Origin of the sequence: Phycicoccus avicenniae, assembly GCF_050496545.1 — a bacterium.
In the GTDB taxonomy this organism is placed as follows: domain Bacteria; phylum Actinomycetota; class Actinomycetes; order Actinomycetales; family Dermatophilaceae; genus Phycicoccus; species Phycicoccus avicenniae_A.
The window spans coordinates 1-57671 of the sequence record NZ_JBNVZV010000016.1 but is presented as its reverse complement, the minus strand read 5'-3'; the positions used below and the strand labels follow the sequence as shown (position 1 = coordinate 57671).

Genomic DNA, 57671 nt, shown 5'->3' with positions numbered 1-57671 from the left:
GGTCCTGGCGCAGAGCGAGGTTGGCGACCTCCTCGATCTCGCTGCGGGTCTCCGGCGAGAGCGCCTGGCCCCACGCGAAGTCGAGGCGGAGGTAGCCGGGCTTGTTGTACGAGCCGGACTGCAGCGCCGACGGGCCGAGCACCTGGCGCAGGGCCGCGTGGACGACGTGGGTGCCGGAGTGCGCCTGGCAGGCGGCGACGCGCCAGTCGCGGTCGACCTGCGCGAGGACCGACGAGCCCGGGCGCAACGCCCCCGAGACGACCTCGACGGTGTGCGCGATGAGTCCCTTGACCGGGCGCTGCACGTCGAGGACGCGCAGCTCGAGGCCGTCGGCGGTGATGACGCCCTCGTCGGCGACCTGGCCGCCGGACTCGGCGTAGAACGGGGTGCGGTCGAGCACGACCTGGGCACGCGTACCCGGCTCGACCTCCTCGACGCGCTCGCCGTCGACGACGAGGCCGAGCACGCTCGCCTCGCTGCTCAGCTCCTGGTAGGCGCGGAAGTCGGTGGCGCCCAGCGCGCGCAGGTCGCGCCACACCTCGGTGTTGACGTGCCCGGACTTCTTCGCCTTCGCGTCGGCCTTCGCGCGCTGGCGCTGCTCCTGCATCAGGCGGGTGAAGCCGTCGCGGTCCACCTCGACGCCCTGCTCGGCTGCCATCTCGAGGGTGAGGTCGATCGGGAAGCCGTAGGTGTCGTGCAGCTGGAAGGCCTGGTCGCCGGCGAGCACCGTGCCGCCGGACTCCTTCGTGCGTGCGACCGCGGTGTCGAGGATCGTCGTGCCGGAGGCGAGGGTGCGCCGGAACGCCTCCTCCTCCGCGTACGCGATCTGCGCGATCCGGTCGAAACCGGCCTCGAGCTCGGGGTAGGACTGCTTCATCCGCTCGAGCGAGACGGGGAGCAGCTCGGGGAGGCAGGGGTCCTCGTAGCCGAGGAGGCGCATCGAGCGCACCGAGCGGCGCAGCATCCGGCGGAGGACGTAGCCGCGGCCCTCGTTGCCCGGGGTCACGCCGTCGCCGATGAGCATGAGCGAGGAGCGGACGTGGTCGGCGACGACCCGCAGGCGCACGTCGTCGGGGTGGCTCGAGCCGGCCGAGTGCCCCGAGCGGGTGCCGTACTCCTTGCCGGTCATCTCCGCCGCGCGGGCGAGCACCGGGTAGACCTCGTCGATCTCGTACATGTTGTCGACGCCCTGGAGGATGGAGGCGATGCGCTCCAGCCCCATCCCGGTGTCGATGTTCTTGCGCGGCAGCGGGCCGCTGACGTCGAAGTCGACCTTGGTGCGGACCTCGGTGAGGTTCTCCTGCATGAAGACGAGGTTCCAGAACTCCATGAACCGGTCCTCGTCGACCGCCGGGCCGCCGTCGGGGCCGTACTCGGCGCCGCGGTCGTAGAAGATCTCCGAGCACGGGCCGCCGGGGCCCGGGACGCCCATGTGCCAGTAGTTGTCGGCGAGGCCGCGCTTGACGATGCGCTCCAGCGGCACACCGACCTGCTCGTGCCAGATGCCGAGCGCCTCGTCGTCGCCGTCGAGGACGGTCGGCCAGATGCGCTCGGGGTCCAGGCCGAAGCCGCCGCGGTCCTGCGGGGTGGTGACCAGCTCCCAGGCCAGGGCGATGGCCCCCTCCTTGAAGTAGTCGCCGAAGGAGAAGTTGCCGTTCATCTGGAAGAACGTGCCGTGCCGGGAGGTCTTGCCGACCTCCTCGATGTCCTGGGTGCGCACGCACTTCTGGACGCTCGTCGCGCGGTCGTAGGGCGCGCTCTCCTGGCCGAGGAAGTACGGCTTGAACGGGACCATGCCGGCGTTGACGAACAGCAGGTTCGGGTCGTCGTGGACGAGCGGGGCCGAGGGCACCACGGTGTGGCCGTTGCGGCCGAAGAAGTCGAGCCAGCGGCGGCGGATCTCAGCGGTTTCCATGTCGTGTCAGTCCTGGGGTGTGGTCCGTGCGCGGGCAGGCGGCCATCGTAGGCCGGACGCGCACGGGGGACGGGTGGGCGTGCGGAGGCGGGGGCGGGGACGCCCCTACCGAGCTCGCCCGCCGTCGGGCCGGTCGGCGCGCTTGGTGCGGGCCGCGCCCGCGGGGTCCATGAGGAGGGCGCGGGCCTCGTCGGGCGTCAGCGAGCGGCCGGGGTCGTCCTCGCCGAGGGCGGGCCGGGCGGTGCCGTGGCGGTCCCAGCCGGCGTCGACGTCGAGGTCGGGCAGGCGCGCGCCCGCGGCGTGCCGCGGGGCACGGGTCGTGGCGTCCTCGGAGACGGCGAGCTCGACGGCCGCGCGCAGCTCGGCCTCGCGCCGCGTGGCCGCCTCCCGGACCGTCGTCACGAAGCGCTGGGTGGCGGGCATCCGCCACACCGCGTAGCCGACCCCGACCGCGACGGCGCCGAGGAGGGCGGTGCGCATCCTCACGAGGACGCCTTCCGCAGCCCACGCACGGCCATCCGCACGCCGTAGCTGTACGCGGCGACCTTGATGAGCGGGGAGCCGACGGTCGCCGCGAACACCGAGGTGAGGGCCGAGGCGTTGGTGGTCATCGTCGAGACCGAGCTGGTGATCGCGTCGACCCGGGTCAGCTGGTCGTTGGTCAGCCCCACGGTGTCGGTGAGGCTCTTGAGGGTCGGCTGGACGTTCTCGGTGGTGGTGCGCACGCTCTCGCGGGTCTCGTCGAGGATCCGGCCGGCCTTGCCGACCAGCCCGGCGACGCGCACGACCAGGTACGCGAACGCGAGCGCGGCGATGAGCCCCGCGATGCCTCCGAGGGTGACGTCCATGGCGCCGACCCTACCGGCCGGCCCCCGTGCCGGTCGCCGGGGTTCTCCCGCCCCGCCGGTGTTCCGGCGCTCCGCCGGGGTCCGGCCGCGCCGCCGGGATGACGCTGCTCCGCCGCGGCGCCGTGGCACCCCGGCAAGGCGGGCTCCCGCCGGCCCGGCAGGCTCCCGCCGGCACGTCGAGCTCCGGCGCGGCTCGGCTGCTCAGGCGTGGCGGACGCAGCGCGCCGCCCACGGTCGGGCCTCGAGGCGCTCCGCGGGGATGGGCTCGCCGCACACCTCGCAGGTGCCGTACGTGCCGTCGGCGACCCGGGTGCGGGCGCGGCGCACCTGGGTGAGGGAGTCGAGGAGCTGCTCCTGCACCGCGACGGCGGAGAGCCGGTCGACGGCCAGCGACGTGCCGTCACCGATCCGCTTGCCGAACGAGAGGTTCTCGCCCTCGGGCGGGGCGGCGGTCAGCGTGGCGAGGTCGGCGACCAGCTGCTGCTCGTGGGCGGCCAGGGTCGCGTCGGGGTCCATCCGTCCACGGTAGGTCAGCGCTCCGACACCTCCACCCCTGCGGTCGCGGGGTCCGAGCGCCCCGCAGGGGTTCTCCCGCCCCGCCGGCGTTCCCGCGCTCCGCCGGGGTCCGGCCGCGCCGCCGGGGTGACGCTGCTCCGCCGCGGCGCCGTGGCACCCCTGCGCGACAACCTCTCACCGGCGACGCGGGGTGCCACCGGCGAGGTGGTGCTCAGGTGCGGCCGAGGCGCTCGCGCAGCCAGCGCCACCGCTCCTGGAGCCGGGCCTCGAACCCGCGGTCGGTGGGGTGGTAGTAGTCGGTGCCCTCGGCGAGGTCGTCGGGCAGGTACTGCTGGGCCGCGACGCCGTCGGGCTGGTCGTGGGCGTAGACGTAGCTCGGTGCCTTCGCGCGGCCGGAGGCCTTCGCCGAGGCCTGCGCGATGCGCTCGGCCCCGCCGTACCCGCTGCCCCGCAGGTGCAGCGGCACCGGCCCGCCGCGCCCGGCCCGGACGTCGGCGATGGCCGCGTTGATGCCGCCGTACGCGGCGTTCGACTTCGGGGCCAGCGCGTTGTGGACCACCGCCTGGGCGAGGATGATCCGCGCCTCCGGCATCCCGATCTGGGCGACGGCGTGCATCGCGGCGACGGCGGTCTGCAGGGCGGTGGGGTCGGCCATCCCGACGTCCTCGGACGCGGCGATGACGATGCGGCGCGCGACGAACCGGGGGTCCTCCCCCGCCTCGAGCATCCGGGCGAGGTAGTGCAGGGCGGCGTCGACGTCGGAGCCGCGCATCGACTTGATGAGCGCCGAGGCGACGTCGTAGTGCTGGTCGCCCGTGCGGTCGTAGCGGACCGCGGCGTGCGCGACCGCCTGCTCGGTGTGCGCGAGCGTGACCTCGAGGACCTCCGGGCGCGCCGCACCCGGGGCGATGGAGTCGTCGGCCACCCCGGCCGCGGCCTCGAGGAAGGTCAGCGCGCGGCGGGCGTCTCCGCCGGCCAGCCGGACGAGGTGCTCGCTCGCGTCGTCGGCGAGCCGGTACGCGCCGTCGAGCCCGCGCTCGTCGGCGGCCGCGCTGGAGAGGACGTCGGCGACCTCGTCGTCGGTGAGCGGCACGAGCGTGACGAGCATCGAGCGCGAGAGGAGCGGGGCGATGACCGAGAAGCTGGGGTTCTCGGTGGTGGCCGCGACGAGCACGACCTGGCGGTTCTCGACCCCCGGGAGGAGGGCGTCCTGCTGGGCCTTGGTGAAGCGGTGGATCTCGTCGAGGAAGAGCACGGTCTGGCGGCCGTAGAGGTCGCGGGCGCGCGCGGCGCCCTCCATCACCGAGCGGACGTCCTTGACGCCGGCGGTGACGGCGGAGAGCTCGACGAACTCGCGGTCGGCCGCGGTGGCGACGAGGTGGGCGAGCGTGGTCTTGCCGGTGCCGGGCGGGCCCCAGAGGATCGCCGAGAGCGGGCCGGCCGCACCGCCGCTGCCCTCGATGAGCCGGCGCAGCGGGCTGCCCGGGCGCAGCACCTCGGCCTGGCCGCGCACCTCGTCGAGGCCGCGCGGGCGCATCCGCACGGCGAGCGGGGCGACGGGCGCGCCGCCACCGACGTCGCCGGCACGGTCCTGCGCGGCGGCGCCGAAGAGGTCGGTCCCGTCGTGGCTCACACCCGCGAGGCTAGCGCCGCGCCCCGACGTCAGTAGTAGCCGACCTCGCCGTCGAGCAGCTCGCGGAGCAGGTCGAGGTGCCCGGCGTGCCGCGCGGTCTCCTCGAGCATGTGGTGGAGCATCCAGCGCAGCGAGGCCTCGCCGACCGAGTGCAGCGCGGTGCTGCCGGTGTCGTCGAGGGAGCGCTCGGCGATGGCGGCGTCGGAGCGGGCGCAGGCCGCCTCGTACGCGTCGAGGAGGCTCGCGAGCGACATCCCCTGCACCGCGAAGCCGTCGTCCTCCTCGCCCTCCCCGAACCCCGGGGCCAGGCCCCGCTCGCCGAGCAGCACCTCGCGGAACCACAGGTCCTCGCAGTTGGCGAGGTGGCCGACGATGCCGGCGACCGTGGTCAGCGGCGAGGTCGGGACGAGCACCCGGTGCGCCTGCTCGTCGCTCAGCCCCTCGCACTTGAGCCGGACGATGCCGCGCTGCAGGTCGAACCACCCGAGCAGCTGCGTGCGCTCGTCGGCGACCTTCGGGGGGCGGGTGCGCGTGGCGGGCATCCGACCACGCTAGCCACGCCCCCGGCGGCGGAGGGTGTTCCGCACCGCCGGACCGCCCTCCGGCGCCCGGCGACCCCGTGGGATTCTGGCGCCATGACGAGGCACGCCGGGCACGGGCGGTCGGCGCTGGAGCGCTGGGGGCGGTTCGTCGCCACCCACGCCCGCCGCCTCCTGCTCGGCTGGCTGGTCTTCGTCGTCGCCGGGTTCGCGGTGGCCCTCGGCGGCCTCGGCACCCCCAGCCTGTTCGACCGCCTCGACACCGGCGAGATCGTCGTCGACGGCGAGAACCGTTCCGGCCGAGCCGTGCTCACCGAGGCCGGCGGCAGCGCGTTCGGCACCCGCACGCTGCTCGTCGAGGGCGTGGACATCACCGACCCCGCCGTGGCCCGGGCCGCCGCCACCGCCGTGCGCGACCTCGGCGCGGTCGACGGCGTGCGCTCGGCGGTCAACCCGTTCGTCGTCCCCGACGGACCCACGAGCGCGGCCGCCCGCCCGATGCTGCTGCGCGGCGACCCGGCGGCCGGCGGCTTCGCGACCGTGGTCACCTTCGCGCCGGACGTCACCGCCGAGCAGGAGGACGCCGCGACCCCGGCGGTCGACGCCGTCTTCGACCGGCTCGTGCGCGACACCGGCGCCACCTCCTCCGAGCGCGGCGGCCTCGCCGGCCTCGTCGACCGCATCGTCGAGCAGGTGCGGGTCGACGGCCAGCGCGGCGAGGGCATCGCCCTGCCCGTCAGCTTCGCGGTGATGGTCGTCGTCTTCGGCGGCTTCCTCGCGGCCGGCTTCCCGGTGCTCGGGGCCATCGCCTCGATCGCCGGCGCGCTGGCCTCGCTGCTCGGGTTCTCCTACCTGCTCGACCTCGACGCCACCGCCGTCAACGTCGTCACCGTCCTCGCGCTGGGGCTCTGCATCGACTACGGCCTGCTCGTCGTCAGCCGCTTCCGGGAGGAGATGCGCACCCTGCTGGCCGGCCGCCCCGCAGCGGAGGCCACGCCGGAGGAGGTGGCGACGGCCACCGGGCGCACCCTCGACCGCGCCGGCCGCACGGTCGTCTTCTCGGCGATCACCGTGGCGATCTCGCTGGCCGGCCTGCTGCTCCTGGAGATCGACTTCGTCCGGGCCGTCTCGCTCGCCGGGGTTTCGGTGGTCGTCGTCGCGATGGCCGTCGCGCTCTCACTCGTGCCGGCGCTCTGCGTCCTCGGTGCCCGCCGGCTGCTGCGCCGTGGGACCGAGGTCGGGTCCGACACCGGCGTCTTCTCCCGCCTGGCCGAGTCCGTGCACCGGGTGCCGTGGCTCGTCATCGGCGTCGTCTCGGCGCTGCTCGTCGTGCTCGCGGCGCCGGTCGGCGGGATGCTCCTCACCAGCTCGGGCGCCGAGCTGCTGCCGAAGGGCACGCCGGAGCGCACGTTCTTCGAGGACTTCGCCGACGGCTACCCCACGCTCTCCGGTGCCCAGGTCGTGCTCGTCGCGAAGGCGCCCGAGGCCGACGTGCGCGCGTGGGCGCAGGACGCCGCGGACCGCCCGGGCGTGGAGACGGTCGACCCCGTGCGGGTGCTCGACGGCGGCGTCGCCACCGTCCCGTTCCACACCGGGGACAGCGGGACCGGGGAGGCCTCGCGGGCGCTCGTCGACTCGCTGCGCGCCGACCGGCCGCCCTTCGAGTCCTGGGTCGTCGGGCAGGCCTCGGGCATCCTCGACTTCCGCCAGGCCGTCGCCGACCGGGCGCCGTGGGCCATCGGGGCTGTCGTGCTCGCCACCCTCGTGCTCCTCTTCCTCATGACCGGGTCGGTCGTGGTCCCGGTCAAGGCGCTCGTGATGAACGTGCTCTCGCTCGGCGCGAGCCTCGGGGTCGTCGTCTGGATCTTCCAGGAGGGCCACCTCGAGGGGCTCCTGCGCTTCACCTCGGCCGGCGGGCTCGAGAACACCATCCCGCTGCTCGTCGTCGCGTTCGGGTTCGGGCTCTCGATGGACTACGAGGTCTTCCTCCTCTCGCGCATCGTCGAGCTGCACGAGCAGGGCCGCAGCACGCACGAGGCGGTCGTGCTCGGGCTGCAGCGCTCGGGGCGGATCATCACCTCGGCGGCGCTGCTCATGGTCATCGTCTTCTCCGGCTTCGCCGCGGGCGACCTGCTCGTCATGAAGCAGATGGGGGTCGCCCTCGTGCTGGCCATCACGATCGACGCCACACTGGTCCGGATGCTCCTCGTCCCCGCCACGATGGCCGTGCTCGGCCGCGCCAACTGGTGGGCGCCGGCGCCGCTGCGGCGGCTGCACGCCCGCGTCGGGATCACCGAGTGAGCCCGGTGGTCCCGGTGACGACGCCGGAGGATCTGCTCCGCCTGACCGACGAGCACCCCGTCGCGGTGCTCGACGTCGGCACCGGGCTCGCCGGGCCGGGGTGGGCGGTCGACGGCGGCTCGGGACGGGCGGTGGTCGTGCCCCGCCGCTCCGACCACGGCGTGCCGGGAGCGGCGGCGCTCGGGGAAGCTGCCGGCATCGACGCCCTGTTCGCCGACGCGCGCGTGCGGGACTGGTTCCGGGACAGCGGAGCCCAGCACCTCAGCGCGCCGCGCGACCTGTACCACCTCGTCGAGCGCCACCTCGACCTCGGCACCCGCGGCGGTGACTGGGACTGGATGTGGACGCGCAGCGCGCCGCCGGAGACGCCCGGCGAGGACCGGGTCGTGGCGCTCGGGCCGGACGACCGCGCGGAGGCCACGGCCTTCCTCACCGCGCACAGCCCCCGCACCCACGGGCAGCCGTTCGCGCGGCCCGGGCAGCGGTGGCTCGCGGTGCGCGACACCGACGGTGCTCTGCTGGCCGTGGGCGGGAGCGAGCCGTCGGAGGCCGGCACCCCGACCCTGGCCGGCATCGCCGTGGCCACCGACCGGCGCCGCGGCGGCCTCGGCGCGGCGGTCACCGCCGCCCTGGCGCGCGAGGCGGTGGCGTCCGCCGGAGCCTGTGCCCTCGGGATGTTCGCCGACAACGACGCCGCCCGCCGGGTCTACGAGCGGCTCGGGTTCGTGACCGCGATGGAGTGGCGCAGCCGCTGGGTCGACCCGCCCGGCTGAGGCCCGGCCGTCACCGCACCAGCCCGGGAAATTCCTTCGACAGACTTTCGACATCGCAGGTCAGGCGTGCTTAGTGTGGAGCCCCGACCCCCGAGCGAGAGGTACGCCATGCCCACCGTCAGCAACGGCTCCCACGAGATCCACTACGACGACCACGGCGGCGACGGCAGCACCGTCGTCCTCATCCACGGCTGGCCGCTCAGCGGCGCCTCCTGGGGCGCGCAGGTGCCCGCCCTCCTCGAGGCCGGTCACCACGTCGTCACCTACGACCGCCGGGGCTTCGGGCAGTCCGGCAAGCCCGGCGAGGACTCCACCTACGACTACGACACCCTGACCTCCGACCTCGACGCCCTGCTGCGCGAGCTCGACCTCACCGACGTCACGCTCGTCGGGTTCTCGATGGGCGGCGGCGAGGTCGCGCGCTACATCGGCACCCACGGCGAGGACCGCGTGCGCGCCGCCGTCTTCGCCGCCGCCATCCCGCCCTGCCTGAAGAAGGACGACGAGCACCCCGACGGCGCGCTCGACGACGCGACCGTCGAGGGGATGCAGGACCAGCTGCGCGCGGACCCGCCCGGCTTCCTCGACGGCTTCGTCACGAGCTTCTACAGCGCCGGCGACGAGCTGAAGGTCACCGAGGAGCAGCGCCAGGCCGCCGTCGGCCTCGCGAACCAGGCCGACGTGCACGCCGCCGTCCAGTGCATCCGCAGCTGGGTCGAGGACTTCAGCGGCGACCTCGCGAAGGTGACCGTGCCGACGCTGGTCATCCACGGCGACGCCGACGGCATCGTCCCGCTCGAGGTCTCCGGGCAGCGCACGGCCGAGCAGGTCGCCGGTGCCCGGCTGCACGTGGTCGAGGGTGGCCCGCACGGCATCAACGACTCGCACACCGAGGAGTTCAACCGCGAGCTGCTCGCCTTCCTCGCCCGCTGACCACCCGTCGAACGACGAGAACATGCCGTGTGTCCCGAGGGGTGCACGGCATGTTCTCGTCGTTCGTCAAGCGCCTGGCGTTCCGAGCAGGGTGCTGACCTCGCGCCGAAGGGCCTCGGCCCCGCTCGCCGGGTCGTGCAGGACCGCCCGGATGCCCAGCGCCCGGGCCGCGTCGACGTTCGCCGGGCTGTCGTCGACGAACCCGACCTCCTCCGGCGCGACCCCGAGCACGCCGACGACCCGCTCGTAGTACGCCGGCTCCGGCTTCGCGACGCCCAGCTCGCAGGAGTAGAAGACGTCGTCGAAGCGCCGGTCCAGCCCGAGCGCGTCGCGCATCCAGGCCCGCCGGTGATCGTGCTGGTTGGTGGCCAGCGCGCACCGCACGCCGGCGGCCCGGACCTCGCCCACCAGCGCGAGCGCCGCCTCGTCCGGCACCGCCCGCTCCCAGAACCCGAGCAGGTCCTCGAGGCCGACCCTCGCCTCGGGGCGACGGGCGAGGACCTCCGCGAGCCGGTCGCGCAACCGACCCTCGCCCCGGACCGCGGGCGCCTCCGCGGCGAACACGTCCTCGGCGAACCCCGGACCACCGGCCGCCTCGAGGTCCTCCAGCCACCCGTCCGGGGTGCGCTGGAGCACGCCGTCGGCGTCCCAGAGCATCGCCCGGCCGGGGGTGCTCACGCGGTGGGCTGCTCGCCCGCGGTCTCGGGCTTCTCGGGCTTGGCGTCGATGCCGGCCTCCGTGCGCTGCTGCGGCGTGATGGGCGCCGGCGCGTCGGTGAGCGGGTCGTAGCCGCCGCCCGACTTCGGGAACGCGATGACGTCGCGGATCGAGTCGAAGCCGCCGAGCAGCATGACGATGCGGTCCCAGCCGAAGGCGATGCCGCCGTGCGGCGGGGCGCCGAACTGGAAGGCGTCGAGGAGGAAGCCGAACTTCTCCTGCGCCTCCTCCGGCGACAGACCCATCACCTGGAAGACGCGCTCCTGGACGTCCCGGCGGTGGATACGGATGGACCCGCCGCCCAGCTCGTTGCCGTTGAGGACCATGTCGTACGCGTACGCGAGCGCCGGCCCGGGGTCGGTGTCGAAGGTGTCGAGGAACTCGGCCTTCGGCGAGGTGAAGGCGTGGTGCACGGCCGTCCACGCCCCGGACCCGACCGCCACGTCACCGGCGGCGACGGCCTCGGACGCCGGCTCGAAGAGCGGCGCGTCGAGGACCCAGAGGAACTCCCACGCGTCCTCGTCGATCAGCCCGCAGCGCTTGCCGATCTCGAGGCGGGCCGCCCCGAGCAGGGCCCGCGAGGAGCGGGTGGCGCCGGCGGCGAAGAACACGCAGTCCCCGGGCTGGGCCCCGACGTGCGCGGCCAGTCCGGCGACCTCGGTCTCGGAGAGGTTCTTGGCCACCGGCCCGCCGAGCGTGCCGTCCTCCTGCACGAGCACGTAGGCGAGGCCGCGGGCGCCGCGCTGCTTGGCCCACTCCTGCCACGCGTCGAGCTGCTTGCGCGGCTGGCTCGCGCCGCCGGGCATGACGACGGCACCGACGTACTCGGCCTGGAACACGCGGAACGGGGTGTCGGAGAAGTACTCCGTGCACTCGACGAGCTCCTGGCCGAAGCGCAGGTCGGGCTTGTCGGACCCGAAGCGCTTCATCGCCTCGGCGTAGGTCATCCGCGGGAACGGCGTCGGCAGGTCGACGCCGATGAGCTGCCAGATCTCCCGGACCACGGCCTCGCCGAGCTCGAGGACGTCGTCCTGCTCGACGAAGGACATCTCGATGTCGAGCTGGGTGAACTCGGGCTGGCGGTCGGCGCGGAAGTCCTCGTCGCGGTAGCAGCGGGCGATCTGGTAGTACCGCTCCATCCCGGCGACCATGAGCAGCTGCTTGAAGAGCTGCGGGCTCTGCGGGAGGGCGTACCAGGAGCCCGGTGCGAGGCGCGCGGGCACGAGGAAGTCGCGGGCACCCTCGGGCGTGGAGCGGGTGAGGGTGGGGGTCTCGATCTCGACGAAGTCGCGGGCCTCGAGGACGCGCCTGGCCGCCGCGCTGACCTTGCTGCGCAGCCGCACGGCGTGGCCGGCCGAGCGGGCACCCGGACGCCGCAGGTCGAGGTAGCGGTGCTTGAGCCGGGCCTCCTCGCCGACGGTGACGCGCTCGTCGACCTGGAACGGCAGCGGCGCCGCAGCGTTGAGGACCTCGATCTCGGCGGCGACCACCTCGACCTCGCCGGTGGGCAGGTCGGGGTTGACGTTGCGCTCCTCGCGCGCGGTCACCTCGCCGGTCACCCTGACGACGTACTCGCTGCGCAGGTCGTGCGCCGCACCGGTGAGCACCTCGTCGCGGGCGACGACCTGGACGACCCCGCTGGCGTCCCGCAGGTCGACGAAGGCCACACCGCCGTGATCGCGCCGCTTGGCCACCCAGCCGGTGAGCGTGACGGTCTGGCCGGTGTGGGCGGCACGCAGGGTGCCGGCCTCGTGGGTGCGGAGCACGGATGGGGTCCTTCGTCTCGGGGGTGCTGGCGGGGTGCCGGCCCGGCGTACGGGCGGCGGCCGCGGGTGGCCGACCCCCGCCGGGTCGCCGTGTCATCCTACGGACCGCGGCGCGCGAGCCGGAAACGCGATTCCCCGATGACGGCGAGTACCCGGCGCGCGCGGGCCCCCGCCGCCTAGCATGCGAGCCATGGCGGACCCCGCTCCCCCACCCGTCACGGACCCCGCGGTGGTCTTCCCCGACCTCGACGCCCTCCGGCGCCGGGCCCTGTCCGGTGACGTCGCCGGCGCCGTCGAGGCGGCCCGCGCCACCGGTGACCCGGCCGACCAGGGGGTCGCCTGGGAGGTCCTGGCCCGCGCGCCGGGGCTGGACGTGGTCCTCGACGACGCGCTCGGGCGCGACGCGCAGGACCACCCGGCCCTCCTGCTCACCGCGCACCGGCTGCTGCTCGGCGCCGAGGACGACGGCGCCGGCGAGCGCGCCACCGAGGTCGCCGCCGACCGCTTCGCGCACGTCCACGACCGGCTCCGGCGCGCCGAGGAGGTCCTCCTGCGGCTCTGTGCCGAGGACCCCGGCGACCCCCAGCCGTGGGTCCTCCGGCTGCGCTCGGCCGCCGCGCTCGGGCTGCCGCACGGCGAGGCCCGGCGCCGCTACGGCCGGCTGCACGCGCTCGACCCCCACCACGGACCCGGACAGCGCTGGTTCGTCCGGGCACTCTCCCCCTCCCCCGGGTCCGGCGGCGCGTGGGACGAGGCGATGACCACCGCCCGCGACCTCGCGACCGCCGCCGCCCCGGGCAGCGTGGAGGGCACCGTCCTCGCGGCCGCCCACCTGGCCCGCTGGCGCGGCGAGGGCGGTGGCCGCGGCCACCTGCGCCGCCGCGCGGTGCTCGGCGAGCTCGAGGACGTCGCCGACCGGTTCCGGGCCGTCCCGACCCACCCGACGCCCGGCCGCGTCCTCCCGCACACCGAGCTGGCCGTCCTCTTCGGCGTCGCGGGCCGCGAGGACCGGGCCCGCACCCACTTCCGGGCCCTCGGGAGCGCCCTCGCGCCGGAGCCGTGGGAGGCCGCCGGGCGGCACCGCGACGCCCTGGCCCGGCTGCGCGCCGAAGCCCTCGCCGAGCGGGTCCTCCCGTGAGCGTGCAGCGGACCGAGGTGGCCGGGCTGCCCGCCCTGCACGCGCCGCGCGATGACGACGGGTGCACGGCCGGGCTGGTGTTCCGGGTCGGGGGCGCCGACGAGCACCTCGCCATCCGCGGCGTCACCCACCTCGTCGAGCACCTCGCCCTCCACGCCGCCGGCCTCGAGCCGGTCCACGAGCGGGCCGGCCTCGACGACGTGGTCACCGGCTTCCGGGCGTCCGGGAGCCCCGAGCAGGTCGCCCGCGCCCTGAGCGCCGTGTGCGCCGCCCTGCGCAGACCGCCGCTCGATGCCCTCGACCAGGTCCGGGCCACCCTGCACGCCGAGGAGGCGGCCCGCACCGACGGTGCCGGCCGGCCGGCCGCGATGATGCGGTGGGGCGCCGCGGGCCGCGGGCTCGCGTCCTACCCCGAGGTCGGGCTGGACGGCCTCGACGCGGACGTCGTCGGCATCTGGGCCTCGGCCGCGTTCACGCGCCACAACGTCGTCCTCTGGGTCAGCGCGCGGCACGTGCCGCGCGGCCTCGACCTCGCCCTCCCCGACGGCGAGCTGCCGCCGCTGCCGGCGGCCCCGGGCGTGCTGCCGCGCACCCCCGCCTGGTACACCGCGCCCGACACGCACGCCGTGCACGTCACCGCCCTGGTCCCCCGCTCCCCGGCCACCGAGGTCCTCACCCACCTGCTCCGGCACGCGGTCCACGCCGACGCCCTGCCCCTCGGCGCCACCACGACCGTGCGCTGCGACCCGCACGACGCCGGCACCGCGCTCCTGTCGGTGCTCGTCGAGGGAGCACCGGAGACGCGCGAGGCGCTCGCCGGGCTGGTCGTCGACGCCGTGGCGCGGCTGCGGTGGGGTCACCTCGGGCCGGCCGACCGGCAGGCGGTGACCCTCGCGGTCCGCGATGCCGACCGCCCCGAGCACGACCCGGACCTGCTCGCCGCGCGGGCCGCCGACCAGCTGCTCGGGCACCCGACGCCCTCGCGCGCCGAGCACGTGGCGGCGCTGGCGGCGGTCACCCCCGACGAGGTGCGGGCCGTCGCGGCCGCCGTCCACGACTCCGCCCTGGCGCGGGTCCCGGGCGGCGGGCTGGACTGGGCCGGCTTCGTCCCGGCACCCGCGGGCTCCACGACGGGCGTCGACGGCCGCGAGCACCCCGTCCGTGGGGGTGGGCGGGCCGTGCTCGTGATCGGGCCCGAGGGCGTGATGCTGCGCTCGGCGGCCGGCCGCTCGACGGTGCGCTACCGCGAGCTCGCCGCGGTGGAGGCCTTCGCCGACGGCGGCCGCTGGCTGGTCGGGCTGGACGGCTTCCGGGTGCACGTCGAGCCCACCGTGTACGAGGTCGGCCCCGAGGACATCGCCCGCATCGACGAGGCGGTCGACCCGGCGCGGGTGGTGCACCGTGCGGCGCGCCCGCCGGACCGGTTGCCGCGCCCCGCCGACCCGGGTGGGCACCACCCCCGGCGCGGCCTCGCGGCCCACCTGCCGCGGTTCCTGGGGCGCCCCGGCCGGACCTGAGCCCCGGACCCGCGGCCGCTCAGGTGCGGTGCGGCGGGAGCAGGCACACCTCGTTGCCGGACGGGTCGGTGAGCACCCGCCACGGCAGATCGCCCCACCCGTGGTCGACCTCGCGCCCGCCGAGGTCGAGGGCCATCTCGACGGCCTCGTCGAGGTCCTCCCCAGGGGCGAGCCGGGCGTCGAGGTGCAGGCGGTTCTTCTCGCCCGGCGGCTTCGCCCGCGGCTCGGGGCAGAGCTCGAGGAGCGGCCCGTGCCCGCTCGGGTGGCGCAGGGCCGCGGGCATCGCACTGTCCTCGGGGACCCAGCCGGACACCGCCGTCCAGAAGGCGAGGGCGCGCTCGACGTCGGCGCAGTCCAGCGGTAGCGCGGCCACCGGGCTGCCGGCGCGATACTCGGGGCGGTGCTCCATGACGCAGAACGGGTTGCCCTCGACGTCGGCGAGCACGACCCACGGCACGTCACCCTGCCCGATGTCGAGGTGGCGCGCCCCGAGCGCGAGCGCCCGGGCCACGACCTCGTCCTGCCGGTCACCACCGAGCAGGTCCAGGTGCAGCCGCGGGTGCGCCGGCGCGGGCTCGGGCACGGTGTTCATGCACAGGTCGAGCACCGGGGCACCCTCGGGCGAGAGCCGGGTCTCGACGATGTCGGGCTCGTCGGTGAGCCGACGCCCCCCGAGCAGCGCTTCCCAGAAGGCGCCCAGCCGCTGCGGGTCACGGGCGTCGAGGACGAGGTTCTCCAGCTCCATGGCCCCTGCCTACCACCGACCGGTGACGTCAGGGGGTGGCGGAGGTCTCCGGACCGACGTAGAACCAGCGGCCGGCGCGCCGCTCGAAGCGGCTGCGCTCGTGCACCTCGCCGCGCTGGCGGGTACGGCCCTCGCCCGCGGCCCAGCGGGCCCGGAACTCGACGACCCCGCTCGTCTGGTCGGCCCGGCCGTCGACGACGTCGAGGACCTCGAGGCCGGCCCAGCGCACCCACGGCTCGGGGTCGATTGACTCGGGACGGGTGCGCGGGTGCCAGGTCCGGAAGAGGTGGTCCCCGTCGGCGAGGGCGTACGCGGTGTAGCGCGAGCGCATCAGCTCCTCGGCGGTCGCCGCGACCCGCTCCCCCTCGATGACCGCCGCACAGCACACACCGAGCGTCGCTCCGGGCGGGAGTCCCCCACAGGGACAGGCGGACCCGCGCGCCAGCGGCCGGTCCGACCCCTGCGAGACCTTGAGCCACGCGGCCGAACCCCGCGACGAGCCCGAGGTCTGCCCCACGAACGCATCCTCCCACGCACCGGTCGTCGTCACACCGCCCCGGTACCCCGCGGGGGCATCGGCCAATCCCTCGGACCGGGCGCGGGTCAGTCCCTCGAGCGGCCGCGGCTGCGCGCCGGCCAGGGGGCGTCGGCGGGGCGCAGGCCCACCCAGCCCCGCCCGCGCAGGGCGTGGGCGGCGAGCACGGCGATGACCAGGGTCGGGCTGTGCAGCCGCCCCTCGAGCACCCCGGCGACGAGGTCGTCCAGCGGCACGCGGCGCACCGGCATCCCCAGCTCCTCGCCGTGCCGCTCGTGCCGCTCGGCCTCGGGCACCTCGGCGAGGTCGCGGGCCAGGAAGATGCGCAGCCCCTCGGAGGACCCTCCCGGCGAGGCCCAGTGGTCCACGAGGGTCGACCACGAGCCGGCGGTGAGGTCGGCCTCCTCGTGCAGCTCGCGGGCGGCGCTCAGGTGCGGCGCCTCGCCGTCGACGTCGAGCAGCCCGGCCGGGATCTCCCAGTCGAAGGCGCCGACGGGGTGGCGGTACTGCTGGATGACGACGGCGCGGTCCTGCTCGTCGAGCGCCAGGATCGCGACGGCGCCGGTGTGCTCGACATAGTCACGCACGACCACGCCGGCCTCGCCGAGGTCGACCTCGTCGGTCCGGACGTCCCAGACCCGCCCCTCGAAGGAGAGCCGGGTGCCGACGACGGGCAGGCGCTCGAGGCGGTCCTCGAGAGGACCCTCGAGGGGCTCAGGCACGCGCGTCGGCGGGCTCGGCCGTACGCGGCCGCTCGACCTCGACGAGCCGCGCGGCGCGCTGCTCCTCGATGGCCGCGCCGATGAGCCCGGCGAACAGCGGGTGCGCGCGGGTGGGGCGCGACTTGAACTCGGGGTGCGCCTGCGTGGAGACGTAGTACGGGTGCACGTCGGTGGGGAGCTCGACGAACTCGACGAGCCCGAGCTCGGGGTGCGTGCCGCTGATGACCAGGCCCGCCTCCTCGAGCTGCGCGCGGTAGCCCTCGTTGACCTCGTAGCGGTGGCGGTGGCGCTCGTCGGCGCTCGTCGAGCCGTACGCGGCGGCCACGACCGAGCCGGCCTTGAGGTCGGCGCGCTGGCTGCCGAGGCGCATCGTGCCGCCGAGGTCGCCGGCGCCCTCGACGAACGCCTTCTGCTCCTCCATCGTCGCGATGACCGGCGCGGGGCTGTCGGGGTCGAACTCGGTGGAGCTGGCGCCCTCGATGCCGGCCACGCTGCGCGCGTACTCGATGACCATGCACTGCAGGCCGAGGCAGATGCCGAGCGTCGGCACCTGGTGGGTGCGGGCCCAGCGCAGCGCGCCCACCTTGCCCTCGATGCCGCGCACACCGAAGCCGCCGGGGACGAGGACGGCGTCGACGCCGCCGAGCGCGCGCTGGGCACCGGCCTCGGTGGCGCAGTCGTCGGAGGGCACCCAGCGGATGCGGACCTTGGCGTCGTGGTGGAAGCCGCCGGCGCGCAGGGCCTCGGTGACCGAGAGGTAGGCGTCGGGCAGGTCGATGTACTTGCCGACGAGGGCGACCTCGACCTCGTGCTCCGGGCGGTGCACCCGCTCGAGCAGGGTGTCCCACTCGGTCCACTCGACGTCACGGAAGACCAGCCCGAGCCGGCGCACGACGTAGGCGTCCAGGCCCTCGCGGTGCAGCACCTTGGGGATGTCGTAGATGCTCGGGGCGTCGACCGCGGCCGCGACGGCCTCGTTGTCGACGTCGCACATGAGGCTGATCTTCTTCTTGATCGACTCCGGCAGCTCGCGGTCGGCGCGCAGGACGAGCGCGTCGGGCTGGATGCCGACCTGGCGCAGCGCGGCGACCGAGTGCTGGGTCGGCTTGGTCTTCAGCTCGCCGCTCGGCGCGAGGTAGGGCACGAGCGAGACGTGGAGGAAGAAGACGTTGTCGCGGCCGAGGTCGTGGCGCACCTGGCGGGCGGCCTCGAGGAAGGGCAGGGACTCGATGTCGCCGACCGTGCCGCCGATCTCGGTGATGATGACGTCCGGCGCGTCGGCGTCCTCGACGCCCGGGGAGCCGGCCGCCTGGGCCCGCATCCGCTCCTTGAGCTCGTTGGTGATGTGCGGGATGACCTGCACGGTGTCACCGAGGAACTCACCGCGCCGCTCACGCTGGATGACCCGGTTGTAGACCTGCCCGGTCGTCACGTTGGCGCTGCCGCGCAGGTTGACGTCGAGGAAGCGCTCGTAGTGCCCGATGTCGAGGTCGGTCTCGGCGCCGTCGTCGGTGACGAAGACCTCGCCGTGCTGGAACGGGTTCATCGTCCCGGGGTCGACGTTGAGGTACGGGTCGAGCTTCTGCATCGTCACCCGGAGCCCACGGGCCCTCAGCAGGTGACCGAGCGAGGAGGCGGTGAGCCCCTTGCCGAGCGAGGAGGCGACGCCTCCGGTCACGAAGATCTGTTTCGTCGTCTGGAGCACCACGGGCTTCAACGATACGTCATCGGGCACCGGCCCCGGCGTAGGTGTCCAGCGCGGCGGCCAGCGCCTCGGCCTCGGTGGGCAGGTGGGCGGCCCGCTCGACGGCCTTGGAGCGCAGGTCGTCCCGCACCCCGCCGTGCACGACGACGTCGCGGACGGCCCGGGAGAGCGAGACGGCGTCGCCCCCGGGGACGAGCACGGCGGCGTCGCCGACCACCGCCCCGGTGCCGCCGACGTCGGTGGCGACGATGGCCGCACCGGCGTGCAGCGCCTCCTGGAGGCCGACCGGCTGCCCCTCCCAGAGGGCGCTGGAGACGACGACGTCGGCGGCCGCCAGCAGGTCGGGGACGTCCTCGCGCCGGCCGAGCAGCCGCACCGGCAGCCCTTCGGTGTCGATGCGGCGCTGCAGCGGCTCGCGCAACGGGCCGTCGCCGGCGACGACGGTCAGCAGGTCGAGGTCGGCGAGGTCGCGGTGGGCGTCGAGGAGGAGGTCGAGCCCCTTCTGCGGGGCGAGGCGGGCGAGGACCACGGCCAGGGACGTCCGGGCGTCGATGCCGAGCTCGGCGTGCACGGCGTAGCGGTCGCGGGTGGGCGCGGCGAAGGGCGGGGCGGGCACGACGGCCAGCCCGGTGTGGCGGGCGCCGAGCGCGTCCATCCGCCGGACGAGGTCGGCCGAGACGCCGAGGACGACGGCCGAGCCGCGGGCCACCACGCGCTCGAGCCCGGCGTAGACCGCACCGGTGACCCGCCCGGTCGGAGCCGCGTTGTGCAGCGTCGTCACGAGCGGGACGCGCGTGCGGGCGGTGGCCAGCACGGCCAGCGCGCCGGCCCGCAGGCCGTGGGCGTGCACGACGTCGGCGCCGCGCACGAGGTCGGCAAGGTCCCGGACGGCCCGGGCGTCGCGCACCGGGTGCGGTCTGTCGGTGACCTCGAGCGGCACCGGGGTGGCGTGCTCGGCGAGCCGGAACCGGTCGGCGGCCTCGGCGGGACACGCGACGACGACGTGGTGGCCGTCGCCCGCGAGCAGCCGGGCCAGGCCGCGCACGTGCGCGCCGACCCCACCGGCGCTCGTGCCCATGACCAGCAGCACCCTCATCCCGCACTCCCCCCGCGTCGCCGGGCGCGCCCACGCTCCCGGATCTCCCCCATCATCCGGCGGTCACCGTAGAAGACGGCGAGCAGCCCGACGACCAGCCCGGCGCCCCCGGCCGCCAGCCCCCAGAGCACGGCGTCGAGGAGCCCGTCGTAGGTCCGCCCGCGGGTCACGAGGTCGCCGACGACCAGAGCCAGGGCCAGGGCCACGACCAGCGCCCCGGCGGTGCGCCCGAGCCCCCGGCTGACCTCCGGGCCCCAGGCCCGGCGCACGAGGACGACGAGCAGCAGCGCCGAGGCCGTCATCCCGAGGGTCGAGGTGAGGCCGAGCATCCGCAGCGTGGCATCGGCCCCGCGACCGGACCCGACGAGCACGAGCGGCACGAGCGCGGCCATCGCCCAGCCGAGCGCGACGGCCCAGGCCGCGTCGAGCGGCCGTCCCTTGACGTACAGCGCGCGGGTCAGCAGTGCGGTGACGCCGAAACCGACGACCCCGGGGGCGTAGGCGGTGAGCGCCGGCGCCAGGGCGGCGAGCGCCTCCGGACTGGCGCCCTCGGCGCCGCGCCGGGCGTCGAGGGTGGTGAAGAACGCGCCGACGGTGGGGGCGGCGGCGATCATCGCCCCGGCCGCGAGCCCGGTGAGCACGAGGACCGCGCGCAGCGAGCGCCCGAGCGTGGCCGAGGAGTCCTCCCCGGCACCGGTGCGCGCGGCCAGGGCCGGGAAGGCGCTGACGGCCACGGGGACGGCCAGCACCGCGTAGGGAAGCAGGTACACGGCCTGGACGTACTGGTAGACGGTGAAGGAGCCGCGCGTGCCGGCGTGGTTGAGCAGCCACAGCGTCACGAGCACGGCGAGCTGCTGGGCGGCCAGCGCCAGCACCCCGGCGCCCGCGAGCGCCCGGATCCGGACGGCGTCCTCGCGCTCGAGCCGCAGCGCCGGGCGCCAGCGCCACCCGGTGGCCAGCGCCGGGCCGAGCAGCGGGAGGGAGAGGACGACGACGCCGAGCGTCGTGCCCCAGCCGAGCACGGCGATCGCCCCGCCGTCGACGACCGAGGGCGAGACCTCACCCCCGGCCAGGCGGCCGTACCAGAGGTAGGAGCCGAGGACGACGACCGAGGAGGCGAGCGGTGCGAGCGCGGCGGCGAGGAAGCGCCGGTGCGCCTGGAGCAGCCCGGTGAGGATGATGCCGACGCCGTAGAGCGGGACCTGGAGCGCGAAGATCCGCAGCAGCGTGGCACCGACCTCCTGCGCCCGGGGGTCGAAGTCGTCGATGAGCCACCCGGACAGGACCGGTGCCAGCAGCCAGAGGACGGCGGCCAGCGGGACGAGCACGACGACCGCCCAGGTGAGCAGCACCGAGGCCAGGTGGTCGGCCCGCTCGCGCTCCCCCGCCCCGAGGCGGTGGGCGATGAGCGGCACGGCGACGGCGGCGAGCACGCCCCCGGCGGCGACCTCGAAGAGGACGTTCGGCAGGGCGTTGACGCTCTGGTAGACCTCGCCGACACCCTGGGCGCGCACCGAGTCGGCGAAGACGAGGATGCGGGCGAACCCCGCCGCCCGGGACACGATCGTCACGAGGGCGATGAGGCCCGCGGCCCCGGCGATGCCGGCGGCGAGCTTGCGCTCGGTCATCGGGCCGGCCGCCCCCACGCGTCGAGCGCGCGCAGCCCGGGGGTGGACTCGATGACCGCCGTGAAGCTGACCTTCTCGGAGGCGAGGGTGAGGGCGGTGAGCACCGCCGCCGCGACGAGCCGGCCGCGCAGACCGGTGCGCTCGACGAGCGCGGTGCCGACCAGCGCCCCGAGGGCGTTGGCCCCGGTGTCGCCGAGCATCGCCCGGCCGGCGAGGTCGGGGGGCAGCAGGCCGGCCGCGGCACCGACGGCCGCTGCGGCGGTGGCCCCTCCCTCCCCCCGGGACAGGGCGAGGAGACCGCCCGTGAGGACGGTCGCCTTGAGCGCGCGACCCGGCCGCAGGTCGAGCAGGTTCGCGAGGTTCGCCGATCCGGCGACGACGACCCCGCCGACGAGCGTGCCGACAGGCGTGCCGCTGGGCGCCCGGCCGCGGTCGCGGTCGACGAGCGCCGCGGCGAGCAGGCCCGCCGCCCCGATGCCGACGACCTTGACGAAGCCGGTGGTCACCTCGCCCCGGGCCGCGGCCCCCAGGTGGCCGCGCAGCCCCTTGCTCGACCCGTCGCCCGCGAGGTCGTCGAGAGCGCCGAGCGCACCCGAGACCCCGGCGGCCAGGGCCCCGGCGGGACTGCCCGCGGCGAGCGCACCGGCCGTGGCCCCCAGGACGGCGGCCGGGCCCTCGAGGAGGGTGACCTCGTCCCCCGCGTGGTTGGTGCGGCTCCAGCGCGGCGAGCGCACCCGGGCGACGAGGAGCCGGTGGGCGCCGGCCGCCACCGCCGCGGCGAGCAGCCCGGTGGCCGCCCGCTGCCCCCGGGTCACGACTGCGGGACCGGGGCGAAGGCCGCGTCGGTGCGCGGGCCGAGCCCGTACTGCCCCGCGCCACCGCCGGCCTGCTCGACGAGGGCGAAGACGACGCTGGCCAGGCCCATCGGCTCCGAGGCGTCGTCGACCCCGGAGACCTCCGAGGCCGCGGCGGAGATGCCGCGCAGGGTGGTGAGGACGGAGGTGCCGCTGGTCTCGGAGGCCAGGTCGGCGGCGAGCACGGCACCGCCCGAGCGGTCGTCGAGGGCGACCGCGAGGTCGACCCACTGGCCGGCGGCGTCGGCGCGGGCCGCCTGGTCGCCGTCGGTGACCGTGCCGCCGACGACCACGACGAGGTCGGCCCGGGTGAAGTTCTGGGCGTCGAGCGAGAGCAGACCGGCGTCGGCGAGGGTCTCGAGGCCGGTGCGTGCGGTCGGGTCGTCGGGGCCGCTGTCGCCGGCGGGGGCCGTGCGGGTGAGCAGCGTCGCGAGGAGGACGTCACGCGCCTGTGCGGACCCGCCCGAGGTGTTCGCGCCGGTCTGCTGGGTGACCTCCTGGACGACCCGGTCGCGGGCGGTGGCGGTGCGCTCCTCGGTGCTCACCCAGTCCTGGGTGACCGAGGTCGTCGAGGCGAGCCGGGCCCCGGCGGTGTCCAGCGTCTCGACGACCGCCTCGCTGACCGAGGCCTCGGCCCCCGGCAGGACGACCAGGGCCACGCTGCGGTCCCGGAGGGTGCCGTCGAGGACCCGTCCCGAGACCGCCGTGAGGTACCCGTTGCGCGCCTCCGCGGCGGTCTCGGCGGTCTTCAGCTGGTCGTTGAGCGCGGTCTTGTCCTTACGCAGGCCGGCGAGCTCGTTGGTCAGGGACGCCCCGATCTCGCCCTGCAGCGGCCCGGCACCGAGCACGATGCCGACCGCCAGGGCCAGGAAGATCGAGACGATCGAGACGATGTGGTAGCGGAAGTCGATCACCCGAACACTCCTCCGAGCAGGGTCCACAGGTCGTCGGCCTTGGCCGCGAGGACCTGGAGCAGCGCGCGTCCACCGGCGGTGGACCAGAGGGCCGCGCCCATGGCGATGACGGCGACGGCGACCATGAGCAGGACGTTGACCGACGAGATGCGCGTCCGGTACAGCCGGCTCACCCCCTTGGCGTCGACGAGCTTGCCGCCCACCCGCAGCCGGGTGAGGAAGGTGCTGGCCATCCCCGAGCGGCCCTTGTCGAGGAACTCGACGAGCGTCACGTGCGTGCCGACGGCGACGATGAGGGTCGCGCCCTTGTCGTCGGCGAGGAGCATCGCGACGTCCTCGCTGGTGCCGGTGGCGGGGAAGACGACGGGCTCGACCCCGAGCTCGCGCACGCGCTCGAGCCCGGGGGCCCGGCCGTCGCGGTAGGCGTGCACGACGATCTCGGCGCCGGAGCGCAGCGCGCCGTCGGAGACCGAGTCCATGTCGCCGACGATGAGGTCGGGGGTGTGCCGGGCCTCGATGAGCGCGTCGGCCCCGCCGTCGACGCCGATGAGGATCGGCTTGAACTCGCGGATGTAGGGCCGGAGGATCTCGAGGTCCTCCTTGTAGTGGTAGCCGCGCACGACGATGAGGACGTGCCGGCCGTCGAGGTCGGTGGTGATGTCCGGGACGCCGACCCCGTCGAAGAGCAGCTCGCGCTCCTTGCGCAGGTAGTCCATCGTGTTCTCGGCGAAGGCCTCGATCTCGGTGGAGAGCCCGGCGCGGGCGAGGGTCATCGCCTCCTGGACGGCGTCGGCGTCGAGGAGGTGCCCGTGCCCGACCGGCCCCTCCTCGGTGTGGAGGGCGCCGGCCTCGAGCCGCAGCCGGGCGCCGTCCTTGAGGGCCATGACGTCGGGACCGGCGGCGTCCAGGAGCGGGATGCCGGCCGCGACGATGATCTCGGGGCCGAGGTTCGGGTAGCGCCCGGAGATCGAGGACGCGGCGTTGACCACGGCCGCGGGCCGGCAGGCGACCAGTGCCTCGGCGCTCACGCGGTCGATGTCCTCGTGGTCGATGACCGCGACGTCGCCGGGCTTCAGCCGCTTCGTGAGGTTCTTGGTCCGCCGGTCGACGCGCGCCGGGCCGTGGCCCCCCGAGGAGGGGTCGCGGTCACGGCGGTGGGGCAGGCGGATGGACATCTGCACCATCGTGCCACGGCCGCTCAGGCCCGGGCGCGACCGAGCAGGTCGCGCGCGTGGTCGAGGGCGGCCTGCGTGCCGGAGCCGCCGAGCATCCGGGCCAGCTCGCCGACGCGGTCCTCCCCCTCGACCTCGTGGACCATGCTGCGCGTCACGTGGCCGTCGACGGACTTCTCGACGACGAGGTGGCGGTCGGCGTGCGCCGCGACCTGGGCGAGGTGGGTGACGACGACGACCTGCGCGTGCCGGGCGAGCGCCGCGAGCCGGGCGCCGACGTCGACGGCGGCCCGTCCGCCCACGCCGGCGTCGACCTCGTCGAAGACGAATGTCGGGACGGAGGTCACGGCGTCGGCGGTGGCCACCTCGATGGCCAGCATGACGCGCGAGAGCTCACCGCCGGAGGCCGCCTTGGTGACCGAGCGGGGCTGGGTGCCGGGGCCCGAGGCGAGACGCACCTCGACGACCTCGCGGCCGTCGGCGCCCCAGCGCCCGGAGTCCTCGACCGCGACGGTGACGGTCGCCGCGCCCATCGAGAGGTGCGCGAGCTCGTCGGTGATGCGGGCGCCGAGGACCTCGGCGGCGGCGCGGCGCCGCTCCCCGAGGACCGCCGAGGCCTCCTCGCGGCGCGCGGCCAGGGCGTCGAGCCGCTGCTCGAGCTCGCCGATGCGGTCCCCCGTGCCGTCGAGCTCGGTGACCCGCGCGGCGGCGGTGGCGCCCCAGGCGAGGACGTCGTCGACCCCCGGCCCGTAGAGCCGGGTGAGGTCGGTGAGCGCCGCGCGGCGCTGCTCGACCTGGTCGAGGCGGGCGGGGTCGACGTCGGCGTCGGCGAGGTAGGAGCCGAGGTCGGCGGCGACGTCGGCGGCGAGGTAGCGCAGCTCGTCGACCCGGGTGCCGAGGGCGGCCAGGACGGGGTCGTTGGCGGCGGCGGTGCCGATCCGGGCCGAGGCGGCGGCCAGCGCCTCGAGGACCCCGGGCACCTCGCCGGCGCCGTCGGCCTCGCCGCTCAGGACCTCGTGCGCACCCCCGGCGGCGGCCCGCAGCTCCTCGGCGTGGCCGAGGCGGTCGGACTCGGCGCGCAGGGCCTCGTCCTCCCCGGGCTGCGGGTCGACGGCCTCGATGCGCTCGAGCCCCAGACGGAGGGTCTCGGCCTCGCGGGCCCGTTCGGCGGCGGCGGTGCGCAGGGCCTCGAGCTCGGACTCGACGGCACCGAGCTCGGTGTGCACCTGCCGGTAGGCCTCGAGGGCGGCGGCGAGCCCCGGGCCGCCGAAGGCGTCGAGGACTTCACGGTGCTCGTCGGCCCGGCGCAGGCGCCACTGGTCGGCCTGGCCGTGGACCGCCACGAGGTGCTCGGCGAGCTCGGCGAGCACCCCCACCGGGGCCGCACGGCCCCCGACGTGGGCGCGCGAGCGGCCGTCGGCGGCGACCGAGCGCACGAGGACCAGGCCGTCGCCGGTGTCGGCACCGGCCTCCTCGGCGCGCACGAGGGCGGCGTGGCCCGCGGGGAGGTCGACGACCCCCTCGACCACCGTCCGCTGGGCGCCGGCGCGGACCAGGCCGGAGTCGCCGCGGCCGCCGAGCAGCAGCCCGAGCGCGGTGACGACCATCGTCTTGCCGGCCCCGGTCTCGCCGGTGAGCACGGTCAGACCCCGGTGCAGGGGCAGGACGGCCTCGTCGATGACGCCGAGGTCGCGGATGCGGATCTCCTCGATCACCGGGAGCCGTCCTCCTCCGCGAGGCGCTGGCGGGCGCTGCCGCGCCACCCGTGCACCGGGAGGTCGAACTTCTGCACGAGCCGGTCGGTGAACGCCCCCGAGGACAGCCGGGCGAGGCGCACCGGCTGCCCGGACCGCTCGACCTCGACCTGCGCCCCGGGCGGGAGGGTGACGGCCCGCCGGCCGTCGCACCACAGCACCGCCGAGGCGTCGGAGTGCGCGAGCAGCTGCACCGCGAGGTGGGACTGCGGTCCGACGACGACCGACCGGGCGAAGAGCGCGTGCGCGCTGATGGGGACGAGGAGGAGGGCCTCGACGTCGGGCCAGACGACCGGGCCGCCGGCCGAGAAGGCGTAGGCGGTGGACCCCGTGGGGGTGGCGACGACCACCCCGTCACAGCCCCACGTGGACAGCGGGCGGCCGTCGATCTCGACGGTCAGCTCGAGCATCCGCTCGCGGGAGGCCTTCTCGACGCTCACCTCGTTGAGCGCCCAGGACGTGAAGAGCAGCTCACCGTTGCTGCGGGCGCGGACCTCGAGGGTGGTGCGCTCCTCGACGGTGTAGTCCCGGGCGCAGATGCGCTCGACGGTGGCGTCGAGGTCCTCCTTCTCGGCCTCCGCGAGGAATCCGACGTGGCCGAGGTTGACACCGAGCAGCGGGGCGCCGGAGCCGCGGGACAGCTCGGCGCCGCGCAGGATGGTGCCGTCGCCGCCGAGGACGCAGACCAGCTCGCAGTCGAGGTCCTCGCTGGGGCCGTCGACGGCGCCGACGCCCTCGACCTCGGAGAGCGCGGTGCCCACGAGGTCCTCGGCCGGGGCGCACACGCCGATACCTGAGGAGAGCAGGCGGGTGGCGACGGCCGCCGCGAGCTCCTGGGCGTCGCGGCGGGACTGGTGGGTGACGAGCAGCACGCGACGCGACGGGGTGCTCATCGTGGTCCTCCCGCGGTCGCCTCGGTGGCCGCGCGCACGGCGGCGCGGACCTCGTCCGGGCCCATTGTGTCCGACGGCACCGACCGGGCCCACACGAGGTACTCGGCGTTGCCCGTGCTCCCGGCGATCGGGCTGGGCACCACGCCGTGCGGGTGCAGGCCCTGCTCCCCGAGGGCCGCCAGCACCCCCTCGACGGCCGCCGTGCGGTCGGCCGTGGTGGTCACCACGCCGTGCCGGCGGCGGCCCACCTCGAACTGCGGCTTGACGAGCACCACGAGGTCGCCGTCCCGGGCCGTGAGGCCGGCGAGCTCGGTTGCGACGCGGGTCAGCGAGATGAACGACAGGTCGGCGACGACGAGGTCGAACGGACCCCCGATGTCGGCCGCGGCCAGCCCCCGCACCGTGGTGTTCGAGCGCTCCTCGACCCGGGGGTCCTCGGCGACCTCACGGGCCAGCTGGCCGTGCCCGACGTCGAGGGCCACGACGTGCGCGGCGCCGTGCGCGAGGAGCACCTGCGTGAAGCCGCCGGTGGAGGCGCCGACGTCGAGGCAGCGCCGGCCCTGCGCGGTGAGGCCGGCCGGACCCCAGACCTCCAGGGCGGCCAGCATTTTGTGCGCGGCGCGACCGACCCAGCGGGGGCCGTCGTGCTCGACGACGAGGTCGCTGTCGGGCCCGACGGGGTGCGACGGCTTGCGGGCCACCGTGCCGTCGACCCGGACCAGGCCGCGGTCGACCAGGTCGCGGGCGTCGCCGCGGGCGCGGGCCAGACCGCGCCGGACGAGCTCGGCGTCGAGTCGGGCGATGTCAGCCGCCGAGGTCGCCGAGGCGCGAGCGCAGGGTGCGCTGGACCTCCTCGCCGGCCGCGAGCTGGCCGTCGAGGTCGTCGGCGGGAACGGCCGCGAGGTCGCCGAGGGCGGAGTCGATGACGATGTCGCCGGTCTCCGGGGGCGCCTCCGGCTCGGCCGGGGCGGCGGGGTCCTGCTCGCTCACGCGCCGGCCTTCTTCGCCGTCTTCTTCGCCGTGGTGGTCTTCTTCGTGGCCGACGCCTTCGCCGTGGTGGTCTTCTTCGCGGGGGTCTTCTTCGCGGGGGTCTTCTTCGCGGCGGTCTTCTTCGCGGGAGCCTTCGTGGCCGGGGCCTTCTGGGCGGCGGCCTTGGTCGTGGCAGCCTTCTTCGCGGGGGCCTTCGTGGCGGCCGTCTTCGCCGTGGTCGTCGTCTTCGCGGTCCGCTTCGCGGCGGACTTCTTCGCGGTCTGGACCGCTTGGGTGCGCGGACGTGTCGACCTCTTCGCCGGGGCCTTGCGAGCAGGAGCCTTCCGAGCGGGAGCCTTGCGGGCGGGGGCGGTGGTGGCCAGGGCCGGCGGGTCGGCGAGGACCGGCTCGACGACGTCGGCCAGCCCGGCGTGCGGCGCCCGGCCGGCCCGCGTCCCGACCGAGCGGGCCAGCTCGTCGACCTGGGCGGCGAGGCCGGCCACGGTCGCACCGAGGGTCTGCACCTCGGAGACGATCCGCGTCACGTCGACGCGGTCGACGGCCGACTCCACCTCCCGCTGCACCAGCCCGACGACGTGCGCCCGGTTCTGCTCGGCGGCGGTGAGCAGGTCACCGGCGAGCTTCTCGACCTGCTTGGCCACCTTCCCCGAGGAGCCCTTGGAGCCGGCGAGCGCCACGATCTCCTGGGCGGCCTCGACGGCGCGGGCACGGGTCATCTCCCCGAGCCCGGACGCGAGCTCGACGTACGCACGGACGGAGCGCTTGGCCATGGGTCCTCCTCGATCGGGCGGCTGGCGGGGGCCCGATGGCTCCCTCCGCGGGTCACGCTACCGGGCGGCCATCTCGCGCAGCAGGTCGTGCGCCCGTTCGCGCAGGGCACCGACGTCGTCGGTGGACCCGGAGTCCGTCGCGGCGTGCACCGCCGCGACCGCAGCGCACAGCGCGTCGAGGGAGGGGTGACCCGCGGACGGGTCGTCGTGCAGCCCCCGCAGGTCGGGTGCGACGAACGTCGGCCGCCGCTCGGCCGGGGCGTCGAGCACGGCGTCGAGGTCGTCGACCCCGGTGAGCACCAGCAGCGAGTCGGTGCCCGCGCGGACCGCCCCCTCGATGTCGGTGTCGAGCCGGTCCCCCACCGCCAGAACGCGTTCCGTGGGCAGTCCGAGGCGGTCGGCGGCCAGCAGGTACAGCGGGGGCTGCGGCTTGCCCGCGACGTCGTCGGGCTCGCGGCCCACGGCGCGCGAGACCGCGGCCACCAGTGACCCGTTGCCCGGCGCCGTCCCGCGCTCGGTCGGCAGGGTGGCGTCGGTGTTGGTGGCCACCCAGCGGGCGCCCGCCTGTGCGACGTAGGCGGCCTCGGCGAGGTCGCTCGCCGTGACGTCCGGGCCGTAGCCCTGGACCACCGCGAGCACGTCCCCGCCGGCGTCCGCCGTCCGGCGCACCGCCCGGAGCCCGGCCTCGTCCAGCGCGGCGGCGACCCCCGCTCCCCCCACGGCGAGGACGGTCGCGCCGTCGGGTACGTCGTCACGGCCGAGCAGCCACGCAGCGGCCTGGCTGCTCGTCACGACGTCCGCGGGCTCGGCGTCGAGACCGAGCTCGCGCAGGTGCGTCGCCACGTCATCGGGGGTGCGGGAGGCGTTGTTCGTCGCGTAGACCACCGGGACCGACAGCGAGGACAGCGCCTCGACGGCGTGCGGCACGGCGTCCGGGCCGCGGTAGACGACTCCGTCGAGGTCGCAGACCAGCGCGGCGTACCGGTCGACCAGTGCGCTCACGCCTCGCGGTCCTCCGCCGGGCCGGCCTCGGTCGGCGGAGCCGGCGCCAGGGCCTCGTCCTCGTCGTCGCCGAGGTCGGTCAGGGCGTAGCCGTCCAGCTCCTCCAGCCGCTCGACGGCGTCGGTCTCGACCTCGGTGTCCCCCTCGACGACCCGCAGGAACCACTCGCGGGCCTCCTCGGGTCGGCCGAGCGCGAGGAGGGTGTCGGCGTAGGCGTACTGGAGACGATGCACCCCGGCCTTGCGACCACGCTTCAACGCCGGGATCTGCAGGGCGACGAGCGCCGCGTCGACCTGGCCGAGGTCGCGGCGGACCCCGGCGACGACGATGGCCAGCTCCAGGCGCTCGCCCTCGCTGAGCTGCTTGGCCTCGGGGGAGGCCGCGAGCTCCAGGGCCCGGCTGTGCCGCCCGAGCCCGCGCTCGCAGTCGACCATCAGGGGCAGCAGGTGTGAGGACCCGCTGAGCCGGCGCACCGTGCGGAACTCGGTGAGGGCCCGGCCGAAGTCGCCGAGCCGGTAGGCGACCATGCCCAGCGCCTCGCGCGCCGCGGGCACCCGCCCGGCGCGGCGCACGGCCGTCTCGGCGTGGGCCAGGGCGATCTCGGGCTCGTCGGCCTCGAGGTAGGCGGCGACCATCACGAGGTGCTGCGCGACTCCCTCGGCGTTCTCCTTCGAGAGCGTGCGCAGCTGCTGGTGGACGGAGCGGTCCAGCTCCTTGCCGGTGACGCCGTCCGGGATGCGCGGCTCGGGCAGGCGCGGCCCCTTGGGTGCGAGCCGGGACCCGCCGCGCTGCTCCTCGCCGTCCGCACGTCGTGCGGGACCACCGGGGCGACCTCCCTGGCCACCACGAGCGGGCTGGCTCCCCGCCCGACCACCCGTGCGAGGGCCGCGGCCACCTGCACCACCGCGCTCGTCGCCGCGGCGCGGGCCACCGGAGCGCTGGGGGCGGCCCTGGCCGCCGGGTCGTCCACCGCGGGACGGGCGCTGCTGGTCCTCGGGCACGTCAGATCCTCTCCTCGCCGGCTGCGGCCGGATCAAGTCTACGGACCGCCGGGCGCGGCTCGGCGCGGTGCTTCTCGGCGGTCTCGAAATGCATTCTCATCGGACAATGAGAAAGGGCCCGTCGCGAACGACGGGCCCTTTCTTGAAAGTATGTCCGGCTGCGTCCTACTCTCCCACACCGTCACCAGTGCAGTACCATCGGCGCTGAAGGGCTTAGCTTCCGGGTTCGGAATGGAGCCGGGCGTTTCCCCTTCGCTATGACAGCCGAAACTCTATGGAGATGTCAGTCGTCCCGACCGTATCTCGGGAACTGCACAGTGGACGCGAACACAGAAAGTCTTTTTGAGTGTGTATCAAGTTATCGGCTTATTAGTACCAGTCAGCTACATGCATTGCTGCACTTCCACATCTGGCCTATCAACCCGGTAGTCTAGCCGGGAGCCTCTCGGGGCAAGCCCCATGGAAACCTCATCTTGAAGCGTGCTTCCCGCTTAGATGCTTTCAGCGGTTATCACTTCCGAACGTAGCTAATCAGCGGTGCTCTTGGCAGAACAACTGACACACCAGAGGTTCGTCCATCCCGGTCCTCTCGTACTAGGGACAGCCCTTCTCAAGTTTCCTACGCGCACAGAGGATAGGGACCGAACTGTCTCACGACGTTCTAAACCCAGCTCGCGTACCGCTTTAATGGGCGAACAGCCCAACCCTTGGGAGCAACTCCACCCCCAGGATGCGACGAGCCGACATCGAGGTGCCAAACCATGCCGTCGATATGGACTCTTGGGCAAGATCAGCCTGTTATCCCCGGGGTACCTTTTATCCGTTGAGCGACGGCGCTTCCACAAGCCACCGCCGGGTCACTAGTTCCGACTTTCGTCCCTGCTCGACCTGTCAGTCTCGCAGTCAAGCTCCCTTGTGTACTTACACTCGACACCTGATTGCCAACCAGGCTGAGGGAACCTTTGAGCGCCTCCGTTACATTTTAGGAGGCAACCGCCCCAGTTAAACTACCCACCAGGCACTGTCCCTGATCCGGATCACGGACCGAGGTTAGATATCCAGAACGACCAGAGTGGTATTTCAACGTTGACTCCACATACACTGGCGTGCACGCTTCACAGTCTCCCACCTATCCTACACAAGCCGTACCGAACACCAATACCAAGCTATAGTAAAGGTCCCGGGGTCTTTCCGTCCTTCTGCGCGTAACGAGCATCTTTACTCGTAGTGCAATTTCGCCGAGTTCGCGGTTGAGACAGTGGAGAAGTCGTTACGCCATTCGTGCAGGTCGGAACTTACCCGACAAGGAATTTCGCTACCTTAGGATGGTTATAGTTACCACCGCCGTTTACTGGGGCTTAAATTCTGAGCTTCGACCCCGAAGGATCTAACCCGTCCTCTTAACCTTCCAGCACCGGGCAGGCGTCAGTCCGTATACATCGTCTTGCGACTTCGCACGGACCTGTGTTTTTAGTAAACAGTCGCTTCTCCCTGGTCTCTGCGGCCCTTTCCCCTAGGACGTGAAGTCCTTCAAGGTCTGGGCCCCCCTTCTCCCGAAGTTACGGGGGCATTTTGCCGAATTCCTTAACCACGATTCACTCGATCGCCTTGGTATTCTCTACCTAACCACCTGAGTCGGTTTGGGGTACGGGCGGCTCGAACCTCGCTAGAAGATTTTCTTGGCAGCATAGGATCACCCTGCTTCCCGCATTCGCGGTCACTATCAGGTCTCAGGATATGTGTGAGGCGGATTTGCCTACCTCACTCCCTACACCCTTGGACGTGGACTACCATCGCCACGCGGAGGCTACCTTCCTGCGTCTCTCCATTGCTTGACTACTAAAACTCTGGGTCGCGCGCTCCACTCAGCGCCGCTCCCGAAGGATTGGCAAAGAGCTTCAGGCGCTTAGCATCGGTAAGTTCGTCATGGGCGGTTCTTCGCCGGTTCCGGAATATCAACCGGATGTCCATCGACTACGCCTGTCGGCCTCGCCTTAGGTCCCGACTTACCCAGGGCAGATTAGCTTGACCCTGGAACCCTTGGTTATTCGGCGGACGGGTTTCTCACCCGTCATTCGCTACTCATGCCTGCATTCTCACTCGTGTGGCCTCCACGGCTGGATCACTCCGCCGCTTCCCTGGCCACACGACGCTCCCCTACCCATCGACACGCTTGGACCACCAACCCGCAGGCGTGGTGGCCGGGCAAAGTGTCAATGCCACAGCTTCGGCGGTGTGCTTGAGCCCCGCTACATTGTCGGCGCGGAATCACTTGACCAGTGAGCTATTACGCACTCTTTAAAGGGTGGCTGCTTCTAAGCCAACCTCCTGGTTGTCAATGCAACTCCACATCCTTTCCCACTTAGCACACGCTTAGGGGCCTTAGCTGGTGATCTGGGCTGTTTCCCTCTCGACTACGGAGCTTATCCCCCGCAGTCTCACTGCCACGCTCTCACTTACCGGCATTCGGAGTTTGGCTAACGTCAGTAACCTGGTGAGGCCCATCGGCTATCCAGTAGCTCTACCTCCGGTAAGAAACACGTGACGCTGCACCTAAATGCATTTCGGGGAGAACCAGCTATCACGGAGTTTGATTGGCCTTTCACCCCTACCCACAGCTCATCCCCTCAGTTTTCAACCTAAGTGGGTTCGGTCCTCCACGACGTCTTACCGTCGCTTCAACCTGGCCATGGGTAGATCACTCCGCTTCGGGTCTAGACCCAGCGACTCTGTCGCCCTATTCGGACTCGCTTTCGCTACGGCTTCCCCACACGGGTTAACCTCGCCACTGAGCACTAACTCGCAGGCTCATTCTTCAAAAGGCACGCTGTCACCCCACGAGGAGGCTCCAACGGATTGTAGGCAAACGGTTTCAGGATCTATTTCACTCCCCTCCCGGGGTACTTTTCACCTTTCCCTCACGGTACTTGTCCGCTATCGGTCACCAGGGAATATTTAGGCTTAGCGGGTGGTCCCGCCAGATTCACACGGGATTTCTCGGGCCCCGTGCTACTTGGGATGGTTCTCTGGAGTTCGCGTCATTTCGTCTACGGGAGTGGCACCCTCTGTGCTGGACCTTTCAATGTCCTTCGACTATGGCGCGAATTTTTTACTCCATGTCAGCTTGTCAGCACTGACTGAGAAGTCCCACGACCCCGTACCTGCAACGCCTGACAGCTATCACACAGATACGGTTTAGCCTCTTCCGCTTTCGCTCGCCACTACTCACGGAATCGCGGTTGCTTTCTCTTCCTGTGGGTACTGAGATGTTTCACTTCCCCACGTTCCCTCTACCCGCCCTATATATTCAGGCGGGAGTGACTGGACTTGCCTCCAGCCGGGTTTCCCCATTCGGAAATCCTCGGATCACAGTCTGGTTATCGACTCCCCGAGGCTTATCGCAGATTCCTACGTCCTTCTTCGGTTCCTGGTGCCAAGGCATCCACCGTTTGCCCTTAAAAACTTGATATGCACAAAGATTTTAAGATGCTCGCGTCCACTGTGTAGTTCTCAACATACGGGCGGGCCCTCACCGTGATCGGCGCCTACCGAGCCATGCTCGGCGGTTCGTCCGCGGTGAAGGTCCTGGGCCGTAGTACGGCCTGAGGTGAGCTTGCGCCCGAGCCCTCAGGACCCAACAACGTGTCAGGCACCGGACCCCGCCGGCCGCGTTCCACTCTCCGAAGAGCTGTACTTGCGAGCCGAGCGTTGCTCGGTGCCAAATAATCGATGTTCCACCCTTGAGCACCTGCCAGCCGACATTCGCAGCTGGCCAGGCTCTGGATCGCCGAAGCGACCAGTGCTCCTTAGAAAGGAGGTGATCCAGCCGCACCTTCCGGTACGGCTACCTTGTTACGACTTAGTCCCAATCGCCAGTCCCACCTTCGACGGCTCCCTCTCAGAGAGTTGGGCCACCGGCTTCGGGTGTTACCGACTTTCGTGACTTGACGGGCGGTGTGTACAAGGCCCGGGAACGTATTCACCGCAGCGTTGCTGATCTGCGATTACTAGCGACTCCGACTTCATGGGGTCGAGTTGCAGACCCCAATCCGAACTGAGACCGGCTTTTTGGGATTCGCTCCACCTTACGGTTTCGCAGCCCTCTGTACCGGCCATTGTAGCATGTGTGAAGCCCAAGACATAAGGGGCATGATGATTTGACGTCGTCCCCACCTTCCTCCGAGTTGACCCCGGCAGTCTCCTATGAGTCCCCGCCATTACGCGCTGGCAACATAGAACGAGGGTTGCGCTCGTTGCGGGACTTAACCCAACATCTCACGACACGAGCTGACGACAACCATGCACCACCTGTATACGAGTGTCCAAAGAGTTCGTCATCTCTGACGCGTTCTCGTATATGTCAAGCCTTGGTAAGGTTCTTCGCGTTGCATCGAATTAATCCACATGCTCCGCCGCTTGTGCGGGCCCCCGTCAATTCCTTTGAGTTTTAGCCTTGCGGCCGTACTCCCCAGGCGGGGAACTTAATGCGTTAGCTGCGGCACGGATCTCGTGGAATGAGACCCACACCTAGTTCCCAACGTTTACGGCGTGGACTACCAGGGTATCTAATCCTGTTCGCTCCCCACGCTTTCGCTTCTCAGCGTCAGTAGTGGCCCAGAGACCTGCCTTCGCCATCGGTGTTCCTCCTGATATCTGCGCATTTCACCGCTACACCAGGAATTCCAGTCTCCCCTACCACACTCTAGTCTGCCCGTACCCACCGCAAGTCCGAGGTTGAGCCTCGGATTTTCACGGCAGACGCGACAAACCGCCTACAAGCTCTTTACGCCCAATAATTCCGGACAACGCTCGCACCCTACGTATTACCGCGGCTGCTGGCACGTAGTTAGCCGGTGCTTCTTCTGCAGGTACCGTCACTTTCGCTTCTTCCCTGCTGAAAGAGGTTTACAACCCGAAGGCCGTCATCCCTCACGCGGCGTCGCTGCATCAGGCTTTCGCCCATTGTGCAATATTCCCCACTGCTGCCTCCCGTAGGAGTCTGGGCCGTGTCTCAGTCCCAGTGTGGCCGGTCGCCCTCTCAGGCCGGCTACCCGTCGTCGCCTTGGTGAGCCGTTACCTCACCAACTAGCTGATAGGCCGCGAGTCCATCCCAGACCGAAAAACTTTCCAAGTGGTAGCCATGCGGCTCCGCTTCGTATCCGGTATTAGCTCCGGTTTCCCGGGGTTATTCCAGAGTCTGGGGCAGGTTACTCACGTGTTACTCACCCGTTCGCCACTGATCACTCGGGAGCAAGCTCCCAAGGTCACCGTTCGACTTGCATGTGTTAAGCACGCCGCCAGCGTTCGTCCTGAGCCAGGATCAAACTCTCCGTTGATGTGTGACTCTCGGCAGAACCGAGAAATCGTTACCCTTGGAGGGTTGTTTCACTGGCTGAGCACGAACAACTAGCTCTCGCTGTTGTTCGTTGTCCAACCAAAGGATTTTCGTGCATCGCTCACGTCCCCGGCCTGGTGGCCGGCTGGTTTCACGATGCGACGAGGTTAATTGGCATCGATTTTTGACACGCTGTTGAGTTCTCAAGGTTCGGACGCGCACCAACGAGTTGCTCTGTGAGCTCGTCGTCGGGGCTGACTTCCGTGTGTTCTCCCAGTCGCTGGAAGCAACTGTTCAAACTTACCCGCGGTTCTGCTTGGGCGTCAAATCCGTGTCTCGCTCGTGAGCGGCCGGCTTCGATCGCGCTTGGATCTTCGCGGTGCTTCCCAACTCTAGCACCCTCTCGGGCGCTTCCTCCAACTCGCTCTCTCCGGCCGCTGTGCGTCCGGGGTGAGACCCTCGGGAGTGGGAGCCAACCCCGGGACCGGCCACTTGGTGCGGGGCTGTTCGGCCCTGCCGCTTGGTGTCCGTTCCTCCCTCTCGGGCTGACGTCGAGAACATTAGATGACTCCTCGCGCAGAACACAAATCGCCTCGGTCGCTCGAGGGGTCCATCGTGGGCTGGAACGACGAAACCCGCTGCGGCGCAGCGGGTTTCGTCCTCAAAATTTGTCCTCAGACCGGTTCTGGGGCCTCCAGGCGGCCCGCGGCGAGGTTCTTGCGGCCCCTCCGGAGCAGCACCACCCCGCCCGCGAGCACGTCGTCCGCACCGAGGACGGCCTCGTCGCCGGCGACCTTCGCGCCATTGACCGAGGCGCCGCCCTCGCCGATGGTGCGCCGGGCCGCGTTGCGGGAGTCGGCCAGCCCGACCGCGACGAGCGCGTCGACGACGGGCATCCCCACGTGGACCACTCCCCCGGGCAGCTCGGCCGCGGCGTCCCGCAGCGTGGGTCCGTCGAGGGCACGCACGTCGCCCTTCCCGAAGAGCGCCTCGCTCGCGGCCTGGACCGCCTCGGTCGCGGCCGCACCGTGGACGAGGGTCGTCACGTCGGCGGCAAGGGTGCGCTGGGCCGCCCGCTTCCACGGCTCCTCGGCCAGCTGGCGCTCGAGCTCGGCGACCCCCTCCCGGGTGCGGTCGGTGAGCACCTTCAGCAGCGTGACCACCGAGGCGTCCTCGACGTTGAGCCAGTACTGGAAGAACGCGTACGGGCTCGTCATGTCGGCCGAGAGCCAGATGGCGTTGCCCGCGCTCTTGCCGAACTTCTCCCCCGAGCTGTCGGTGAGCAGCGGCGTGGTCAGGAGGTGCACCGAGCGCCCCTCCGCCCGGTGGATGAGGTCCGCGCCGGCGACGAGGTTGCCCCACTGGTCGCTGCCGCCGGTCTGGAGCGTGCAGCCGTACGAGCGGTAGAGCTCGAGGTAGTCCAGGCCCTGGAGCAGCTGGTAGCTGAACTCCGTGTACGAGATGCCCTCGTCGCTGTTCAGCCGGGCGGCGATCGCGTCCTTCTTGACCATCTGGTTGACGCGGAAGTGCTTGCCGACGTCCCGGAGGAAGTCGAGGGCGCTCAGCCCTTCGGTCCAGTCGAGGTTGTTGACGAACACCGCCGGGTTGTCGCCGGCGGTGTCGAGGAAGGGCCGCACCTGGTCCTGGATGCGGGCCACCCACTCAGCCGTCTGCTCCTTGGTCTTGAGCACCCGCTCGGACGTCGGTCGAGGGTCGCCGATGAGGCCGGTCGAGCCCCCGACGAGGCAGATCACCCGGTGCCCCGCCCGCTGCAGGTGTCGCAGGAGGACGAGCTGGACGAGGTTGCCGAAGTGCAGCGAGGGCGCGGTGGGGTCGAAGCCGCAGTACGCCGTGACGGGCCCGTCGGCGAGTGCCCCGCGCAGCGCGGACTCGTCGGTGGTCTGCGCCACCAGTCCCCGCCACTGCAGCTCGTCGAGGATGTCGGTCACGGTGCTCGCCCCTTTTCGGCCTGGTGCGCCGGCGGTCGCCGGCCCGCCCAGCCTGCCACGCCGCAACCCGGTGGACGCAGCCGCCACCAGCGGGTGGGATGGGCGGGTGCAGCCCCTCCACGACGACGAGATCCCCGTCTCCCCCGCGCTGCTGCGCACCCTCGTCGCGACCGTGCCGGGGCTGGCCGGCGCACCCGTGCATCCGGTCGGCGGCACGGGCACCGACCACGTCCTCGCCCGCGTCGGTGACGAGCTGGTGCTCCGGGTGCCCCGCACCGCCGGTGCGGCCACCAGCCTGCTCGCCGAGGTCGGGCACCTCGCGGCGGTCGCGCCCCACGTGCCGGTCCCGGTGCCGGAGGTGCTCCACGTCGGGGAGCCCGCCGCCGGCTACCCCCACCCGTGGGCGCTCCTGCGCTGGATCGACGGCACGGACGCCTGGGACGCGCGCGACGGGCTCGAGGACCCGCACGGGGACGCCCTCGCCGCCGACCTCGCGGACCTCGTCCTCTCGCTGCGGGCCGCCCCGGCGCTGCCCGTCCCCCGCCGCACCGCCGGGCAGCGCGGCGGCCCCCTCGACAGCGTGCTCGAGCGCTCGCGGCGGTGGGTCGCCGGCGCCGAGGACCCCCTCCCGACCTGGGTGGACACCGGTGCGGTCCTGCGCCTGGTCGAGCGCAGTGCGAAGGCCGCCGACGACGACGTCCCCTACGTGCTCACGCACGGCGACCTCATCCCGGGCAACGTCCTGGTCCGCGACGGGCGCCTCGCGGCGGTCATCGACTGGGGGTACGGCTCGCTCGCCGACCCCGCGCTCGACCTCGTGGCCGGATGGTCCCTCCTCGGCCCACGCGCCCGCGCCACCTTCCGGGAGGCGGTGGCCGCCGACGAAGCGACCTGGGAGCGGGCCCGCGCCAACGCCCTCGAGCAGGCCCTCGGCGCGCTGGGCTACTACACCGCCCGGCCGCACGCGCTCGCCGACGTCATGGCCCGCACCCTGTGCCGCATCCTCGACGAGGCCGCGGCGTGAGCCCGGCTCACCCCCGCCGCATCGCCGTCGTCGGGGGCGGCGTCAGCGGGCTCGCGCTGGCCGCCGCCCTCCCGCGCACCGCCGAGGTCGTGCTCCACGAGGCCCAGCCCGAGCGGGCCGGGGCCGGGTGGACGCTGGTCCTCGGGCCGTGGGTGCGGCCCGCCCTGCACCGGCTCGGCGTCCTCGACGCGGTGGTCCGCGCCGGCACGCCGGTCGGGCCCGGGCGCCTCCTCGCCCTCGACGGCCGCCCGCTGACCCCTGCCCACGACGCCCACCTCCTGGCGGTGCCCCGACCCGCCCTGCTCGCCGCGCTGGGCGGAGCGCTCGGCCCGTCCGTCCGCGTCGTGCACGACGAGGTCCTCGACCCGGCCGCGCTCGACGGCGACCTCGTCGTCGGGGCCGACGGCGTGCGCAGCCGGGTGCGCGCCCTCGTCGACCCGGCCGGGGCCGAGCGGCTGGTCACGCCGTGGGTGGCGCTGCGCGGACGGCTCGGCACCACCCCGGCACGCGAGGACGTCGGCGAGTACTGGGGTCCCGGGATGCTCGCCGGCGTCGTGCCCTCACCCGGCGGCGGCTACTGGTTCACGACGCACCGCAGCGCGCTCGGGCCGGAGCCGCTCGACGTCCCGGAGGTGCTCGCCGAGGCCCGCCGGGCCGCGACCGGCGCCGCGCCGGTGGTGCGCGCACTGCTCGACGATGCCTCGGGCGCCACCGCCACCCGCCTCTGGGTGGCGCCGCCGCTGCGGCGCTACGTGCGGGACCGGTACGTCGTGCTCGGCGACGCCGCGCACGCGATGACGCCGAACCTCGGCCGTGGCGCCGGGGAGGGCCTGCTCGACGCGGTGACCCTGGCCGACCATCTCGCCGGCCACCGGTCCCTCGTGACCTGGCAGGTGCGCCGGCTGCCCCGGACGAGGGTCGCCCGCGCGGCCTCCTCGGCGGTCATGCGCCTGGCCCTCCTCGGACCCGGCCACGCGCTGCGCGACCGGGCGCTGCGGCTCAGCCTCGGCGCCGCCGGACCGCGGGCCGGTAGGCGCTGACGGTCGGCTCGCCGTCGAGCCAGAACCGCCACGGGTACACCTCGCCGTCGCCGCCGGCACCGCTCACGCCCACCCGCGGCCCGGTCCGGACGGCCGGCGCCGGCACCTGCTCGTCGGCGAGCTCCAGGTGCCCGTCGGTCGCGGGGTCGAGCAGGTTCAGCCCGTTCTCGGCGCGCCCGAGCGCCAGGGTCGTCGCGAGCCGGGCCGGGCCCCGGGCCCAGTCCCGCTCGCGCACCCCGGCACGGCGGCCGGCCGCGAGCCCGTGGCCCGCGACGACCTCGCCGGCCCGCAGCAGGACGGCCGAGGCCTCGCCCGCTGGGCCGGTGACGACGTTGGCGCAGAAGTGCATCCCGTAGGTGAAGTAGACGTAGAGCCGACCGGCCGGGCCGAACATCACCTCGGTGCGCGGCGTGCGGCCGCGGTACGCGTGCGACCCGGGGTCGGCCGACCCCGCGTAGGCCTCGACCTCCGTGAGCCGCACGGTCACACCGGCGTGCGTCACGCGGGCACCGAGCAGCGCCGGGGCGACGTCGAGGACGTCACCGGCCAGCAGCCCGGCGAGCACGGTCAGCGTGCGACCGGGAGGTCGCCGGCCCAGGCCCGGGCGTCGGCGACCGCACCCACCACGCGCTCGAGCTGCTCGGCGACGCGCACCGGGGCGGTGCCGCCGAGGGCGGACCGCGAGGCCAGCGACCCCTCGACGGAGAGCACCTCGCGGACCCCGGGCGTCAGGTGCTCGGAGATGCCGCGCAGGTCCTCGTCGGAGAGGTCCCACAGCTCGATGCCCCGCTCCTCGCACGCGCGCACGCAGGCGCCGGCGACCTCGTGGGCCACCCGGAACGCCACGCCCTGGCGCACGAGCCACTCGGCGACGTCGGTGGCCAGCGAGAAGCCCTGCGGCGCGAGCGAGGCCATCCGCTCGGTGTGGAAGGTCAGCGTGGCGACCATCCCGGAGAAGGCCGGCAGCAGCACCTCGAGGGTGTCGACCGCGTCGAAGACCGGCTCCTTGTCCTCCTGGAGGTCGCGGTTGTAGGCCAGCGGCAGCGCCTTGAGCGTCGTCATCAGGCCGGCGAGGTCGCCGACCAGCCGCCCGGCCTTGCCGCGCGCCAGCTCGGCGACGTCGGGGTTCTTCTTCTGCGGCATGATGCTCGACCCGGTCGAGTAGGAGTCGTCGAGCGTGACGAACGAGAACTCCTTGGTCGCCCAGAGGATGACCTCCTCGGCGAGCCGCGAGACGTCGACGGCCGTCATCGCGAGGACGAAGGAGAGCTCGGCGACGAAGTCGCGGGCGGCGGTGCCGTCGATGGAGTTCTCGACCGCGCCGGCGAAGCCGAGGTCGGCGGCCACGGCCTCGGGGTCGAGCCCGAGCGAGGAGCCGGCGAGCGCCCCGGCGCCGTACGGCGACAGCGAGGTGCGCGCGTCCCAGTCCCGCAGCCGCTCGACGTCGCGCAGCAGCGGCCAGGCGTGGGCGAGCAGGTGGTGCGAGAGGAGCACCGGCTGGGCGTGCTGGAGGTGGGTGCGCCCCGGCATCGGCACGCCAAGGTGCGTGCGGGCCTGCGCCACGAGGGCGTCGACGACGTCGAGGACGAGCCCGGCGACGACCCGGGCGTGCTCGCGCAGGTACATCCGGAAGAGGGTGGCCACCTGGTCGTTGCGCGAGCGCCCAGCCCGGATGCGCCCGCCCACCTCGGGGCCGACCCGCTCGATGAGCCCGCGCTCGAGCGCGGTGTGGACGTCCTCGTCGGACTCGGCGGGCACGAAGGCGCCGGACTCGACGTCGGCGCGCAGCCGCTCGAGGCCGTCGAGCATCGCCTCGAGGGTCGCGTCGTCGAGGAGGCCGGCGGCGTGCAGGACGCGGGCGTGCGCGCGGGAGCCGGCGAGGTCGTGCGGCGCGAGCCGCCAGTCGAAGTGCGTCGACTTCGAGAGCGCGGCGAGCGCGTCGGCCGGGCCGCCGGAGAAGCGCCCGCCCCAGAGGCTGACGGGGGTGCCTGCGGGCTCGGTCACGGGGTGTCCTTCCGGGTGTACGACAGGAGCCGGTCGACGACCTCGCCGCTGCGGGCCGGACCGGAGGTGATGACCATGATGGTGTCGTCGCCGGCGATGGTGCCGAGCACCCCCTCGACGGAGGTGTGGTCGATCGCCGAGGCGAGGAAGTTCGCGGCGCCGGGCGGGGTGCGCAGGACGACGAGGTTGGCGGAGTGCTCGGCCGAGACGAGCAGCTCCTGGCAGCGCGCGGCCAGCCGCGACGTGCGCTCGTCCTCGTCGGCGGCGGGCCGCACGGTGCGGTCGCCACCCTCGCCGGGCACGGCGTAGACGAGGGACTTGCCGACGCGCACGCGCTCGGCCCCGACGTCGACGAGGTCGCGCGAGAGCGTGGCCTGGGTGACCTCGATGCCGTCGCCGGCGAGGAGGTCGAGCAGCTCGGTCTGGCTGCGCACCGGCGTGGCCTGCAGGATCTCGGTGATCCGCTGCTGGCGGGCGGCGCGCGAGGTGGAGACCGTCATCGCCCGGCCTCCGCCTGCTCGACCAGCCAGGACAGCAGCGCCTTCTGCGCGTGCAGCCGGTTCTCGGCCTCCTGCCACACGTGCGAGCGCGGGCCGTCGATGACCTCGGCGCTCACCTCGTGGCCGCGGTAGGCCGGCAGGCAGTGCAGGAAGAGCGCGGCGGGACCGGCGTGGGCCATGAGGTCCTCGTCGACGGCGTACTTCGTGAACGGGCTGCCCTCGCCCTTGCGCTCGTCGGCCTCGCCCTCCTGCCCCATCGACACCCAGGTGTCGGTGACGACGACGTCGGCCCCGTGGACGGCGGCGAGCGGGTCGTCGGTGACGAGCACCGAGCCGCCGGTGGTCGCGGCGACCTCCTCGGCCCGGGTCACGTGCTCCTGCTTCGGGAGGTGGGAGGTCGGGGTGCCGATGCGCACGTGCATCCCGGCCGTGGCACAGCCCAGCAGGTAGGAGTGCGCCATGTTGTTCGCGCCGTCGCCGACGTAGGCGAGCGTGCGGCCGGTGAGGTCCCCGAGCAGCTCGCGCAGGGTGAGCAGGTCGGCGAGCACCTGGCAGGGGTGGAAGTCGTCGGTCAGCGCGTTCACCACCGGCACGCCGGCGAACGCGGCCATCTCCTCGAGGTGCGACTGCTCGAAGGTGCGCCAGACGACCGCGGCCGACTGGGGTCCGAGGATGCGGGCGACGTCGGCCACGGACTCGCGCACCCCGACGCCGGCGAGCCGGCCGTCGACGACCATCGGGAAGCCGCCGAGCCCGGAGACCGCCCCGACGAAGGAGACCTGGGTCCGCAGCGTCGGCTTGTCGAAGAGGATCGAGACCGTGCGCGGGCCCTCGAGGCACCGGTCCGAGAACGGCGCGGCCTTGAGCGCCAGCGCGCGGTCGAGGACCTCGGCCTGCTCGGCGGGCGAGAGGTCGTCGTCGCGCAGGAAGTGGCGCAGGGTCATCGGGTCTCCTCCGTCGCGAGGTCGAGCAGCCCCGGCAGGGCGTCGACGAACAGGTCGAGCTGGTCGGTGGTGACGACGAGCGGCGGCGCGAGCCGGACGGCGTCGGGCGCCACGGGGTTGAGGATGAGCCCCGCCTCGCGCCCGTGGGCCGCGACGGCCGGCGACCACGGGCCCGCGAGGGTGACCGCGCGCAGCAGGCCGCTCCCCCGGATGCCGGTGACGCGCGGGTCGCCGAGGGCGTGGATGCGCCGCTCCAGGTGCTCGCCCGCGGCTCGCACGTGGGCGAGCAGCCCCTCGGACTCGATGGTGTCGAGGACGGCCAGCCCGGCGGCACAGGCCAGCGGGTTGCCGCCGAAGGTCGAGCCGTGCTGGCCGGCGGTGAGCATCCCGCTGACCTCCGGGCCGAAGGTGACGAGCGCCCCGATGGGGATGCCGCCGCCGAGGCCCTTGGCCAGGGTCATCGCGTCGGGCACGACGCCGGCCTGCTGCCAGGCGAACCACGAGCCGGTGCGCCCGACGCCGGTCTGGATCTCGTCGAGGACGAGGAGGGCGCCGGCGGCGGTGGTCAGCTCACGGGCGGCGCGCAGGAACTCGGCCGATGCGGGGACGACCCCGCCCTCGCCCTGGATGGGCTCGAGCACGACGGCCGAGGTGTCGGCGCCGACGGCGGCCTCGAGCGCGGCGACGTCGCCCCACGGCACGTGGACGACACCGGGGAGCAGCGGCTCGAACGGCTCGCGGTAGGCCGGCTTGTGGGTGAGCGCCAGTGCCCCGGTGGTGCGGCCGTGGAAAGCACCCTCGGCGGCGACGATGCCGGTGCGGCCGGTGCGCCGCGCCAGCTTGACCGCGGCCTCGATGGCCTCGGCTCCGCTGCTGCAGAAGAAGACCGCCGAGCCGGCGGGGGCGTCGGCCACCTGCAGGATGCGCTCGGCGAGCTCGACCTGCGGGACGGAGGTGTAGAAGTTCGAGACGTGCACGAGCTGGCCCGCCTGCTTCGACACGGCGGCCACGAGCGCAGGATGGTTGTGCCCCAACGCGTTCACGGCCAGGCCGCCGACGAGGTCGAGGTAGCGGCGGCCGTCGACGTCCCAGACCCACGCGCCGTCACCGTGCTCGAGGACGAGCTGCGGGCGGCCGAAGACCTGCACGAGGGCGGACTCGTAGCGGCCGAGGTACTCCTCGGTGTGGCCGGCCGGGGCGGCGGCGTCAGGCATCGGTCTCCTCCTCGTCCGGCAGGACCATCGTGCCGATGCCCTCGGAGGTGAAGACCTCGAGGAGCAGGCTGTGCGGCTGGCGTCCGTCGACCACGTGCGCCTGCGGCACACCGGACTCCACGGCCCGGATGCAGGCCTCGAGCTTCGGGATCATCCCGGCGTCGACGCGTGCGAGCAGCTCTCGGGCCGCGGAGACCCGCAGCTCGGACAGCAGCGAGCCGCGGTCCGGCCAGTTCGCGTAGACGCCCTCGACGTCGGTCAGGACGACGAGCTTGCGCGCCCCGAGCGCGGCGGCGAGCGCCGCGGCGGCGGTGTCGGCGTTGACGTTGAGCACCTGCCCGTCCTCGTCGAGGTCGGGGGCGATGGTGGAGACGACGGGGATGCGGCCGGCGTCGAGGAGGTCGAGGACCGCGGCGGGGTCGACGTGCACGACGTCGCCGACGAGCCCGATGTCGTGCTCCTCGCCGTCGACCGTGACCCCGCGGCGACGCGCGCCGAAGAGGCCGGCGTCCTCGCCGGAGAGCCCGACGGCGACGGGGCCGTGCTGGTTGAGCAGCCCGACGAGCTCGCGCCCGACCTGGCCGGTGAGGACCATCCGGACGACGTCCATCACCTCGGGCGTCGTGACGCGCAGGCCGCCCCGGAACTCGGACTCCAGGCCGAGCCGGTCGAGCATCGCCTTGATCTGCGGGCCGCCGCCGTGGACGACGACCGGGCGCAGGCCGGCGAAGCGCAGGAACGCGACGTCCTGGGCGAACGCGGCCTTGAGGGCGTCGTCGGTCATCGCGTTGCCGCCGTACTTGACGACGACGAGGGCGCCGCGGAAGCGCTCGAGCCAGGGCAGCGCCTCGACGAGGGTCTGGGCCTTGGACTGGGCGACCCGCAGCGCGGCGGCGTCGATCGCGCCGCGCAGCGCCGTCTGCTCGGGTGGGGTCATCGGGGCCTCCGTCCCGCTCGCCGGTGCGCTCACGTGGAGTACGCCGAGTTCTCGTGGACGTAGTCGTGGGTCAGGTCGTTGGTCCACACGGTGACGGCGGCGTCACCGGCGTGGAGGTCGACGACGACCCGCACCTCGCGGGCGGAGAGGTCGACCAGCGTGCGGTCCTCGCCGACGCCGCCGGACCGGCACACCTGCACGCCGTTCATCGAGACGTCGAGGCCGGCGGGGTCGAAGGCGGCGGCGGTGGTGCCGACGGCGGCGAGGACGCGGCCCCAGTTGGGGTCGCCCCCGAAGACCGCGCACTTGAAGAGGTTGTTGCGGGCGACGGACCGGGCGACCTCGAGGGCGTCGTCCTCGGTGGCGGCGCCGCGGACCTCGACGGCGATGTCGTGGTGCGCGCCCTCCGCGTCGGCGACGAGCTGCCGGGCGAGGTCGGCGCAGACGGCCGTGAGGGCCTCGGTCAGCTCGTCGGCGCCGACCTCGACGCCCGAGGCGCCGGAGGCGAGGAGGACGACGGTGTCGTTGGTCGACATGCAGCCGTCGGAGTCGATGCGGTCGAAGGTCGTGCGGGTGGCCGCGCGCAGGGCCGGGTCGAGGTCGGCCGGGTCGAGCACGGCGTCGGTGGTCACCACGACGAGCATCGTCGCGAGGGCCGGCGCGAGCATCCCGGCGCCCTTGGCCATCCCCCCGACCGACCAGCCGTCGCGCTCGGCGTGCGCGGTCTTGGCGACGGTGTCGGTGGTCATGATCGCCTCGGCGGCGGCCGGGCCACCGTCGGGCGCGAGGGAGCCGGCCGCGGCGTCGATGCCGCCGAGCAGGCGCTCCATCGGGAGGCGCTCGCCGATGAGACCGGTCGAGCAGACGACGACGTCTCCGGGGGCCACGTCGAGGAGGCCGCCCACGTGCTCGGCGGTGGCGTGGGTGTCCTGGAAGCCCGGGGCCCCGGTGCAGGCGTTGGCGCCCCCGCTGTTGAGGACGACGGCGTCGGCCCGGCCGTCGGCGACGACGGTGCGCGACCAGGTGACCGGCGCGGCCTCGACCCGGTTGGACGTGAAGACCGCGGCGGCGTGGTGGTCGGGGCCGTCGTTGACGACGAGCGCGACGTCCGGGCGGCCCGAGGCCTTGAGCCCGGCGACGACACCGGCGGCGCGGAAGCCGCGGGGGGTGGTGACGGACATCAGGACCGACCTCCGGTGAGCGTCGAGGGGGTGATGACGAAGCCGGCGCGGCGCCAGGCCGCCGCGGCGTCCTCGCGGCGTCCGGTGGGGACGAGGACCCAGTCGGTGTCGAAGGTCGAGAGGCCGAGGACGGAGATCTGTGCGTCGACGAGGGGCGCGAGGATCTCGGCGAAGACGCCGACCGCCGAGAAGTCGAGCGGGCCGGCGACCTCGACGGCCCGGAACGGACCCTCGGTGCGGGAGCCGCGCGGGACCGAGGCCGTCGCGCAGACCACCGAGGTCTCGTCGGCGGTGCGCGTCAGCGAGGCGAGGGGGCCGGTGTTCCAGTCGAACGCCGGGTCCTCGCCCCCGGGCAGCCGGACGACGGACACATCCTCCGGGTGCTCCATGAGGTGCAGGGGCATGGTGCTCACGGGGCCACCCCCGCGACCGGGAGGCCGGCGGTCTCGGGCAGGCCGAGCGCGAGGTTGAGGCACTGCACCGCGGCCCCGGCCGTGCCCTTGGTCAGGTTGTCGACGGCGGCGACCACGACGACGCGGCCGACCCGCTCGTCGAGGACGACCTGGAGGTGGACGCAGTTGCTGCCGAGGACGTTCGCGGTGCTCGGCCAGCGACCCTCGGGCAGCAGGTGGACGAAGGGCTCGTCGGCGTAGGCGTCGGCCCAGGCGGCCCGCACGGTCGCGGCGGCGGTGCCGGGGACGACCCGGGCGGTGCAGGTGGCGAGGATGCCTCGGGGCATCGGGGCGAGGGTCGGGGTGAACGAGACGGTGACCGGGCCGGCGCCGGCCGCCGAGAGGTTCTGCTCGATCTCGGGGGTGTGCCGGTGGACCCCGCCGACGCCGTAGGGCGACATCGCGCCCATCACCTCGGAACCGAGGAGGTGCGCCTTGAGGGCCTTGCCCGCGCCCGAGGTGCCCGAGGCCGCGACGACCGTGACGTCGGCCGGCTCGAGGACGCCCGCGACGAGGCCGGGGGCGAGGGCGAGAGAGACGGCGGTCGGGTAGCAGCCGGGGACCGCGATGCGGGTGGCGCCGGCGAGGGCCGCGCGCTGCGGGCCGTAGGCGGTCGGCAGCTCGGGCATCCCGTAGGGCCAGGAGCCGGCGTGCGGGGTGTCGTAGAACGCGGTCCAGGCCGCGGCGTCGCGCAGCCGGAAGTCGGCGCCGCAGTCGACGACGACCACGTCGTCGCCGAGCTCGGCGGCGAGCGCGGCCGAGTGGCCGTGCGGCAGGGCGAGGACGACGGCGTCGTGGCCGGCGAGGACCTCGGGGGTGGTGTCCTGCAGGACGCGGTCGGCCAGCGGCGTCAGGTGCGGGTGGATGCTTCCCAGCGACTGCCCGGCGTTGCCGCCCGCCGTGACGGCGCCGACCTCGAGGTCGGGGTGACCGAGGAGCAGCCGGAGGACCTCTCCCCCGGCGTACCCGCTCGCTCCGGCGACGGCGACCCGCATCGACATGTGCATGACCATACAGGATCCAGAACATCCATGCACTTGCCGCCCGGACCGCGAGCGGGCTCGGGGCGTCCATCGATCGACACATTCGACGATTGTTGGACGCGAGGGCCGAGCCGGCCGACGTCCATCGATCGACACATTCGACGATTGCTGGACGTCCGTGTCGTGGCGGAGGACCTCAGGCGAGGGGGTCGCCCTCACGCAGGACGAGGTCGAGCATCCGCTCCTCCGGCTCGAGCCCGCGCGCGACCATCGCCCGCAGCGACTCCGGGGTGTCGATGCCGGCGCGCACGAACCGCCCCGAGAGGGCGTCGAGCTCCCCGGAGGCCAGCGCCAGCACGAGGGCGCTCACCTCCTCGGGCGAGGTCCACTCGGTGCGGCCCTCGTGCGCCTCCATCGCCTCGGTCATGTCGGTGCGCACGACCCCCGGCATGAGGTCGAAGGCCCGGATGCCCCGGTCCCACCCGGCGAGGTGCGTCGACCCGGTGATGCGCGCCAGCGCCGTCTTGCTGACGTTGTAGGCGCTGGCCTGCGCACCCGCGCGGCGTCCGGCGCCCGAGTTGAGGTTGACGACCCGGCCGCCACCCGCGGCCAGCAGCTGCGGCGCGACGAGCCAGGTCATCAGGTAGGCGCCGCGGACGTTGACCTCGACGGTGTGCCACCACTCGTCGGGGTCGGAGGCGAGGAGGTCGACCTCGGTGTCGATGACCCCGGCGTTGTTGACCAGCAGGTCGATGCGCCCCTGCCGCTCGACGACCTCGGCCACCCATGCGGCCAGCGCCTCGCGGTCGGTGACCGGCGCCACGGTCGAGGAGCCGCGCTCGACGACCCATCCGGCGTCCTCGAGGGCCATCGCCAGGTGCCGCCCGATGCCCCGCGAGGCGCCGGTGACGACGGCGACGAGGTGCCCGCCGCGCCCGGCACCGACCTCGGTGTCGGGAACGGGCGTGACGTCGCCGTCGTCGTCGACCGGCTCGGCGATGGGGTCGCTCACGCGCGCTGCACCGCTCCGTGGGCCGAGGCCGCCGCGGCGACGGCGGCGTCGCGCAGGGCGGAGACCTCGTCGGTGGTCAGCGTGCGCTCCGGGGAGCGGAAGGTGAGCCGGTAGGCCAGGCTGCGGCGCCCCTCCCCCACCTGGTCACCCTCGTAGACGTCGAAGAGCCGGACCTCCTCGAGGAGGTCGCCCCCGCCGGACACCAGCGCCTCGCGCACCAGCGCCGCCGGCACCGACCGGTCGACGACGAGCGCGACGTCGCTCTGCGCCATCGGGAAGGTCGCCAGCGTGCGCGCCGAGACCGTGCGGTCGGCGGCGCGGGTCAGGGCGTCGAGGTCGAGCTCGGCGCCCACCGTGCGCGCCGGCAGCCCGAGGGCCGCGACGACCTTGGGGTGCAGCTCGCCGGCGTGGCCGAGGACTGTGCCGTCGGCCAGCGCGACGCGCGCGCACCGGCCCGGGTGCCACGGCATCGCGGCGTCGGCGGTGACGACGACCTCCACCGCGAGCGCCTGCGCCAGCGCCTCGACGAGCTCGAGCACGTCGGGCAGCTCGGCCCGCCGGCCCGCACCCCACCACCCGGCCCGGTCGCGGTCGCCCGCGAGCAGGATCCCGAGGTGACGCGGCTGCGGCGGCACGGCGGCCCGGATGGCGTCGAGCGTCGCCTCCGACGGGCGGACCCCCACGTCCTCGGTCGGCGCCGCGGACTGCGGGCCGGTGAGCGCGGTGACGAGCCCCAGCTCGAAGAGCCCGACGTCCTTGGCACCGCGGGAGACGTTGCGGCGCAACGCATCCACCATCGTCGAGACGAGAGAGGTGCGCATGAACGGCTGCTCGTCCGAGAGCGGGTTGGCGATGCGGACCGTGCGGGCCGTCTCGGCGTCGACGTCGAGACCGAGGTCGGCGAGCCGGTCGGCGCCGACGAACGGCGCACTCCAGACCTCCGAGAGGCCCTGCCCCGCAAGGAGGTTCGCGACGACACGGCGGACCCGCTGCGGCTGGGTCAGCCCCGAGCCGCCGGGCGGGGTCGGCAGCACCGACGGGATGCCCTCGTACCCCCGGATGCGGGCGACCTCCTCGACGAGGTCCTCCGCGGTCGTGAGGTCCGGGCGCCAGGTGGGAGGCACCACGGTCAGCTCGTCGGCGTCGCCGGACACCGAGCAGCCGATCTGCTCGAGCACCCCGACCACGGTGGCGCGGTCGTAGTCGACGCCGACGATGCGGGACGGGAAGCCCACCGACATCGAGACGCTCGCCGGCGCTGCGACGGAGCCGACGTCGGTCACGGCGTCGTCCGCCGTGCCCCCGCCGTAGCGGACGAGCAGGTCGACCACGAGCTGCACCGCCGCCGGCGGCAGCTGCGGGTCGACACCGCGCTCGAAGCGCCGCGACGCCTCGGACGGCAGACGGTGACGCCGGGCCGAGCGCGCGATCGAGACGGGGTCGAAGTGCGCGGCCTCGACGAGCACGTCGGTGGTCGAGGCCGACACCTCGGTGGAGGCGCCGCCCATCACGCCGGCGATGCCGATCGGGGTGTTGCCGCCGTCGGTGATGAGCAGGTCCTCGGGGACGAGGGTGCGCTCGACGTCGTCGAGGGTCGTCATCTTCTCCCCCGCCCGGGCCCGGCGCACGACGATGCGCTCGCCGAGGCGGGCCAGGTCGTAGGCGTGCAGCGGCTGGCCGAGGCCGAGCATCACGTAGTTCGTGACGTCGACGGCCAGCGAGATCGGGCGCATCCCCGCCTCGGTGAGCCGGGCCCGCATCCAGGCCGGGCTCGGGGCCGAGGCGTCGATGCCGCGCACGACCCGCGCGACGAACCGGTCGCAGCCGACCCGGCCGCGGATCGGGGCCTCGTCGGCGAGCTCCACGGGGTACCCGCCCGGACCGCCCGCCGGGGCCGCCGCCGCGAGCGCGGTCACCGGGTCGGTGAACTCCGCACCCGTCGCGTGCCCGTACTCGCGCGCCACGCCGCGCACCGAGAAGCAGTACCCGCGGTCGGGGGTGACGTTGACCTCGACGGTCTCGCGGTCCAGACCGAGGATCGCGATGGCGTCGGCACCCGGGACGCAGCGCGCGAGCGACTCGGGGTCGTCCGCGAAGCGCCGCGTGAGGACGATGATGCCGTCGTGGTCCTCGCCGAGGCCCAGCTCCCGCTCGGAGCAGATCATCCCCGCCGAGACGTGCCCGTAGGTCTTGCGCGCGGACACCTCGAGCGGACCCTGCGGCGTCGGCAGCACGCCACCGGGCAGGATCACCGGCACCAGGTCGCCCGCCTCGAAGTTGTGGGCGCCGCAGACGATGCCCTGGGGCTCACCCGTGCCGTTGGCCGAACCGACGTCCACCGAGCACCAGTTGATCGTCTTGCCGTTCTTCTGCGGCTCCTTCTCGAGCGTCAGGACGCGCCCGACGACGAGCGGCCCGCTGACGCCGCCACCGTGCAGGCCCTCCTCCTCGAGCCCGACGGCGACGAGCGAGGCCGCGATGTCGGCCCCCGTCGCCTCCGCCGGCACCGCGACGTACTCGCGCAGCCAGTCGACCGGAACCCGCATCAGATCTCCATCCCGAACTGTGCGTCGAAGCGCACGTCACCCTCGATCATGTCGCGCATGTCGCTGACGCCCGTGCGGAACATCAGCGCGCGGTCGATGCCCATCCCGAACGCGAACCCGGTGTAGCGGTCGGGGTCCACGCCGCAGGCCAGCAGCACGTTGCGGTTGACCATCCCGCAGCCGCCCCACTCGATCCAGCCGGTGCCCTTGCAGGTGCGGCAGTCGGGGTCCTCGCCGCGGCAGACGAAGCAGCGCAGGTCCATCTCGGCGCTCGGCTCGGTGAACGGGAAGAACGACGGGCGCAGGCGGGTCGTGATGCCCTCGCCGAACAGCTCGGCGGCCAGCCGGTCGAGGGTGCCCTTCAGGTGGGCCATCGTGATGCCCTCGTCGACGGCCAGCCCCTCGACCTGGTGGAAGGCCGGCATGTGGGTGGCGTCGAGCTCGTCGGTGCGGAAGACCCGACCGATCGCCGCCACGTACACCGGCACGCCCCGGTCGAGCAGGGTGCGCGCCTGCACGGGCGAGGTGTGGGTGCGCAGGACGAGCCCGCCCTCGGGCGGGTCGACGTAGAAGGTGTCCTGCATCTGGCGCGCCGGGTGGTCGGCGTCGAAGTTCAGGGCGTCGAAGTTGAACCACTCCGCCTCGATCTCCGGGCCCTCGGCGTTCTCCCAGCCCATCCCGGTGAAGAGGTCGGCGATGCGCTCGCTCATCAGCTCGATGGGGTGGCGCCGGCCCAGCGGGCGGCGGCCGGTCGGCAGCGTGACGTCGAGGGCCTCCTCGACGAGGATCCGCTCGTCCCGCTCGGCCTCGAGCTCGGCCTGGCGGGCCGTGAAGGCCTGACCGACCCGCCCGCGGGCCTGCCCGACGCGCTTGCCCGCCTCGGCCTTGGCGCTCGGCGGCAGCGCACCGATCTCGCGGTTGGCCAGCGCGAGGGCGCTCTTGTCGCCCTGGTGCGCGCCGCGCACCGCCTTGAGCTCCTCGAGGGTGCCGGCCGCCGCCGCGGCGGCCAGGGCGGCCTCGACCGCGGCGTCGATCGCCTGCGGGTCGAGCGCGGCGACCTCCACGGGGTCGTAGTTCGTGTTGGGTCCGGACATCGCTTCCGCTCTTCGTGGTGGGGGCGCGCCCGAGTCTAGGCAGCGGCACGCCGGGGGCGGGACGGGGATCGGCCCCCGGGCGGTGGGACGGCCGGCGTCGCGCCGGCCGTACGGGTGGCGGCGCTCAGGACGCGCGCGACACCGGGCCCGAGGGCCCGGTAAATCGGCGCGGAGCGGGGGTCACGGCTCCAGCGTAGCGTCGCGGCCGTCCGGCACGGCGACCCGGCGGGGCCGGACGACCTCCGCCGCGGCGGGGCGCTCCGCCTCGGGGGCCGCGGTCGGCGGGGCCGGGCGCCCGGGGCGTCGGGCGAACGCGAGCCCGGCCCCGAGGACTCCGGCGGCGGCGACCGCGAGGAAGCCCGCAGGGGCGCCGAAGTGGTCGATGGCCAGCCCCGCGAGCGGGGCGCCGAGCGAGCCGCCGGCGGTCATCGCGGAGTTGTGCCACCCCATCGCCTCACCCCGGACCTCGGGCGGGACCGCGCGCGCCAGCTCGTCGACCGTCGCCGTGATGGTCGGGGCGCAGAGCAGGCCGGCGAGCAGGGCGAGGACGCCGAGCTGGAACGGGTTGCCGGCCACCGCCATCGGGGCCGTGACGAGGGCGAGCGCGAGCAGCAGCCAGCGCGCGGGGATCTCGCGGGACAACGCCCCGTAGACGAGGCCACCGACGAGCGAGCCGAGACCCCAGAGCACGAGGACGAGGCTGAGCGCCGCCGCGGCCCCCATCTCGCGGACGACGGCGACGAACCCGAGGTCGGACCCGGCGAGCATCACGGTGGTGGCGGCCACGACGCCGATGACGCCGAGGAAGGGCCCGCGCATCCAGGAGCGGGTGGTGACGGCGTGCTGCGCCGGCGCGGGCTCGGACTCCGAGCGGAGCGGCGGGTCGACCAGCCACAGCCCGACCCCGGCGAGCACCCCGCAGGCCTGGACGAGGAAGAGGACCCAGGCGGTCGACCACTGCGTCGCCGCGACGACCACGGCGGCCGGCGCGACCATGAAGGTCACCTCGATGGCCGCCGAGTCGAGCGAGATGGCCGTGCGCCGGTCGGTCTCGTCGACCCCGGCGATGACCGCCTGCCGGATGACCGAGGAGATCGGCACGATGAAGAGGCCGGCCACGGTCGCGAGCCCGAGCAGGGCCCAGTACCCGACCCACGGCGCGATGCCCCAGCAGATGCCGGAGACCAGGACCGACGGGCCGACCACGGCCCGCAGCCCGTGCCGGTCCAGCAGCCGGCCGCGCCACGGCCCGCTGACGGCGATGGCCGTCGTCACGCACGCGGCGAGCAGGCCGGCCATCGCGTAGCTGCGGTCGAGCGTGGTGACGACGTGGAGGGTGACGAGCACCGCCGTCGCGAACATCGGCGCGCGGGTGAGGATGCCGAGGACGAGGGTGCGGCGCAGGGCCGGTCGGGAGAGGACCCGACGGTAGGGCGCGAGGGTCACCGTCGTCACCGGGACACTCTGACATCCGCAGGGCCCCCTCGCCATCCGGAGGGGCGGGCGAGCTCGCATGTGTCGCGCGGCACCGGGGTACGGGAAGGGTGTGAGAGTGCAAGAGGAGTACCGATGCCGAGGAGAGCGATGACGAACGACCCGTACGCAGACCCTGACCGCCTGGGGACCCCCACCGGATCCACGATGGCGAACGGCGCGCCCACCGAGAGCGACGAGCACAGTCTCAGCCTCTCGCCGGACGGCCCGCTGGTGCTGCACGACGTGCACCTGCTGGACACCCTGGCGCACTTCAACCGCGAGAACATCCCGGAGCGCAAGCCGCACGCGAAGGGCTCGGGGGCCTTCGGCACCTTCACCGTCACCCACGACATCACCCGGTACACCAAGGCCGCGGTCTTCCGCCCGGGCGCGACGTCGCGCACGCTGGCGCGGTTCTCGACCGTCGCCGGCGAGCTCGGCTCCCCCGACACCTGGCGGGACGTCCGCGGCTTCTCGGTGCGGTTCTACACCGAGGAGGGCAACTGGGACCTCGTCGGCAACAACACCCCGGTCTTCTTCCTCCGGGACCCGATGAAGTTCCCCCACTTCATCCGCAGCCAGAAGCGCCTCGCCGACTCCGGCCTGCGCGACGGGACGATGCAGTGGGACTTCTGGACCAACTCCCCCGAGTCGGCCCACCAGGTCACCTACCTGATGGGCGACCGCGGCCTGCCGCGCTCGTGGCGGCACATGAACGGCTACGGCTCGCACACCTACCTGATGAGCAACGAGGCCGGCGAGAAGCACTGGGTGAAGTTCCACTTCCACACGCAGCAGGGCGTGGAGAACCTCACGAACGAGGAGGCCGAGCGGATCTCCGGGGCCGACTCCGACTTCCACCGCCGCGACCTCTTCGAGGCGATCGAGCGGGGTGACCACCCGCGCTGGACGATGTTCATCCAGGCGATGCCGTACGCCGAGGCCGGTGACTACCGGTTCAACCCGTTCGACCTGACCAAGGTCTGGCCGCACGGCGACTACCCGCTCGTCGAGGTGGGCACCTTCGCGCTGGACGAGAACCCGGTCAACCACTTCGCCCAGATCGAGCAGGCGGCCTTCGCGCCGAGCAACATCGTCCCGGGCATCGGCTTCTCCCCCGACAAGATGCTGCTGGCACGCGTCTTCTCCTACGCCGACGCGCACCGGGCCCGGGTGGGCACCAACGCCCACCAGCTGCCGGTCAACCGGCCGCTCCCGGAGGTCGAGGAGCGGATGAACCACCTCGTCTTCGACGGCGCCATGAACTACGAGGTCAAGGCCGGCCCGACCTACGTGCCGAACAGCGAGGGGCGCGGCCACGCCGTGCACCGCGGCCCGGTGGACGAGGGCTGGGAGGCCGACGGCACCCTCGTCCGGCAGGCCTACTCGCTGCACGCCGAGGACGACGACTGGACCCAGGCCGGCATGCTCGTGCGCGACGTCTTCGACGACGCCCAGCGCGACCGGTTCGTCGAGACCGTGGCCGGGGCGCTCGGCGGTGTCCGCGAGGACGTCCTGGAGCGGGCGTTCGTCTACTGGAAGAACGTCGACGAGGAGACCGGCAAGCGCATCGAGGAGCGGGTGCGCGCCGGCGAGGGCGACCCGATCCCGGGAGCCGCCGACGAGGAGAAGGCCGAGGTGCGCCAGCCCCTGCCGGAGGCCGCGCACCGCTGAGTCACTCGAGGTCGGGGAAGGTGGCCCGCAGGCGGGCGCCGCCGGTGGGCCCCTCCTCGACCACGACCTCGCCACCGTGGGCCTCCACGAGCCCGCGCACGAGGTACAGGCCCAGGCCCGTGCCGTGCTTGGCGCCGGCCTGCCAGAACCGGCTGAAGACGAGCTCGCGGTGCTGGGGGGCGATGCCGTCGCCGTCGTCGGTGACGACGACGTCGACCGCCGACGGCCCGGCCCACCGCGAGCGCTCGACGGCGATGTGCACCCTGCCCCGGCCGTGCCGAAGCGCGTTGTCGACGAGGTTGGTGAGCACCTGCTCGAGCCGGTCCGGGTCGGCCCAGACGACGTCGACACCGTCCTCGACCTCGACGTCGAACTGCTCGCGCTCGGCGCCGGCGGCGACGCGGCGCTCGACCTGGCCGTCCAGGCGGGCCCGCACCGGCACGGGGACGGCGTGCACGGTCAGCCGTCCGGTGCCGATGCGCGAGGTGTCGAGGAGCTCGGTGATGAGGCGCGTGACGCGGTCGGCATCGGCCTCGATGGTCTCGAGCATCAGCCGCTTCTGCTCGTCGGTGAACCGCTCCCAGTTGCGCAGCAGCGTCGAGGAGAAGCCCTTGACGCCGGTGAGCGGCGAGCGCAGCTCGTGGGCCACGGACGTGAGGAGCGCGGCCGACTCCTTCTCGGCGCGCCGGCGGCCCTCGGCGTCCCGGATGCCCATGACGACCGAGACGACGTCGGTGCCCCGGCCCCGGCGGTTGTACCGGGCGGTGACGAGCAGCTCGCGGCCGCTCGGGAGGACGAGCAGCCGCTCGCGGTGGCCGCTGACGGTGCTCAGCGCGTGCCACGGGTCGGTCAGCTCCCACCACGAGTCGCCCCCGAGGTCCTGCAGCGGGAGGGCCTCGACGACGTCGCGGCCCACGACGTCCGCGGCCCGCAGGCCGGTGATCTGTTCGGCCCGGCTGTTCATGAAGCGCACGGTGCGCTCGGGACCGATGGCGGCCACGAGCCCGTCGGGGATGAACTCCAGGCCGTTGGCCGCGAGCTCGTCCGGGACCAGGTACCGCTGCGGCATGGGCGCACGCTACCCCGCGTCCGGCCTGCTCCCCAGCACCCCCGCCGACGCGTAGAGGCAGATCGTGGCGGCCATCGCGAGGTTGAGCGACTCCGCGTGCCCGTGGATGGGCACCCGGACGACGTCGTCGCAGGCGGCGCGGGTCTCCTCGGGGAGCCCGTGCGCCTCGTTGCCCATGACCCAGCAGTGCGCTCCGGTGAGGTCGGCGTCGGGCAGCAGCGTGGTGCCGACACCGTCGGCGGCGAGGGTGCGGATGCCCGCGGCGCGCAGGGCGGCGAGGGTGCCGTCGACCTCCAGGCCGGTGACGACCGGCAGGTGGAAGAGCGAGCCGGCGGTGGAGCGCACGACCTTGGGCGAGTGCACGTCCACCGAGGCGCCGGTGACGAGCACGGCGTCGGCGCCGGCGGCGTCGGCCCCGCGGATCACGGTGCCGGCGTTGCCGGGGTCGCGGACCGTGGTGAGGAGCACGAGCAGGCGCGGGCGGGCCGCGAGGACGTCCTCGAGGCGCGGCGCGGCGGTGTCCAGCACCGCGAGGACCCCCTGGGGCGCGTCGGCGTCAGCCATCGCGGCGAGCACCTCGGGGCTCACCTCGTGCAGCCAGAGGTCGGCCGCGCGCGCCGGGGCGACGATGTCGTCGGCGTACCGCGCGGCGGCCTCGGGGGTGAGGTAGACGTCGCGGACCCATTCGGGCGCGAAGCGCACGGCCTCGCGCACGCCTTGGGGTCCCTCGACGCCGAAGCGGGCGGGGGGGGCCCCCCCCCCCCCCCGCCGGGGGGGGGGCGCCCCCCCGCCCCCCCCCCCCCCCCCCACCCACCCAACCCCCCCCCCCCCCCCCCCCCCCCGCGCCCCCCCCCCCGCCC

The 57671-nt window shown here is 73.6% G+C and carries 48 protein-coding genes and 3 rRNA genes (1 of these 51 running past the window's edge); 8 read left to right on the top strand and 43 right to left on the bottom strand.

Features of this window, described 5'->3' with window-relative positions; translation table 11 throughout:
- The 6 genes from alaS to ACQZ2A_RS13970 all read right to left on the bottom strand — a co-directional run.
- A protein-coding gene (gene alaS / locus ACQZ2A_RS13995; RefSeq protein WP_430212151.1) for an alanine--tRNA ligase crosses the window boundary here: on the bottom strand, positions 1–1915 show its 5' portion. 776 nt of this gene lie to the left of the window's left edge; 1915 of the gene's 2691 nt are visible here — the first part of the coding sequence; its start codon is at positions 1913–1915; the stop codon falls past the left edge of the window.
- A 105-nt stretch (positions 1916–2020) separates the two neighbouring features.
- Positions 2021–2401 (bottom strand): hypothetical protein, encoded by a 381-nt coding sequence (locus ACQZ2A_RS13990; RefSeq protein WP_430212148.1) that lies wholly within the window; start codon positions 2399–2401, stop codon positions 2021–2023.
- Entirely contained in the window at positions 2398–2763 is a 366-nt protein-coding gene (locus tag ACQZ2A_RS13985) for a DUF948 domain-containing protein (protein ID WP_430212145.1), read from the bottom strand. Before ACQZ2A_RS13985 ends, ACQZ2A_RS13990 begins: the two co-directional genes overlap by 4 nt.
- Before the next feature lie 201 nt (positions 2764–2964).
- On the bottom strand, positions 2965–3279 hold the full coding sequence (locus ACQZ2A_RS13980; RefSeq protein WP_430212142.1) for a TraR/DksA family transcriptional regulator: 315 nt from the start codon (positions 3277–3279) through the stop codon (positions 2965–2967).
- Between the two features lie 211 nt (positions 3280–3490).
- A complete protein-coding gene (locus ACQZ2A_RS13975; protein WP_430212139.1) occupies positions 3491–4912 on the bottom strand; it encodes a replication-associated recombination protein A in 1422 nt (473 codons plus the stop codon).
- Positions 4913–4941: 29 nt separating this feature from the next.
- Positions 4942–5454, bottom strand: coding sequence for a DinB family protein (locus ACQZ2A_RS13970; protein ID WP_430212136.1), 513 nt, complete (start codon positions 5452–5454; stop codon positions 4942–4944).
- A 93-nt stretch (positions 5455–5547) separates the two neighbouring features.
- Between ACQZ2A_RS13970 and ACQZ2A_RS13965 the strand changes: the two genes are divergently transcribed.
- The 3 genes from ACQZ2A_RS13965 to ACQZ2A_RS13955 all read left to right on the top strand — a co-directional run bounded on the left by ACQZ2A_RS13965 (position 5548) and on the right by ACQZ2A_RS13955 (position 9458).
- On the top strand, positions 5548–7752 hold the full coding sequence (locus tag ACQZ2A_RS13965; protein WP_430212133.1) for an MMPL family transporter: 2205 nt from the start codon (positions 5548–5550) through the stop codon (positions 7750–7752).
- Positions 7749–8525, top strand: coding sequence for a GNAT family N-acetyltransferase (locus tag ACQZ2A_RS13960; RefSeq protein ID WP_430212130.1), 777 nt, complete (start codon positions 7749–7751; stop codon positions 8523–8525). The genes ACQZ2A_RS13965 and ACQZ2A_RS13960 overlap by 4 nt, the downstream gene beginning before the upstream one ends.
- 108 nt (positions 8526–8633) lie before the next feature.
- A complete protein-coding gene (locus ACQZ2A_RS13955) occupies positions 8634–9458 on the top strand; it encodes an alpha/beta fold hydrolase (protein WP_430212127.1) in 825 nt (274 codons plus the stop codon).
- Between the two features lie 66 nt (positions 9459–9524).
- Here ACQZ2A_RS13955 and ACQZ2A_RS13950 read toward each other — a convergent pair whose 3' ends face one another.
- Complete coding sequence (locus ACQZ2A_RS13950; RefSeq protein WP_430212124.1) at positions 9525–10136, bottom strand: HAD family hydrolase; 612 nt, start codon at positions 10134–10136, stop codon at positions 9525–9527.
- Positions 10133–11941, bottom strand: coding sequence for an aspartate--tRNA ligase (gene aspS / locus ACQZ2A_RS13945; protein ID WP_430212122.1), 1809 nt, complete (start codon positions 11939–11941; stop codon positions 10133–10135). Before aspS ends, ACQZ2A_RS13950 begins: the two co-directional genes overlap by 4 nt.
- 190 nt (positions 11942–12131) lie before the next feature.
- Between aspS and ACQZ2A_RS13940 the strand changes: the two genes are divergently transcribed.
- On the top strand, positions 12132–13079 hold the full coding sequence (locus ACQZ2A_RS13940; RefSeq protein WP_430212119.1) for a hypothetical protein: 948 nt from the start codon (positions 12132–12134) through the stop codon (positions 13077–13079).
- Positions 13076–14596, top strand: a complete 1521-nt coding sequence (locus ACQZ2A_RS13935; protein ID WP_430212116.1) for a hypothetical protein — start codon at positions 13076–13078, stop codon at positions 14594–14596. Before ACQZ2A_RS13940 ends, ACQZ2A_RS13935 begins: the two co-directional genes overlap by 4 nt.
- A gap of 19 nt (positions 14597–14615) precedes the next feature.
- On the opposite strand, the gene ACQZ2A_RS13930 is transcribed toward ACQZ2A_RS13935, so the two are convergent.
- The 20 genes from ACQZ2A_RS13930 to tyrS all read right to left on the bottom strand — a co-directional run bounded on the left by ACQZ2A_RS13930 (position 14616) and on the right by tyrS (position 37661).
- Complete coding sequence (locus ACQZ2A_RS13930; RefSeq protein ID WP_430212114.1) at positions 14616–15341, bottom strand: VOC family protein; 726 nt, start codon at positions 15339–15341, stop codon at positions 14616–14618.
- A gap of 28 nt (positions 15342–15369) precedes the next feature.
- Positions 15370–15858 (bottom strand): YchJ family protein, encoded by a 489-nt coding sequence (locus ACQZ2A_RS13925; protein WP_430212111.1) that lies wholly within the window; start codon positions 15856–15858, stop codon positions 15370–15372.
- A gap of 86 nt (positions 15859–15944) precedes the next feature.
- On the bottom strand, positions 15945–16598 hold the full coding sequence (locus ACQZ2A_RS13920) for an NUDIX domain-containing protein (RefSeq protein ID WP_430212109.1): 654 nt from the start codon (positions 16596–16598) through the stop codon (positions 15945–15947).
- The gene (locus ACQZ2A_RS13915; RefSeq protein ID WP_430212256.1) at positions 16591–18303 is read right to left on the bottom strand and encodes a CTP synthase; all 1713 of its coding nucleotides are present in this window, start codon (positions 18301–18303) and stop codon (positions 16591–16593) included. The genes ACQZ2A_RS13920 and ACQZ2A_RS13915 overlap by 8 nt, the downstream gene beginning before the upstream one ends.
- A 19-nt stretch (positions 18304–18322) precedes the next feature.
- Positions 18323–19399: a glycosyltransferase family 4 protein gene (locus tag ACQZ2A_RS13910; RefSeq protein ID WP_430212107.1), complete on the bottom strand. Its 1077-nt coding sequence runs from the start codon at positions 19397–19399 to the stop codon at positions 18323–18325.
- The gene (gene murJ, locus ACQZ2A_RS13905) at positions 19396–21027 is read right to left on the bottom strand and encodes a murein biosynthesis integral membrane protein MurJ (RefSeq protein ID WP_430212104.1); all 1632 of its coding nucleotides are present in this window, start codon (positions 21025–21027) and stop codon (positions 19396–19398) included. The genes ACQZ2A_RS13910 and murJ overlap by 4 nt, the downstream gene beginning before the upstream one ends.
- Positions 21024–21842, bottom strand: coding sequence for a hypothetical protein (locus ACQZ2A_RS13900; protein ID WP_430212102.1), 819 nt, complete (start codon positions 21840–21842; stop codon positions 21024–21026). The genes murJ and ACQZ2A_RS13900 overlap by 4 nt, the downstream gene beginning before the upstream one ends.
- On the bottom strand, positions 21839–22795 hold the full coding sequence (locus tag ACQZ2A_RS13895; protein WP_430212100.1) for a copper transporter: 957 nt from the start codon (positions 22793–22795) through the stop codon (positions 21839–21841). Before ACQZ2A_RS13895 ends, ACQZ2A_RS13900 begins: the two co-directional genes overlap by 4 nt.
- Complete coding sequence (steA, locus tag ACQZ2A_RS13890; protein ID WP_430212097.1) at positions 22792–23970, bottom strand: putative cytokinetic ring protein SteA; 1179 nt, start codon at positions 23968–23970, stop codon at positions 22792–22794. Before steA ends, ACQZ2A_RS13895 begins: the two co-directional genes overlap by 4 nt.
- A gap of 23 nt (positions 23971–23993) precedes the next feature.
- A complete protein-coding gene (recN, locus tag ACQZ2A_RS13885) occupies positions 23994–25682 on the bottom strand; it encodes a DNA repair protein RecN (protein WP_430212094.1) in 1689 nt (562 codons plus the stop codon).
- Positions 25679–26614: an NAD kinase gene (locus tag ACQZ2A_RS13880; protein WP_430212091.1), complete on the bottom strand. Its 936-nt coding sequence runs from the start codon at positions 26612–26614 to the stop codon at positions 25679–25681. The genes recN and ACQZ2A_RS13880 overlap by 4 nt, the downstream gene beginning before the upstream one ends.
- Complete coding sequence (locus ACQZ2A_RS13875) at positions 26611–27417, bottom strand: TlyA family RNA methyltransferase (RefSeq protein ID WP_430212254.1); 807 nt, start codon at positions 27415–27417, stop codon at positions 26611–26613. Before ACQZ2A_RS13875 ends, ACQZ2A_RS13880 begins: the two co-directional genes overlap by 4 nt.
- A gap of 1 nt (position 27418) precedes the next feature.
- Complete coding sequence (locus ACQZ2A_RS13870; protein WP_430212089.1) at positions 27419–27604, bottom strand: hypothetical protein; 186 nt, start codon at positions 27602–27604, stop codon at positions 27419–27421.
- Positions 27601–28374 carry a hypothetical protein gene (locus tag ACQZ2A_RS13865; protein WP_430212087.1) on the bottom strand — a complete coding sequence of 258 codons (774 nt, stop codon included), beginning with the start codon at positions 28372–28374 and terminating at the stop codon, positions 27601–27603. Before ACQZ2A_RS13865 ends, ACQZ2A_RS13870 begins: the two co-directional genes overlap by 4 nt.
- A 57-nt stretch (positions 28375–28431) precedes the next feature.
- On the bottom strand, positions 28432–29376 hold the full coding sequence (locus ACQZ2A_RS13860) for an HAD-IIA family hydrolase (RefSeq protein WP_430212084.1): 945 nt from the start codon (positions 29374–29376) through the stop codon (positions 28432–28434).
- Positions 29373–30377, bottom strand: a complete 1005-nt coding sequence (locus ACQZ2A_RS13855; protein WP_430212081.1) for a tetratricopeptide repeat protein — start codon at positions 30375–30377, stop codon at positions 29373–29375. Before ACQZ2A_RS13855 ends, ACQZ2A_RS13860 begins: the two co-directional genes overlap by 4 nt.
- A 152-nt stretch (positions 30378–30529) precedes the next feature.
- A 5S ribosomal RNA gene (rrf, locus tag ACQZ2A_RS13850) occupies positions 30530–30646 on the bottom strand.
- A gap of 80 nt (positions 30647–30726) precedes the next feature.
- Positions 30727–33846, bottom strand: a 23S ribosomal RNA gene (locus tag ACQZ2A_RS13845).
- 341 nt (positions 33847–34187) lie between these two features.
- Positions 34188–35713 (bottom strand): 16S ribosomal RNA (locus ACQZ2A_RS13840).
- The 16S, 23S and 5S rRNA genes sit together here, the layout of an rRNA operon.
- 673 nt (positions 35714–36386) lie before the next feature.
- Positions 36387–37661, bottom strand: a complete 1275-nt coding sequence (gene tyrS / locus ACQZ2A_RS13835; protein WP_430212078.1) for a tyrosine--tRNA ligase — start codon at positions 37659–37661, stop codon at positions 36387–36389.
- Between the two features lie 106 nt (positions 37662–37767).
- Here tyrS and ACQZ2A_RS13830 point away from each other — a divergent pair, with 106 nt between their 5' ends.
- Together ACQZ2A_RS13830 and ACQZ2A_RS13825 are read left to right on the top strand one after the other, a co-directional pair.
- Positions 37768–38685 (top strand): phosphotransferase, encoded by a 918-nt coding sequence (locus ACQZ2A_RS13830; protein WP_430212075.1) that lies wholly within the window; start codon positions 37768–37770, stop codon positions 38683–38685.
- Positions 38682–39725, top strand: coding sequence for an FAD-dependent monooxygenase (locus ACQZ2A_RS13825; protein ID WP_430212072.1), 1044 nt, complete (start codon positions 38682–38684; stop codon positions 39723–39725). The genes ACQZ2A_RS13830 and ACQZ2A_RS13825 overlap by 4 nt, the downstream gene beginning before the upstream one ends.
- On the opposite strand, the gene ACQZ2A_RS13820 is transcribed toward ACQZ2A_RS13825, so the two are convergent.
- The 13 genes from ACQZ2A_RS13820 to ACQZ2A_RS13760 all read right to left on the bottom strand — a co-directional run bounded on the left by ACQZ2A_RS13820 (position 39685) and on the right by ACQZ2A_RS13760 (position 54047).
- Positions 39685–40290 carry a DNA-3-methyladenine glycosylase gene (locus tag ACQZ2A_RS13820; RefSeq protein ID WP_430212069.1) on the bottom strand — a complete coding sequence of 202 codons (606 nt, stop codon included), beginning with the start codon at positions 40288–40290 and terminating at the stop codon, positions 39685–39687. The genes ACQZ2A_RS13825 and ACQZ2A_RS13820 overlap by 41 nt on opposite strands.
- A gap of 2 nt (positions 40291–40292) precedes the next feature.
- A complete protein-coding gene (argH, locus tag ACQZ2A_RS13815; protein ID WP_430212066.1) occupies positions 40293–41729 on the bottom strand; it encodes an argininosuccinate lyase in 1437 nt (478 codons plus the stop codon).
- On the bottom strand, positions 41726–42229 hold the full coding sequence (locus tag ACQZ2A_RS13810) for an arginine repressor (RefSeq protein ID WP_430212063.1): 504 nt from the start codon (positions 42227–42229) through the stop codon (positions 41726–41728). Before ACQZ2A_RS13810 ends, argH begins: the two co-directional genes overlap by 4 nt.
- Positions 42226–43173 (bottom strand): ornithine carbamoyltransferase, encoded by a 948-nt coding sequence (gene argF, locus ACQZ2A_RS13805; protein ID WP_430212061.1) that lies wholly within the window; start codon positions 43171–43173, stop codon positions 42226–42228. The genes ACQZ2A_RS13810 and argF overlap by 4 nt, the downstream gene beginning before the upstream one ends.
- A complete protein-coding gene (locus ACQZ2A_RS13800) occupies positions 43170–44387 on the bottom strand; it encodes an acetylornithine transaminase (RefSeq protein ID WP_430212058.1) in 1218 nt (405 codons plus the stop codon). The genes argF and ACQZ2A_RS13800 overlap by 4 nt, the downstream gene beginning before the upstream one ends.
- A complete protein-coding gene (gene argB, locus ACQZ2A_RS13795) occupies positions 44380–45324 on the bottom strand; it encodes an acetylglutamate kinase (RefSeq protein WP_430212055.1) in 945 nt (314 codons plus the stop codon). Before argB ends, ACQZ2A_RS13800 begins: the two co-directional genes overlap by 8 nt.
- A 29-nt stretch (positions 45325–45353) precedes the next feature.
- The gene (gene argJ / locus ACQZ2A_RS13790; RefSeq protein WP_430212052.1) at positions 45354–46505 is read right to left on the bottom strand and encodes a bifunctional glutamate N-acetyltransferase/amino-acid acetyltransferase ArgJ; all 1152 of its coding nucleotides are present in this window, start codon (positions 46503–46505) and stop codon (positions 45354–45356) included.
- Entirely contained in the window at positions 46505–46909 is a 405-nt protein-coding gene (locus tag ACQZ2A_RS13785; protein ID WP_430212251.1) for an ACT domain-containing protein, read from the bottom strand. Before ACQZ2A_RS13785 ends, argJ begins: the two co-directional genes overlap by 1 nt.
- Positions 46910–46914: 5 nt before the next feature.
- The gene (gene argC, locus ACQZ2A_RS13780) at positions 46915–47958 is read right to left on the bottom strand and encodes an N-acetyl-gamma-glutamyl-phosphate reductase (RefSeq protein WP_430212049.1); all 1044 of its coding nucleotides are present in this window, start codon (positions 47956–47958) and stop codon (positions 46915–46917) included.
- Positions 47959–48136: 178 nt separating this feature from the next.
- A complete protein-coding gene (locus ACQZ2A_RS13775; RefSeq protein ID WP_430212046.1) occupies positions 48137–48952 on the bottom strand; it encodes an SDR family NAD(P)-dependent oxidoreductase in 816 nt (271 codons plus the stop codon).
- Positions 48949–51498 (bottom strand): phenylalanine--tRNA ligase subunit beta, encoded by a 2550-nt coding sequence (gene pheT / locus ACQZ2A_RS13770; RefSeq protein ID WP_430212043.1) that lies wholly within the window; start codon positions 51496–51498, stop codon positions 48949–48951. Before pheT ends, ACQZ2A_RS13775 begins: the two co-directional genes overlap by 4 nt.
- Positions 51498–52592, bottom strand: a complete 1095-nt coding sequence (gene pheS, locus ACQZ2A_RS13765) for a phenylalanine--tRNA ligase subunit alpha (RefSeq protein ID WP_430212040.1) — start codon at positions 52590–52592, stop codon at positions 51498–51500. The genes pheT and pheS overlap by 1 nt, the downstream gene beginning before the upstream one ends.
- A gap of 180 nt (positions 52593–52772) precedes the next feature.
- Positions 52773–54047, bottom strand: a complete 1275-nt coding sequence (locus ACQZ2A_RS13760; protein WP_430212038.1) for an MFS transporter — start codon at positions 54045–54047, stop codon at positions 52773–52775.
- A gap of 129 nt (positions 54048–54176) precedes the next feature.
- Here ACQZ2A_RS13760 and ACQZ2A_RS13755 point away from each other — a divergent pair, with 129 nt between their 5' ends.
- Positions 54177–55742: a catalase gene (locus ACQZ2A_RS13755; RefSeq protein WP_430212036.1), complete on the top strand. Its 1566-nt coding sequence runs from the start codon at positions 54177–54179 to the stop codon at positions 55740–55742.
- A 1-nt stretch (position 55743) separates the two neighbouring features.
- On the opposite strand, the gene ACQZ2A_RS13750 is transcribed toward ACQZ2A_RS13755, so the two are convergent.
- Positions 55744–56811: an ATP-binding protein gene (locus tag ACQZ2A_RS13750; RefSeq protein WP_430212033.1), complete on the bottom strand. Its 1068-nt coding sequence runs from the start codon at positions 56809–56811 to the stop codon at positions 55744–55746.
- 9 nt (positions 56812–56820) lie between these two features.
- A complete protein-coding gene (locus ACQZ2A_RS13745; protein ID WP_430212030.1) occupies positions 56821–57621 on the bottom strand; it encodes a TrmH family RNA methyltransferase in 801 nt (266 codons plus the stop codon).
- Between the last annotated feature and the right edge of the window lie 50 nt (positions 57622–57671).

Excerpts from the sequence above, each read along its gene's own strand:
- ACQZ2A_RS13985 (WP_430212145.1), bottom strand. The coding sequence starts at position 2,763 with ATGGACGTCACCCTCGGAGGCATCGCGGGGCTCATCGCCGCGCTCGCG.
- ACQZ2A_RS13980 (WP_430212142.1), bottom strand. The coding sequence starts at position 3,279 with ATGGACCCCGACGCGACCCTGGCCGCCCACGAGCAGCAGCTGGTCGCC.
- ACQZ2A_RS13970 (WP_430212136.1), bottom strand. The coding sequence starts at position 5,454 with ATGCCCGCCACGCGCACCCGCCCCCCGAAGGTCGCCGACGAGCGCACG.
- ACQZ2A_RS13965 (WP_430212133.1), top strand. The coding sequence starts at position 5,548 with ATGACGAGGCACGCCGGGCACGGGCGGTCGGCGCTGGAGCGCTGGGGG.
- ACQZ2A_RS13955 (WP_430212127.1), top strand. The coding sequence starts at position 8,634 with ATGCCCACCGTCAGCAACGGCTCCCACGAGATCCACTACGACGACCAC.
- ACQZ2A_RS13940 (WP_430212119.1), top strand. The coding sequence starts at position 12,132 with ATGGCGGACCCCGCTCCCCCACCCGTCACGGACCCCGCGGTGGTCTTC.
- ACQZ2A_RS13930 (WP_430212114.1), bottom strand. The coding sequence starts at position 15,341 with ATGGAGCTGGAGAACCTCGTCCTCGACGCCCGTGACCCGCAGCGGCTG.
- ACQZ2A_RS13910 (WP_430212107.1), bottom strand. The coding sequence starts at position 19,399 with ATGAGGGTGCTGCTGGTCATGGGCACGAGCGCCGGTGGGGTCGGCGCG.
- murJ (WP_430212104.1), bottom strand. The coding sequence starts at position 21,027 with ATGACCGAGCGCAAGCTCGCCGCCGGCATCGCCGGGGCCGCGGGCCTC.
- steA (WP_430212097.1), bottom strand. The coding sequence starts at position 23,970 with ATGTCCATCCGCCTGCCCCACCGCCGTGACCGCGACCCCTCCTCGGGG.
- ACQZ2A_RS13880 (WP_430212091.1), bottom strand. The coding sequence starts at position 26,614 with ATGAGCACCCCGTCGCGTCGCGTGCTGCTCGTCACCCACCAGTCCCGC.
- ACQZ2A_RS13865 (WP_430212087.1), bottom strand. The coding sequence starts at position 28,374 with ATGGCCAAGCGCTCCGTCCGTGCGTACGTCGAGCTCGCGTCCGGGCTC.
- ACQZ2A_RS13810 (WP_430212063.1), bottom strand. The coding sequence starts at position 42,229 with ATGACGGTCTCCACCTCGCGCGCCGCCCGCCAGCAGCGGATCACCGAG.
- argF (WP_430212061.1), bottom strand. The coding sequence starts at position 43,173 with ATGACCCTGCGCCACTTCCTGCGCGACGACGACCTCTCGCCCGCCGAG.
- ACQZ2A_RS13800 (WP_430212058.1), bottom strand. The coding sequence starts at position 44,387 with ATGCCTGACGCCGCCGCCCCGGCCGGCCACACCGAGGAGTACCTCGGC.
- argB (WP_430212055.1), bottom strand. The coding sequence starts at position 45,324 with ATGACCCCACCCGAGCAGACGGCGCTGCGCGGCGCGATCGACGCCGCC.
- argJ (WP_430212052.1), bottom strand. The coding sequence starts at position 46,505 with ATGTCCGTCACCACCCCCCGCGGCTTCCGCGCCGCCGGTGTCGTCGCC.
- ACQZ2A_RS13785 (WP_430212251.1), bottom strand. The coding sequence starts at position 46,909 with ATGCCCCTGCACCTCATGGAGCACCCGGAGGATGTGTCCGTCGTCCGG.
- argC (WP_430212049.1), bottom strand. The coding sequence starts at position 47,958 with ATGTCGATGCGGGTCGCCGTCGCCGGAGCGAGCGGGTACGCCGGGGGA.
- pheT (WP_430212043.1), bottom strand. The coding sequence starts at position 51,498 with ATGCGGGTTCCGGTCGACTGGCTGCGCGAGTACGTCGCGGTGCCGGCG.
- pheS (WP_430212040.1), bottom strand. The coding sequence starts at position 52,592 with ATGTCCGGACCCAACACGAACTACGACCCCGTGGAGGTCGCCGCGCTC.
- ACQZ2A_RS13755 (WP_430212036.1), top strand. The coding sequence starts at position 54,177 with ATGACGAACGACCCGTACGCAGACCCTGACCGCCTGGGGACCCCCACC.
- ACQZ2A_RS13750 (WP_430212033.1), bottom strand. The coding sequence starts at position 56,811 with ATGCCGCAGCGGTACCTGGTCCCGGACGAGCTCGCGGCCAACGGCCTG.